Below are 57,671 nucleotides of genomic sequence, written 5' to 3' on the forward strand. Positions count from 1 at the left end.
ATTCCTGGTTTCGCTTCGTTCGAGTCGTGCAGGGGGGACTGGTGCTGATGTGGGTTCTTTTCGTTATGTTGCGACATTGAACTCGTCTCCTTATTTCATTGCTGAAAGGGCCGCTTTTTTGGTCAAAAAACCCTCTAACTATAGACCATCAGGGGTAGTCTCGCTCTGGAAGTGGTGTCGGCGAAAGTATTTGAAGATGTACGCAAAGCAGGACGGACGTGGGCTAAATCGGCTAAACTACATTTTTTCTGATTTTTAATATGCGTTTAGTGAAGCCAGTAATGAAGAAACCGCTACGTCAGCAAAACCGCCCGATTATTAGCTATGTCCCGCGCACGGAACCTGCGCCGCCGGAGCATGCGATTAAAATGGATTCGTTTCGTGATGTCTGGATACTACGTGGCAAATATGTGGCGTTTGTTCTGGTGGGGGAATCATTCTTGCGCTCACCGGCGTTTAGTGTGCCGGAGGCGGCCCAGCGCTGGGCGAATCAGGTTCGACAAGAGAATGAGGTCGAAGAGTAAAAAAAACGCCTGTCGGGATGACAGGCGTTTTGCGTTATAAGCCAGGGTTAACGGTGAGCCAGTTCGGCGTCATCTTCGCTATCCAGAATGGATTTATCGGTCTGCTTCAGCCACTGGCTGGTCAGTGTACCTGCGGTCATAGAACCGCTGACGTTCAGTGCCGTACGGCCCATATCGATAAGTGGTTCAACGGAAATTAACAATGCCACCAGCGTTACCGGCAAGCCCATTGCAGGGAGTACAATCAGTGCGGCGAATGTTGCACCGCCACCAACGCCTGCAACACCTGCTGAACTCACAGTGACGATACCAACGAGTGTCGCAATCCACATTGGGTCCAGCGGATTAATGCCAACCGTAGGCGCAACCATCACTGCCAGCATTGCCGGATATAGCCCGGCACAGCCGTTTTGACCAATGGTCGCGCCGAAAGAGGCGGCGAAACTGGCGATGGATTCAGGAACACCCAGACGACGCGTTTGTGCTTCTACATTCAGCGGAATAGACGCAGCACTGGAGCGACTGGTGAAGGCAAACGTCAGCACTGGCCATACTTTACGGAAGTATTTCAGCGGGCTTACGCCATTAATGCCCAGCAGAATGCCATGCACTGCAAACATAATGATAAGACCGAGGTAGGACGCGACAACGAAGCTACCCAGTTTAATGATGTCTTGCAGGTTGGAGCCAGCAACGACTTTGGTCATCAGTGCCAGAACGCCGTATGGCGTCAGTTGCATGACCAGGCGAACCAGTTTCATCACCCAGCTTTGCAGCGTATCGATAGCGGTTAAGACTCGTTCACCTTTCGGCGCATCATCTTTCAGCAGTTTCAGTGCTGCAACGCCCAGGAAAGCCGCAAAAATTACCACGCTGATAATTGACGTCGGATTGGCACCGGTCAGATCGGCAAACGGGTTTTTCGGGATAAAGGACAAGACAAGCTGCGGAACGCTCAGGTCAGAGACTTTACCGACATAGTTGCTTTCGATAGCGTTCAGACGTGCAGTTTCTGCACCACCCTGAACCAGACCTTCAGCCGTCAAACCAAACACATTAGTGACCAGTACACCGACCAGCGCCGCAATCAGCGTGGTAAACAGTAGCGTACCAATAGTCAGAAAACTGATTTTTCCTAGTTGAGACGCGTTATGCAGACGGGCAACCGCACTTAAAATGGAGGCAAATACCAGCGGCATGACGATCATTTGCAGTAACTGAACATAGCCGTTACCGACAATGTTAAACCACTGCACAGAATCTTTGAGTACCTGGCTGTCAGAACCATAAATGGTATGCAGGGCAAGGCCAAAAACCACACCCATCACCAGACCTACCAGCACTTTTTTGGCCAGACTCCACTGTTTGTGGCGGGTTTGGGCCAGCGCAAACAGCAGCACAACGAACACTATGATGTTCGCAATTAATGGAAAGTTCATCCCCGTTCTCCTGATCTTATTATTTCTATCGCTACGCAGTAGCCATAGTGTTGAAGCAAGATTAACAGAACTGTGAGCTGGCTCTTATATTCAAATGGAATGGCTTATTCCAGAAAAGCGATTTTTGTTTTTTTAGTATTCAACCTGATGCTTAATAAGGCGATGAAACTCGATCTGCAAGGTATTAATCATTTGCGATGACCAACGCACGGCACTGTTTTCGGGCAGTGAATGGGGCATCCACACTGACCAGACAAACAACGCCATGCAGAGAAAAACGTTCTAACTGGTTGCCTTTTTGTGGAACCAGAATTGGCAGACGGAAACGCCATCGGCACGGCCAGAGTAGGGGAACGCCAGCGGGGGTCAGCATATCAGCAAGAATATGACTCAAATAACCGAGAACCATACCTTGCAGAGCATCAGCCGGAATAAACCAGCTTTCCGGAACTTTCAGATAAAAGGTCGCCAGTAGAGCAAACACCGCCAGCAGACTGTGGGTAAAGCCACGGTGACCAAAAGCGCGGGCAATGGGTTTTGATATCCACTTTAATCGCTGCCCAAGAAACGACTTTGGATGGTCAATATCCGGTAACAGACAAGTTAATATTGCGGAAGGGACAATATGCCACCAGTCACCCTGTGCCAGCACGGGTGTAAGCTCGGCATTTTTAGCAAACACCGCACAAGCAATAGAAAAGAGGAGGTGACCTTCCGCCGTCATGATAAAACTCACTAAACTGTCGATACGTACAGTATAGGGTTTTTATACAGTGCGCGGAAGTGGTGACGGTGTAACTCTTCATCATAATTTGATGATAAAATCATCAGTTGAACGTGATTTCAGATAAGCAACCAGGGGCCGTGTCACCACGCCCCTTTTTATTAACCGAGGAGGTCTTTCGCGGTGAGTTCGGTCAAGGATGAAAGTTTTACATTCGCCAACACAAAACGGGGATCATTTTGCGCTTCTGGTGCTGGAACGACGATGGAGCGCATTCGTGCTGCCTTCGAGGCGATCATGCCATTAACAGAGTCTTCCAGCGCCACGCAGGCGATTGGGTCAACGCCCAGTTTTGCCGCGCAGTCGAGATAAACCTGCGGATGTGGCTTGCTATAAGGCAATTTTTCGGCGGAGGCGAGGGCATCGAAACTGTCACGTAGGTCAAACATGGCCAGCACTTTTTCAAGCATATGCAGCGGTGACGCTGAAGCCAGACCAACCAATAAGCCCTGCGCTTTACATAAAGCAACGGCTTCACGCACGCCAGGCAGTAATGGACGCGTCTCTTCAACCAGCGAAATGGCACGGGCAATTACCCGATCGACCACTTCCTGACGACTCGGTCCATTCCACGGTTGCCGGGCATACCACAGATCAACCACCATATCGATGCGTAAACCTAAGGTGTCCGGTAGCTCATTACGACGGGAGATGTCCACCCCCAGGCTTGCCATCACATCCAGTTCGGCCCGATCCCATAATGGTTCGGAATCGATAAGTAATCCATCCATATCAAAAATTGCAGCAAGAATCTGTCGTGGGGTTGACATTACAACCTCTCCTTTAGAGCATTATGTGTAAGGTATTAAGCTGTGCTTATGATTAAGCGCCTATCATATCGCCTTTAAAGAATGGGCGAAAACAGATATCTACAGGTAAACTAAGTGAATCGACGCGTCTTAATCAAGGAGAACTCATGACATATCAACAAGCTGGACGCATTGCTATTTTGAAAAGGATTTTCGGTTGGGTGATTTTTATACCAACACTTGTTTCCACGTTGATTTCCTTGCTGAAGTTTATGAATACCCGGCAAGAAACCCAGGAAGGCATTAATGCGGTAATGCTCGACTTTGCCCATGTCATGATCGATATGATGCAGGCGAATACGCCTTTTTTGAATCTGTTCTGGTATAACTCGCCGACGCCCAATTTTAATGGTGGTGTGAACGTTATGTTCTGGGTGATCTTTATCCTGATTTTTGTCGGGCTGGCGTTGCAAGACTCTGGAGCACGCATGAGTCGTCAGGCGCGCTTCTTGCGCGAAGGCGTTGAAGATCAACTCATTCTGGAGAAGGCTAAAGGGGAAGAGGGGTTAACGCGTGAACAGATCGAGTCGCGCATTGTCGTTCCACGCCATACTATCTTCACGCAGTTTTTTTCACTCTATATCCTGCCGGTCATTTGTATTGCTGCGGGATACGTGTTCTTTTCTCTGCTCGGTTTCATTTAATACAAAGGCCGCGCGGTGCGGCCATTATCATCGACTCCCGTCACGCGGCTAACACTCTATCCAATGATTGTTGAGCAATAACCAGATGTTGACCACCAAACAACCTTGCACGGTTTAGCAAAGTGTAAAGCTGGTAAATCGGTTGGCGTTCGAGGAAATCGATCGGGAGCGGTGAAACTGATTGATAACCATCATAGATTTGCGGAGGCTGTTCGGTATGTAGCGGCAACATGGCCAGATCGCACTCTCTGTCGCCCCAGTAACAAGCAGGGTCGAAAATATACGGACCATTCGGACCTAGCGCACAATTCCCTGACCATAGATCGCCGTGTAACAGTGATGGTTGCGGCTGATGTGAAGCCAGGCGCTGCTGGATATGCTCGACGATGGCGTCGATATTGCCGAAGGCGATCCCTTTTTCTGCTGCCAGCTCCAGTTGCCAGCCAATCCGTTGTTCAGCAAAAAACGTTGACCAGCGGCGTTGCCAGGTATTGGGTTGAGGGGTAGTAGAAAGGGCGTTATCGAAATCGAGGCCAAATTGTGGCTGGTCGCTCCATTGATGTAGATGCGCAATTTGCTGCCCTAAAATAAAGGCGTTATGTGCATCCAACGGCCGAGGAGGGAGATAATCCATCACCAGAAAACTGTAGTCACGGTCAGCGCCAACTGCCCACACCCGGGGTACGGTGACGGTTTTACTGCGAGACAATAACTCCAGTTGGTCGGCTTCGGCGGTAAAACCGGGAAGCAATTCTCTTTCATCACATTTGACGAAAAAGTCGCGTCCTGCATAGCGCAAATGCCATGCGGCATGGACTTCCCCGCCAGGCAGTTCATTACGCAGTTCGATTTCGCCTTCACCTAACTGCTCGCTCAAAAGACGACTGATTACCTGCCACATGATGTCTCTCCCATGCTGTCTGCCAGATCATAAGGTTAGCGCAAGAATAAGGTGTAAAAACACGAGCTAACGCACACCACAGACTGATTATTGCCCAGAAATCTTTATTTGTTGCTATTCCATTCCTCCCAGGTGGTGATCCTTATCTCGGGGTCTTTACCTGTAGCGCTCTGGGCGAGCCCGGCAACGAGTTCTCTTATCTCATCTTCGTTTTGCGTGCTGATAAGTCCAAAGGTATTCGTCCCTAGTTCATGGATATTCCCATCATCGTCTGTCATGGTCAGTGAGAAGCCATCGCGTGTCAGAAAGTTATTTAACTCATTAATTTCAGTTAATGTATCTTCATGCAACATGACAGCAATGACATAACGGACAAGATCGCCACCAGCCATAATTCACCTCTTTGTTATCACGTGATTTTTTAGCATAGTCGCAGAAACGCGTTGCCGACAGGTTTGTGGTGATTCCCCCAACCGATGGGGGAATGTCTCGATTAGTGGGAAAGGTAAGCGTAAATTTTTTGTGTATCGTCATGGGAGCACAGGCGTGTTCCCTGATTGAGTGTTGCGGCACTACCGGCAGCGACTCCAAAACGAACCATTTCATCAAGCGAGGCATTTTCTGCCAGCTTCAGCGTCATAGCCCCTACCATGCTGTCGCCAGCACCGACGGTACTTTGGCTTTTAGCGGTGGTGGCACAACCTGAATGCAGTTTTCGCTATCTACCCCCAACGCGCCTTGTGGACCAAGGGAAACGACGACCCGTTTGGCCTTACCACTATTAACAATTTCCTGCGCGGCTTTACGCACATCATCGGGTTGAGTGAGTTCGCGACCTACCAGTGCGCTGAGTTCTTTTTGGTTAGGTTTAACTAACTCGATGTTGCCAATCGCCAGTGCTGCGCTTAAGGCTTCGCCGGAACTGTCGACGATGCAGCGTATTCCTTGTTTTTGCGCAGCAGAAATAAGCTGCGTTAACTTTTCCAGTTTTACGCCTGGTGGCAGGCTTCCACTAATAACCAGAATAGCCCCTGACTCGATTTCCAGAACTTGTTCTTCAAGTTGACGAAATTCATCTTCGCTTAAAGCTGCGCCGGGCATGACAAAGCGATACTGCTCACCGCTGGATTCCACATGTACATGCAGATTCTGGCGGGTCCAGTCCTTCGCTTCGACAGTGGCAACAGGGACATTTTCATCGGCCAGCAGAGCGACGAGATGTTCACCGGTCGCGCCGCCGGCCGGGAATATGGCCGTCGCGCTCCCGCCCAGATGAGCAATAGCGCGAGCGACATTAATACCGCCGCCACCAGGTTCAAACACGGGGGCAGTACAGCGCAGTTTTCCTTCGGGGTAAATTTGCGGGGTTATTGTTGCGCTATCGAGAGAGGGCGCAAGTGTCAACGTATAGATACGTACCATCATTTCCTCCTATAGGCTGATTTCAGTCTGGCACTGAATCAGTGGAAAGTGAAGGAATTAACAATATGATTTATTAGATATTTATATAAAATTAATAAGGTAAAGATATATAAATAAATATCTGTTTTCGCAACGCGCTTATTCAAAAAATGAAATAAGAAGTCATTGCTAAGTTTTTCACTCCTTTTTATAATTTGTCACCTTTCCAGGGACGCTACTCTTTGATCCTTAAGAAAGTTTCCGGGACCGCGATGGTCTCTTTTTTTGTTGTACGGACTTTTAATAAATGAAGCTTTTGAAGACAGTTCCTGCCATCGCTATGTTGGCGGGGGGTATGTTTGCGTCTCTGACTGCAACTGCCGATGATTCCGTTTTTACTGTCATGGACGATCCTGCCAGCGCAAAAAAACCTTTCGAAGGTAATCTGAACGCAGGTTATCTTGCACAATCAGGCAACACGAAAAGTTCCTCACTGACGGCTGATTCCACCATGACCTGGTATGGGCAGACGACTGCCTGGTCGCTGTGGGGAAATGCGAGCAATACTTCTTCTAATGATGAGCGTTCTTCGGAAAAATATGCAGTAGGTGGTCGTAGCCGTTTTAATTTAACTGATTATGATTATTTGTTTGGTCAGGCAAGTTGGCTGACAGACCGTTATAACGGTTATCGGGAACGAGATGTATTGACTGCGGGTTATGGTCGCCAGTTTTTAAATGGCCCGGTACACAGCTTCCGTTTTGAATTCGGCCCTGGCGTGCGTTACGACAAATATACCGATAATGCCAGTAAAACGCAGCCGCTGGGGTATGCCTCCGGAGCTTATGCATGGCAGTTGACCGACAACGCTAAATTTACCCAGGGTGTATCGGTTTTTGGTGCTGAAGACACTACGCTGAACTCGGAAAGCGCATTAAATGTTGCCATCAATGAACATTTTGGTCTGAAGGTGGCCTACAACGTTACATGGAACTCTGAACCGCCTGAGTCTGCGCCAGAACATACCGATCGCCGCACCACGTTATCGCTGGGCTACAGGATGTAATAATGTGCCGGACCGTGTTATGCGGTCTGGCTGCATTGTCTGTTGATGGCGCATCACCATTCAGCCCCAAATCATCGCTGCCCAGCGTAGCAACAGCATCGCGCCGCAAATAGACAGCAGGACTACCACCATCTTCCAGTGTTTTTTGTTGAAACGTTTTGTCGGCATGCGTTTTTCCAGGGGATTTCCAGTCTTCAATAATCGAGTGTAACAAAAGGGTCAGGTGTTGCCTGTATTGATTTATATCATATCGAACATGATGATTGTCGCTTTGCCCGATAACAATTACCGTGTAAACTGCCAAGCGGTATTATCAGAAAGTGGGTGTAGGTCTGGCATCGCCAATCAGCATGCTGTGACATATTTCGCAGAGTGAAGCGGGAATCAGCCCAAACCTTTTTGATAAATTTCATATGAATCTTTGTATGTGATCTTTCGTGTGGGTCACCACTGCAAATAAGGATATAACATGCCTGTTATTACTCTTCCTGATGGCAGCCAACGCCATTACGACCACGCTGTAAGCCCCATGGATGTTGCGCTGGACATTGGTCCAGGTCTGGCGAAAGCCTGTATCGCAGGGCGCGTTAATGGCGAACTGGTAGATGCGTGCGATTTGATTGAAAACGACGCTAAACTGGCGATCATTACCGCTAAAGACGAAGAAGGTCTGGAGATCATTCGTCACTCCTGTGCGCACCTGTTAGGGCACGCAATTAAACAACTTTGGCCGCATACCAAAATGGCAATCGGCCCGGTTATTGACAACGGTTTCTATTACGACGTTGATCTTGACCGCACGTTAACCCAGGAAGATGTCGAAGCACTCGAGAAGCGGATGCATGAGCTTGCTGAGAAAAACTACGACGTCATTAAGAAGAAAGTCAGCTGGCACGAAGCGCGTGAAACTTTCGTTAAACGCGGCGAGAGCTATAAAGTCTCCATCCTGGACGAAAACATCGCCCATGATGACCAGCCTGGCCTCTATTTCCACGAAGAATATGTCGATATGTGCCGCGGTCCGCATGTACCGAATATGCGTTTCTGCCACCATTTCAAACTGATGAAAACGGCAGGGGCCTACTGGCGCGGCGACAGCAACAATAAAATGTTGCAACGTATTTATGGTACTGCGTGGGCAGATAAAAAAGCCCTCAACGCGTACCTGCAGCGTCTGGAAGAAGCCGCTAAACGCGACCACCGTAAAATCGGTAAACAGCTCGACCTGTACCATATGCAGGAAGAAGCGCCGGGTATGGTGTTCTGGCACAATGACGGCTGGACCATCTTCCGTGAACTGGAAGTGTTCGTTCGCTCTAAACTGAAAGAGTACCAGTATCAGGAAGTTAAAGGTCCGTTTATGATGGACCGCGTCCTGTGGGAAAAAACCGGTCACTGGGAAAACTATAAAGATGCAATGTTCACCACCTCTTCTGAGAACCGTGAATACTGCATTAAGCCGATGAACTGTCCGGGTCACGTACAAATCTTTAACCAGGGGCTGAAGTCGTATCGCGATCTGCCGCTGCGTATGGCCGAGTTCGGTAGCTGCCACCGTAACGAGCCGTCAGGATCCCTTCACGGCCTGATGCGCGTGCGTGGTTTTACTCAGGATGACGCGCATATCTTCTGTACTGAAGAACAAATTCGCGATGAAGTTAACGGATGTATCCGTTTAGTCTATGATATGTACAGCACTTTTGGCTTCGAGAAGATCGTGGTCAAGCTTTCCACTCGTCCTGAAAAACGTATTGGCAGTGACGAAATGTGGGATCGTGCTGAGGCGGACCTGGCAGTTGCGCTGGAAGAAAACAACATCCCGTTTGAGTATCAACTGGGTGAAGGCGCGTTCTACGGTCCGAAAATTGAATTTACCCTGTATGACTGCCTCGATCGTGCATGGCAGTGCGGTACAGTACAGCTGGACTTCTCCTTACCGTCTCGTCTGAGCGCTTCCTATGTAGGCGAAGACAACGAGCGTAAGGTTCCGGTAATGATTCACCGTGCAATTCTTGGGTCGATGGAACGTTTCATCGGTATCCTGACCGAAGAGTTCGCTGGTTTCTTCCCGACCTGGCTTGCGCCGGTTCAGGTTGTTATCATGAACATTACAGATTCACAGTCTGAATACGTTAACGAATTGACGCAAAAACTATCAAATGCGGGCATTCGTGTTAAAGCAGACTTGAGAAATGAGAAGATTGGCTTTAAAATCCGCGAGCACACTTTGCGTCGCGTCCCATATATGCTGGTCTGTGGTGATAAAGAGGTGGAATCTGGCAAAGTTGCCGTTCGCACCCGCCGTGGTAAAGACCTGGGAAGCATGGACGTAAATGAAGTGATCGAGAAGCTGCAACAAGAGATTCGCAGCCGCAGTCTTAAACAATTGGAGGAATAAGGTATTAAAGGCGGAAAACGAGTTCAAACGGCGCGTCCTAACCGTATCAATGGCGAAATTCGCGCCCAGGAAGTTCGCTTAACAGGTTTGGAAGGCGAGCAGCTTGGTATTGTGAGTCTGAGAGAAGCTCTGGAGAAAGCTGAAGAAGCCGGAGTAGACTTAGTCGAGATCAGCCCTAACGCCGAGCCGCCGGTTTGTCGTATAATGGATTACGGCAAATTCCTCTATGAAAAGAGCAAGTCTTCTAAGGAACAGAAGAAAAAGCAAAAAGTTATCCAGGTTAAGGAAATTAAATTCCGTCCTGGTACAGATGAAGGCGACTATCAGGTAAAACTCCGCAGCCTGATTCGCTTTCTCGAAGAGGGCGATAAAGCCAAAATCACGCTGCGTTTCCGCGGTCGTGAGATGGCGCACCAGCAAATCGGTATGGAAGTGCTTAATCGCGTGAAAGACGATTTGCAAGAACTGGCAGTGGTCGAATCCTTCCCAACGAAGATCGAAGGCCGCCAGATGATCATGGTGCTCGCTCCTAAGAAGAAACAGTAAGGCCATCAAGTAATCATTCCTGTGGGCCTCGGCTCACAGGGTGATTCGCCTTTGTTTCTGTTTATCAACAATGCGAAGTGGAAGTTATTAAAATGCCAAAAATTAAGACCGTACGCGGTGCTGCTAAGCGCTTCAAAAAAACCGGTAAAGGTGGTTTTAAGCACAAGCACGCTAACCTGCGTCACATTCTGACCAAAAAAGCGACCAAACGTAAACGTCACCTGCGTCCGAAAGCCATGGTTTCCAAAGGCGATCTGGGCCTGGTAATCGCGTGCCTGCCGTACGCATAAGCCGTTAACGTTTTTTAACTTTTTAATTAGAATATAGATACAGGAGAGCACATATGGCTCGCGTAAAACGTGGTGTTATTGCACGCGCACGTCACAAGAAAATTTTGAAACAAGCTAAAGGCTACTACGGTGCGCGTTCTCGCGTATACCGCGTTGCCTTCCAGGCTGTTATCAAAGCTGGTCAGTATGCTTACCGTGACCGTCGTCAACGTAAGCGTCAGTTCCGTCAACTGTGGATTGCGCGTATCAACGCAGCAGCACGTCAGAACGGTATTTCTTACAGCAAATTCATCAATGGCCTGAAAAAAGCCTCTGTTGAAATCGACCGTAAGATCCTGGCTGATATCGCAGTATTCGACAAAGTAGCGTTCACCGCTCTGGTTGAAAAAGCGAAAGCAGCTCTGGCATAAGCCAGTTGAAAGAGGGAGCTAGTCTCCCTCTTTTCGTTTCAACGCCATCAAAACATTGACTTTTATCGCCGTAGCCTTTTCAATAAAGGTCTTTTGAAAAGTACCAAAAGGTAACGCAAGCAATGAATGCTGCTATTTTCCGCTTCTTTTTTTACTTTAGCACCTGACTCCAGGAGGCTAGCGCGTGAGAAGAGAAACGGAAAACAGCGCCTGAAAGCCTCCCAGTGGAGGCTTTTTTTTGTATGCGCGTTTTGAAAAATAAAAAGCCTGTCTCATCAGGCGTAATTGTCGCAGCCAGTCTGGACACGGTCAGCGTGGAGAAACCGGAGCGTACTTAAGTACGTGAGAATTTCGAGCACTGCCGGGACCAAAATGGCAAGTAAAATAGCCTGATGGGATAGGCTCTAAGTCCAACGAACCAGTGTCACCACTGACACAATGAGGAAAACCATGTCACATCTCGCAGAACTGGTTGCCAGTGCGAAGGCGGCCATTAGCCAGGCGTCAGATGTTGCCGCGTTAGACAATGTGCGCGTCGAATATTTGGGTAAAAAAGGGCACTTAACCCTTCAGATGACGACCCTGCGTGAGCTGCCGCCAGAAGAGCGTCCGGCAGCTGGTGCGGTTATCAACGAAGCGAAAGAGCAAGTTCAGCAGGCGCTGAATGCGCGTAAAGCCGAACTGGAAAGCGCAGCGCTGAATGCGCGTCTGGCTGCAGAAACTATCGATGTTTCCCTGCCAGGTCGTCGTAATCGAAAATGGTGGTCTGCATCCGGTTACCCGTACCATCGATCGTATCGAAAGTTTCTTCGGTGAGCTTGGCTTTACCGTGGCAACCGGGCCGGAAATCGAAGATGATTATCATAACTTCGATGCTCTGAACATTCCTGGCCACCACCCGGCGCGCGCTGACCACGACACTTTCTGGTTTGACGCTACCCGCCTGCCTGCGTACCCAGACCTCTGGCGTACAGATCCGCACCATGAAAGCCCAGCAGCCGCCGATTCGTATTATCGCGCCTGGCCGCGTTTACCGTAACGACTACGACCAGACTCACACGCCGATGTTCCATCAGATGGAAGGTCTGATTGTTGATACCAACATCAGCTTTACCAACCTGAAAGGCACGCTGCACGACTTCCTGCGTAACTTCTTTGAAGAAGATTTGCAGATTCGCTTCCGTCCTTCCTACTTCCCGTTCACCGAACCTTCTGCAGAAGTGGACGTCATGGGTAAAAACGGTAAATGGCTGGAAGTACTGGGCTGCGGGATGGTGCATCCGAACGTGCTGCGTAATGTTGGCATCGATCCGGAAGTTTACTCCGGTTTCGCCTTCGGGATGGGGATGGAGCGTCTGACCATGTTGCGTTACGGCGTCACCGACCTGCGTTCATTCTTCGAAAACGATCTGCGTTTCCTCAAACAGTTTAAATAAGGCAGGAATAGATTATGAAATTCAGTGAACTGTGGTTACGCGAATGGGTGAACCCGGCGATTGATAGTGATGCGCTGGCGAATCAAATCACGATGGCGGGCCTGGAAGTTGACGGTGTAGAACCGGTTGCCGGTAGCTTCCACGGCGTGGTCGTTGGTGAAGTGGTTGAATGTGCGCAGCATCCGAATGCTGACAAACTGCGAGTGACCAAAGTCAACGTCGGTGGCGATCGCCTGCTGGACATCGTCTGCGGCGCGCCAAACTGTCGTCAGGGCCTGCGTGTGGCGGTAGCAACTATTGGTGCTGTACTGCCGGGCGATTTCAAAATTAAAGCCGCGAAACTGCGCGGTGAACCGTCTGAAGGGATGCTGTGCTCCTTCTCTGAGCTGGGTATTTCTGACGATCATAACGGTATTATCGAACTGCCTGCGGATGCGCCAATTGGCACCGACATCCGTGAATACCTGAAACTTGATGACAACACCATCGAAATAAGTGTGACGCCAAACCGTGCAGACTGCTTAGGCATTATCGGCGTAGCGCGTGATGTTGCCGTGCTGAACCAGCTTCCACTGGTTGAACCGGAAATTGTCCCGGTTGGTGCAACCATCGATGACACGCTGCCGATTGCCGTCGAAGCGCCGGAAGCCTGCCCGCGTTATCTTGGCCGCGTAGTAAAAGGCATTAACGTTAAAGCGCCAACTCCGCTGTGGATGAAAGAAAAACTGCGTCGTTGCGGGATTCGTTCTATCGATGCAGTCGTTGACGTCACCAACTATGTGCTGCTTGAACTGGGCCAGCCGATGCACGCTTTCGATAAAGATCGCATTGAAGGCGGCATTGTGGTGCGGATGGCGAAAGAGGGCGAAACGCTGGTGCTGCTTGATGGCACTGAAGCGAAGCTGAATGCTGACACCCTGGTCATCGCCGACCACAACAAGGCGCTGGCGATGGGCGGCATCTTTGGTGGCGAACACTCTGGCGTGAATGACGAAACGCAAAACGTTCTGCTGGAATGTGCTTTCTTCAGCCCGCTGTCTATCACCGGTCGTGCTCGTCGTCATGGCCTGCATACTGATGCGTCTCACCGTTATGAGCGTGGCGTTGATCCGGCACTGCAGCACAAAGCGATGGAACGTGCGACCCGTCTGCTGATCGACATCTGCGGTGGTGAGGCTGGTCCGGTAATTGATATCACCAACGAAGCAACGCTGCCGAAGCGTGCAACCATCACTTTACGTCGTAGCAAACTGGATCGTCTGATCGGCCATCATATTGCCGATGCACAGGTGACTGACATTCTGCGTCGTCTCGGCTGTGAAGTTACCGAAGGCAAGGACGAGTGGCAGGCTGTTGCACCGAGTTGGCGTTTCGACATGGAGATTGAAGAAGATCTGGTCGAAGAAGTGGCGCGCGTTTACGGCTACAACAACATCCCGGATGAACCGGTACAGGCGAGCCTGATTATGGGGACTCACCGTGAAGCTGACCTGTCGCTCAAGCGCGTGAAAACGCTGCTCAACGACAAAGGCTATCAGGAAGTGATCACCTATAGCTTCGTTGATCCGAAAGTGCAGCAGATGATTCATCCTGGCGTTGAAGCCTTACTGCTGCCAAGCCCGATTTCCGTTGAAATGTCGGCAATGCGTCTTTCTCTGTGGACAGGTCTACTGGCAACTGTAGTGTACAACCAGAACCGTCAGCAAAACCGTGTGCGCATTTTTGAAAGCGGTCTGCGCTTCGTGCCAGATACTCAGGCGCCATTGGGCATTCGTCAGGATCTGATGTTAGCCGGTGTGATTTGCGGTAACCGTTACGAAGAGCACTGGAACCTGGCAAAAGAGACCGTTGATTTCTATGATTTGAAAGGCGATCTTGAATCCGTTCTCGACCTGACCGGTAAACTGAATGAGGTTGAGTTCCGTGCAGAAGCGAATCCGGCACTGCATCCGGGGCAATCCGCAGCGATTTATCTGAAAGGTGAACGTATTGGTTTTGTTGGGGTTGTTCATCCTGAACTGGAACGTAAACTGGATCTTAACGGTCGCACTCTGGTGTTTGAACTGGAGTGGAACAAGCTCGCAGACCGCGTGGTGCCTCAAGCGCGCGAGATTTCGCGCTTCCCGGCGAACCGTCGTGACATCGCGGTTGTGGTTGCAGAAAACGTTCCCGCAGCGGATATTTTATCCGAATGTAAGAAAGTTGGCGTAAATCAGGTAGTTGGCGTAAACTTATTTGACGTGTACCGCGGTAAGGGTGTTGCGGAGGGGTATAAGAGCCTCGCCATAAGCCTGATCCTGCAAGATACCAGCCGTACACTCGAAGAAGAGGAGATTGCCGCTACCGTCGCCAAATGTGTAGAGGCATTAAAAGAGCGATTCCAGGCATCATTGAGGGATTGAACCTATGGCGCTTACAAAAGCTGAAATGTCAGAATATCTGTTTGATAAGCTTGGGCTTAGCAAGCGGGATGCCAAAGAACTGGTTGAACTGTTTTTCGAAGAGATCCGTCGCGCTCTGGAAAACGGCGAGCAGGTGAAACTCTCTGGTTTTGGTAACTTCGATCTGCGTGATAAGAATCAACGCCCGGGACGTAACCCGAAAACGGGCGAGGATATTCCCATTACAGCACGGCGCGTGGTGACCTTCAGACCCGGGCAGAAGTTAAAAAGCCGGGTCGAAAACGCCACACCCAAAGACGAGTAATCTGATCTAACTAAAAAGGCCGCTCTGCGGCCTTTTTTCTTTTCACTGTCGAAGAGTCACCGTAAAATCAACGGAATGACACTTCAGCAGAACGGATACCATGCTGACACTTGCCCGCCACCAACAGCGACAAAATATTCGCTGGTTATTATGCCTGTCAGTTTTGATGCTGCTGGCGCTTCTCTTAAGCCTTTGCGCTGGTGAACAATGGATTTCACCTGCCGACTGGTTCACTCCTCGTGGCGAACTGTTCGTCTGGCAAATTCGCCTGCCACGTACCCTGGCTGTATTGCTGGTTGGCGCGGCGCTGGCGTTATCAGGCGCGGTCATGCAGGCGCTGTTTGAAAACCCTCTTGCGGAGCCGGGGCTGCTTGGCGTCTCTAACGGCGCTGGAGTGGGGCTTATCGCCGCTGTATTGCTCGGGCAAGGGCAGTTACCGAACTGGGCGCTGGGGCTGTGTGCGATTGCTGGCGCGCTTATTATCACCTTAATTCTCTTGCGTTTTGCCCGCCGTCATCTTTCAACCAGCCGATTACTGCTGGCTGGTGTTGCGCTGGGTATCATCTGTAGCGCGTTAATGACGTGGGCCATCTACTTTTCCACGTCTGTTGATTTACGCCAACTGATGTACTGGATGATGGGCGGCTTTGGTGGTGTAGACTGGCGGCAAAGTTGGCTGATGGTGGCCTTGATTCCGGTGTTGTTGTGTATTTGCTGTCAGTCCCGCCCAATGAATATGTTAGCGCTGGGTGAAATTTCGGCGCGACAACTGGGGTTACCACTGTGGCTCTGGCGCAATGTGCTGGTCGCGGCTACCGGTTGGATGGTCGGTGTCAGTGTAGCGTTGGCTGGCGCTATTGGGTTTATTGGCCTGGTTATCCCACATATTCTGCGGCTGTGCGGATTAACCGATCACCGGGTATTACTTCCCGGCTGCGCGCTGGCAGGTGCTACTGCGTTGCTGCTTGCCGATATTGTTGCTCGACTGGCGCTGGCTTCCGCAGAGTTACCGATTGGTGTGGTCACCGCCACCCTGGGTGCGCCGGTGTTTATCTGGTTATTGTTAAAAGCAGGACGTTAGCCGCATAAAGACGGTCTATGATTAAAAGCTAAGATTTTTACTGACCTTATCCAGGAGACACGATGCAAGATCCCATTCTGACCACCGTAGTGAAGACGATTGACGGGGAAGTGACCACGCTGGAGAAATATGCCGGTAATGTGCTGCTGATTGTCAATGTCGCTTCAAAGTGTGGCTTAACGCCGCAATATGAACAGTTGGAGAACATCCAGAAAGCCTGGGCCGATCGTGGTTTCGTCGTGCTGGGATTTCCGTGCAATCAGTTCCTTGAACAAGAACCAGGTAGTGATGAAGAAATTAAAACTTATTGCACCACCACCTGGGGCGTGACGTTCCCAATGTTCAGTAAAATTGAGGTCAATGGCGAAGGTCGTCATCCGCTATATCAAAAATTGATTGCCGCAGCGCCGACGGCGGTGGCACCGGAAGAGAGCGGTTTCTACGCGCGAATGGCCAGTAAAGGTCGCGCACCGCTGTATCCTGATGATATTTTGTGGAATTTTGAAAAATTTCTGGTGGGTAGAGACGGAAAGGTCATCCAGCGTTTTTCCCCGGATATGACACCGGAAGATCCTATTGTAATGGAAAGCATTAAACTGGCGTTGGCAAAATAATGTCTATTGTGATGCAGTTACAGGATGTAGCGGAATCAACCCGCCTGGGGCCGCTTTCTGGCGAGGTCCGGGCAGGGGAGATCCTGCATCTGGTGGGGCCGAACGGCGCGGGCAAGAGCACCTTGCTGGCGCGAATGGCGGGGATGACCAGTGGTCAGGGAAGCATTCAGTTTGCAGGTAAACCACTGGATACCTGGCCCGCAACAAAACTCGCCCTGCATCGCGCCTATCTTGCACAACAGCAGACGCCGCCGTTTGCTATGCCGGTCTGGCATTACCTGACCATGCACCAGCACAATAAAACGCGAACCGATCTGCTAAATGATGTCGCAGGGGCGTTGGCCCTTGATGACAAACTCGGTCGAAGCACCAATCAACTATCCGGTGGTGAATGGCAACGTGTCCGTCTTGCTGCGGTGGTGCTACAAATTACGCCGCAAGCGAATCCGGCAGGTCAATTGCTTCTCCTTGATGAACCCATGAACAGCCTTGATGTTGCCCAGCAAAGCGCGTTAGATAAAATTTTGAGCGCGCTATGTCAGCAAGGCGTGGCGATTGTGATGAGCAGTCACGATCTTAACCACACATTGCGTCACGCGCATCGGGCGTGGTTGCTTAAACAAGGAAAACTGCTTGCCAGTGGGCGGAGAGATGAAGTACTAACGCCGCCGAATCTGGCCCAGGCTTATGGTATGAGCTTCCGTCGGCTGGACATTGAAGGTCACCGAATGCTGATTTCGACCACCTGATTTCATTAGCATCTTGAAAAACGGGTAATTTCGACGCTAAATTAATGCAAGAATAAAAAACAGAGGATTCGTACGGAATGCGTTTCTGCCTAATTTTAATTACAGCACTGTTTCTGGCCGGGTGTAGCCATCATAAAGCGCCGCCGCCAAACGCCAGGCTTTCTGACTCCATTACTGTCATTGCCGGTTTGAACGATCAACTACAGAGCTGGCATGGTACGCCGTATCGTTATGGCGGCATGACTCGACGTGGAGTGGACTGTTCGGGTTTCGTGGTTGTGACGATGCGCGACCGTTTCGACTTGCAGTTGCCACGCGAAACAAAACAACAGGCCGCTATCGGTACCCAAATTGATAAAGAAGAATTGCTGCCAGGCGATCTGGTCTTTTTCAAAACAGGTTCCGGGCAAAATGGTTTACACGTGGGTATTTACGATACCAACAATCAATTCATTCATGCCTCTACCAGCAAGGGGGTGATGCGTTCTTCCCTCGATAATGTCTACTGGCAGAAAAATTTCTGGCAGGCGAGACGAATCTAGTATCCCAATAAATGGACGGTGATGATACCGCACCGTCTGTTAACTCCTGAATACAGTAGTATTTTGCAGACAAAAATACCGCAAATGGAATATTCGTTTATACTCAGGATAATCTAAAAAAAGGACCCCTGAAAAAGTGGTTAACATGGAACAAATGAAAGTTATTCCTTCTGTATTTGTTATGCCTTATGGCCTCAAACTTTTTATCTGGATGTTGAAAAAAATCCGTAGAGAGGGGCTGTTACCATGAAGGTCTTACTGGAGAATCTTTATCATTCTGATTACTATTTTCTACCGATAAGAGATAGCCAACAAAATCTTGTTGGGGTTGAGTTAATAACCCATTTCTCCAGTGACGACGGTACGGTTCGCATCCCGACGACACGGGTTATTGCACAACTTTCAGAGGATCAGCATTGGCAATTATTTGCCGAAAAGTTGGAATTACTAAAATCATGCCAACATTTTTTTTATTCAACACAAACTCTTTGCCTGGATTAATTTAACGCCACAAGTAGCAAAGTTATTATTAGATAGGGATAATTACGCAAGCAAACTATTAAGAATTCCTTTTGCTGAACTGATGATTAATGAAAATTATCCTCATCTTAATGAGGGAAAAGATAATTATGAACTTTTGCACTTATCGCAAATTTTCCCATTGGTTTTGGGAAATTTGGGTGCGGGCAACAGTACAATGAAGGCTGTTTTTGATGGGCTTTTCACTCGCGTCATGCTGGATAAAGGTTTTATTCAGCAACAAATAGTCCATAAATCTTTCGCGCCTTTTATTCGTGCGCTCCATGCGCAAATTTCACCTTGTTGCAATTGTATTATTGCTGCTGGTATTAATACACCGGAGATGTTGGCGCAGATGGTGCCGTTTGGTTTCCATGCTTTTCAGGGATGTTTGTGGCCCGCAGTTCCCGTGAGCCAGATAACAACGCTGGTCCAGCGATAACCCTCTTGTTTGCTGGTGTTTAAGACGAGAGTAACCGTCTACACTATCAAACAGGAGGATCTATGACCCTGTCTTTTATTACCCGCTGGCGTGATGAATTGCCGGCAACATATACATCGCTTTCCCCTACGCCTTTAAATAATGCCCGGTTGATTTGGTATAACGCCGAACTGGCTAATACGCTGGGTGTTCCATCGTCGTTGTTTGAAAGTGGCGCGGGTGTCTGGGGCGGCGAAACTTTACTGCCAGGTATGTCGCCACTGGCCCAGGTCTACAGTGGCCACCAGTTTGGTGTCTGGGCGGGGCAGCTTGGCGACGGGCGCGGTATTTTACTCGGCGAGCAACGGTTTGCCGACGGCACCACCATGGACTGGCATCTGAAAGGTGCGGGGCTGACGCCTTATTCGCGGATGGGCGACGGACGTGCGGTTTTACGTTCAACAATTCGCGAAAGTCTTGCCAGTGAGGCAATGCATCACCTTGGCATTCCGACGACACGCGCCTTAAGCATTGTTACCAGCGATACGCCGGTTTACCGGGAGACGGTCGAATCAGGAGCGATGCTGATGCGCGTAGCGCAGAGTCATTTGCGATTTGGCCACTTTGAACACTTTTACTATCGTCGGGAACCGGAAAAAGTTCGCCAGCTGGCTGACTTCGCCATTCGCTATTACTGGCCGCATCTTCAGGATGAAGAGGATAAATACCGCCTCTGGTTTACCGATATTGTCGCACGTACGGCTTCGTTAATCGCCAGCTGGCAGACAGTCGGTTTTGCTCACGGGGTGATGAACACGGATAACATGTCGATTCTCGGGCTGACGCTGGATTATGGTCCATTTGCTTTCCTCGACGATTATGAACCGGGCTTTATTTGTAATCACTCTGATCATCAGGGACGTTACAGCTTTGATAATCAACCTGCCGTTGCGTTGTGGAATTTACAGCGTCTGGCGCAGACATTGTCGCCGTTTATCACTGTCGACGCGTTAAACGAGGCGCTGGAAAGCTATCAACAGGTTTTGTTGACGCATTATGGAAAACGTATGCGGCAGAAACTGGGCTTCATCACGGAGCAAAAAGAGGATAATGCGCTACTGAATGAATTGTTCAGTCTGATGGCGCAAGAGCGCAGTGATTATACTCGCACATTCCGCATGTTAAGTCTGACCGAGCAGCACAGTGCGGCTTCACCGCTGCGCGATGAGTTTATTGACCGCGCGGCGTTTGATGACTGGTTTACGCGTTATCGGGCGCGCTTGCAACAAGACGGAGTTGCCGATAGTGAACGTCAGCAACTTATGCAGAGCGTTAATCCTGCGCTGGTATTGCGAAACTGGCTGGCACAACGCGCTATTGAGGCTGCAGAAAAGGGCGATATGACAGAATTACAACGTCTGCATGAAGCGTTGCGAAATCCTTTCAGCGACAGGGATGATGACTATGTCAGTCGTCCACCTGACTGGGGTAAACGGCTTGAAGTCAGCTGCTCGAGTTAAAGGCTACTTGGTCAACAGCAGCTTGCCAGCCTGAGTTTTACGGAGCAGATATTCTTGCCCGTCATGATCGATAATCAGTTTGCCATCCGGACCTAACAGTGTCTGGCTGGTAATTCGCCGAATGGGCTGCGGGGAAGCGGTCTTGTGATTGGCATCCGTTTCAGGCGTGAGTTTTCTGCTATCCGTATAACGCATAGAAATTAATAATAATTTATATAACAATGATTCTTATTATCAATATTATGGCGAGCCAGAGCAAGCAGTAATGTGTTGAGAAGACAACAAGTTGCGCAGAGATGCCCATTCCGTCAGGAATGGGCACGCATTCAGAAGCGGGAATCTACCGCAGAGGCGAGTTTTTCGACCAAGCGTTCAGTATCTTCCCAACCTAAACAAGGATCGGTAATCGACTGACCGTAGGTGAGCGGCTGACTGCTGGCGATTTTTTGTGTACCTTCGCGCAGGAAACTTTCTGCCATAATTCCGGCAATCGCGTGGAGCCATTGCGGATTTGCTGACAAATATCCTCACAAACTTCTAACTGGCGACGGTGCTGCTTCTGGCAGTTACCGTGGCTGAAATCCACCACCAGATGTTCAGGTAAATCAAACTCGTGCAGCGTATCGCAGGCTGCGGCGATATCATCGGCATGGTAGTTCGGTTTTTTGCCGCCACGCATAATAATGTGGCCATACGGGTTGCCGCTGGTCTGATAGATGGTCATCTGACCGTTTTTGTCTGGCGAGAGGAACATATGACTGGCACGGGCAGCGCGGATAGCATCCACGGCAATCCGCGTGTTGCCATCGGTACCGTTTTTAAAACCTACCGGACAGGAGAGGGCTGACGCCATTTCACGGTGGATCTGGCTTTCGGTAGTCCGTGCGCCAATTGCGCCCCAGCTAATTAAGTCAGCAATAAACTGACCGGTCACCATATCGAGAAACTCGGTTGCGGTGGGAACGCCCAGTTCATTTACCTGCAACAGCAATTTACGTGCCATTTCAAGGCCGTGATTAACGCGATAGCTGCCGTTTAAATCCGGATCGGAGATGAGTCCTTTCCAGCCGACAACGGTACGCGGTTTTTCAAAATAGGTGCGCATTACAATTTCCAGTCGTGACTGGTACTGGTTGCGCAACGTCTGCAGACGGGTGGCATACTCCATGGCAGCGGTCAGATCGTGGATCGAGCAGGGGCCAATAATGACCAACAGTCGCTTATCTTCACCATTCAGTATTTTTTCAATTCTGCGGCGGGAATCAATGACATGGTTGGCGACGCCAGGCGTTACGGGATACCGTAGCGCGAGTTCGGCGGGCGTTACCAGGCTCTCGATACGCGCAGTACGGAGTTCGTCAGTTCTGTTCATTACAAGTCTCAGAAATTTGTTGCTTCAACGGCAGGACTACCGGGAAGTGATGCGCATCACGATAAACCAATCGCAGCTGATTTCAAGTGCGAGGTGTGTCACACCTCGCCAGGTGGTTAGCATGATAACAAAAAACAAGATAATGCACTAGTTCTCTAGTACATTCGACGGCTAAGGCCCATGATATCGAGGATCTTGGTGGCAATCTCTTCTACCGAATAATTGGTACTGTTAATCCACGGGATCTGATTTTTACGGTACAACGCTTCCACTTCCGCAACCTCCATCCGGCACTGGCGAAGCGAGGCATAGCGACTGTTCTCCCGACGCTCTTCGCGAATCGCCGCCAGACGCTCAGGGTCGATAGTTAGTCCGAACAATTTATGCTGAAGCGGTTTGAGCGACGCGGGTAGCACCAGATTATCCATGTCATCGGCAATAAAGGGGTAGTTTGCCGCGCGGATACCAAACTGCATCGCCAGATACAGGCTGGTGGGGGTTTTACCACAACGAGAGACACCGAGCAGGATCACCTGAGCCTGATCCAGATTGCGCAACGAAATGCCGTCGTCATGGGCGAGGGTGTAATCAATTGCCGCAATACGCGCATCATATTTATTGAGATTATTAGGGTTCAGGCCGTGGGTACGGTGAGCAATCGGCGTCGGGTCCAGTTTCATCTCTTGCTGGAGAGGGGCAACCAGCGCCTGCACAATATCCTGGCAAAAACCTTCGCTTTGCAAAATGATGGCGCGGATTTCCGGTAGCACAATGGAGTAAAAAACCAGCGGGCGCACACCTGTCTGGTGATAAATTGCGTCAATCTGATCCTTCACCGCCCGTGCACGGCTTTCATTTTCGACAAACGGCAGCGTAATGCTGCTGATAGTAACGGGAAATTGTGACATCACTGCGTGTCCTAATACCTCCGCAGTTATAGCCGTACCATCAGAAATATAAAAAAACGTGGCGATCAACAGCATTATCCATTTTGTTCTTCCCGTGATGCAGACATAATTCTATGAAAGCATAAATTAAAAACGTACAGAAGCGTAGAAGGTTATGCCTGGTTTATAAAATGAACCTTCAATTTTATATTTTATGAAAACAGTATTTCATTTTTACGCTTTCGTTTATACCGATGGTTTATGTGGAAATTACTGAAGATAGCGGATTTGCGCAACGCTGGGATCAGTCTTAAAAAGTAAAAAATATATTTGCTTGAACGATTCACCGTTTTTTTCATCCGGTTAAATATGCAAAGATAAATGCGCAGAAATGTGTTTCTCAAACCGTTCATTTATCACAAAAGGATTGTTCGATGTCCAACAATGGCTCGTCACCGCTGGTGCTTTGGTATAACCAACTCGGCATGAATGATGTAGACAGGGTTGGGGGCAAAAATGCCTCCCTGGGTGAAATGATTACTAACCTTTCCGGAATGGGTGTTTCCGTTCCGAATGGTTTCGCCACAACCGCCGACGCGTTTAACCAGTTTCTGGACCAAAGCGGCGTAAACCAGCGCATCTATGAACTGCTGGATAAAACGGATATTGACGATGTTACCCAGCTTGCGAAAGCGGGCGCGCAAATCCGCCAGTGGATTATCGACACTCCCTTCCAGCCTGAGCTGGAAAACGCCATCCGCGAAGCCTATGCACAGCTTTCCGCCGATGACGAAAATGCCTCTTTTGCGGTGCGTTCCTCCGCCACCGCAGAAGATATGCCGGACGCCTCTTTTGCCGGTCAGCAGGAAACCTTCCTCAACGTTCAGGGTTTTGACGCCGTTCTCGTGGCAGTGAAACATGTCTTTGCTTCTCTGTTTAACGATCGCGCCATCTCTTATCGTGTGCATCAGGGTTACGATCACCGTGGCGTGGCACTCTCCGCCGGTGTTCAGCGAATGGTGCGCTCCGACCTCGCATCTTCTGGGGTGATGTTCTCCATTGATACCGAATCCGGCTTTGACCAGGTGGTGTTTATCACTTCCGCATGGGGCCTGGGTGAAATGGTCGTGCAGGGCGCGGTTAACCCGGATGAGTTTTACGTGCATAAACCGACACTGGCAGCGAATCGCCCGGCTATCGTGCGCCGCACCATGGGGTCGAAAAAAATCCGCATGGTCTACGCGCCGACCCAGGAACACGGCAAGCAGGTTAAAATTGAAGATGTACCGCAGGAACAGCGTGACATCTTCTCGCTGACCAACGAAGAAGTGCAGGAACTGGCAAAACAGGCCGTACAAATTGAGAAACACTACGGTCGCCCGATGGATATTGAGTGGGCGAAAGATGGCCACACCGGTAAATTGTTTATCGTGCAGGCACGTCCAGAAACTGTACGTTCTCGCGGTCAGGTGATGGAACGTTATACGTTGCATTCACAGGGCAAGATTATCGCCGAAGGCCGCGCTATCGGTCATCGCATCGGCGCGGGTCCGGTGAAAGTCATTCATGACATCAGCGAAATGAACCGCATTGAACCTGGCGACGTGCTGGTCACTGACATGACCGACCCGGACTGGGAACCGATCATGAAGAAAGCGTCTGCTATCGTCACCAACCGTGGCGGTCGTACCTGCCACGCGGCAATTATCGCTCGTGAACTGGGTATTCCGGCGGTAGTGGGCTGCGGTGATGCGACCGAACGTATGAAAGACGGTGAGAACGTCACCGTTTCTTGTGCCGAAGGCGATACCGGTTACGTCTATGCGGAGTTGCTTGAATTCAGTGTGAAAAGCTCCAGCGTGGAAACCATGCCGGACCTGCCACTGAAAGTGATGATGAACGTCGGTAACCCTGACCGTGCGTTTGACTTTGCCTGCCTGCCGAACGAAGGCGTAGGTCTGGCGCGTCTTGAATTTATCATCAACCGCATGATTGGCGTTCACCCCCGCGCACTGCTTGAGTTTGACGATCAGGAACCACAGTTACAAAATGAAATTCGCGAGATGATAAAAGGCTTTGATTCTCCACGCGAATTTTACGTTGGCCGTCTGACCGAAGGGATCGCGACGCTGGGCGCCGCGTTTTATCCGAAACGCGTGATTGTCCGTCTTTCTGATTTTAAATCCAACGAATACGCCAATCTGGTGGGTGGTGAGCGTTACGAGCCGCATGAAGAGAACCCGATGCTGGGCTTCCGTGGCGCGGGCCGCTACGTTTCTGACAGCTTCCGCGACTGCTTCGCGCTGGAGTGTGAAGCGGTGAAACGTGTGCGCAACGACATGGGACTGACCAACGTAGAGATCATGATCCCGTTCGTGCGTACCGTGGATCAGGCGAAAGCAGTGGTTGAAGAACTGGCGCGTCAGGGGCTGAAACGTGGCGAGAACGGGCTGAAAATCATCATGATGTGCGAAATTCCGTCCAACGCCTTGCTGGCTGAACAGTTCCTCGAATATTTCGACGGCTTCTCAATTGGCTCAAACGACATGACACAGCTGGCGCTCGGTCTGGACCGCGACTCCGGCGTGGTGTCTGAACTGTTCGATGAGCGCAACGACGCCGTGAAAGCACTGCTGTCGATGGCGATCCGTGCTGCGAAGAAACAGGGCAAATATGTTGGCATTTGCGGTCAGGGGCCGTCTGACCACGAAGACTTTGCTGCATGGCTGATGGAAGAGGGGATCGATAGCCTGTCTCTGAACCCGGACACCGTGGTGCAAACCTGGTTAAGCCTGGCTGAACTGAAGAAATAAAATAAATACCCGGCGGCGTTTTGTCGCCGGGTTTACGTGATCCCTGAAGATGAAACTTATTCAATCAATTCGCAGACATCCTGAGTTAATCGCCGCATAATATCTTTCCGTAACAAAAACTTTTGTATTTTACCTGATGCAGTCCGCGGTAATTTTTCGATCACCACGATATGTTCAGGGTATTTATATTTCGCGACCCGCTTACGGCTAAAAAAAGCCACCACGTCTTCCAGCGATAATGAATGATGCGGTGCTTTCAGCACGACATAGGCACATGAACGTTCACCTAAGCGTTCATCGGGCATTGCAACCACACAAGCATCGTGAATTTTAGGATGCTGCAATAGAATATCTTCCACTTCACGGCTGCTAATATTTTCGCCGCCGCGGACAATAATATCTTTCTTGCGTCCGGTAATTTTTATATAGCCGGCCTCATCCATGCGGCAGAGATCGCCACTGTAATACCAGCCCTCTTCATCCAGCGCGCGAGCGGTTAATTCAGGTTCATCAAAATACCCCATAAACACATTGGGGCCACGCGAGGCTTCTTCACCTTCGCAACCTGGCGGTAAGGTCTTGCGTGCGTCATCGACCACTTTAATTTCCACGCCTGCGGCAGCGTAACCATCGGTGTGCATAAAGCGCGACAAAGGATCGTCGAGATTCACCACTGCATGTGGCGAGCTTTCTGTGGAACCATAAACGCTTAATAATTTAATGCCGCGCTGCTGGCATTCACGCGCCACTTTTTTGGGGATCGTGGTGCCGCCGCAAAGAAAGAAACGCAGCGCAGAAAGGTCGGCAGGCTGTTTCTCTAGTAGATTCAAAAGGTCATAAACAAACGGCGTTGCTCCGAGCATACAGGTGCAACGTTGTTGCTCAAGCAGCGAGAGACAGGCTTCCGGGGTAAAAATATCTAACAACACGCTGCGGGCGCCAATCAAAAACGGCGCTGTTACGCCATGCAGAAACCCCGTCGCGTGACCGAGTGGTGCAGGCATCATAAAGACATCCAGCCAGGTCAGGTTAAGCCGTGCACAATAAGCCCGTTCGCTGGCAAGAATATTATTATGCGTTAGCATCACGCCCTTTGGCATGCCCTCAGTTCCGGAGGTAAATAGCACCGCCGCTAATTCATCGCCGTGGACCGATGTTGCGGCGGCCAGCGGGGGATTGTCGGCAATAATCTGACTTAACGAGAGAGACGAGGTGGCGGGGGCCAGCTTATCCACGCCGACAATTTGTTGTAGTTGTGGAAGCTGATTTTGCAGCGGCAGGATTAAATCTACCGGACGCGTTTGTTTAAACAACGTCGGTGCAAAGAACATTTTTGCCTGACACTTATTGAGGACCCATACCAGTTCAGCTTCCCGCCAGGAAGGCAACAGCGGTACGGAAACCGCACCGGTTTTCAGGCAGGCAAGATAGATAACGGTAAATTCACACCAGCCTGGCAGTTGAAATGCGATGCGATCGCCTGATTCAATACCCTTCGCTAACATCCAGTTTGCCAGACAGCTCGCGGCGTGATCGAGCGCGCTATAGGTGTACGTTGCACCATGATTATCGACCACGGCAATTTTGTCTGGCATCGCACGAGCGGTCTGCTGCCAGTAATCGGCCAGCGAAGCATCGCCCCATAACCCTTGCTGACGATATGCCGCACGACGCTGCGCGTTAAACGTTAATGTCACTTTCATTTTGAACTCTCGAAACAGAACGTCAGGCCCGAGGTGCGGGCCTGTGGGAAGCGTAATTAGCCGTAACGGAAATCAATACCGAAGGTGCCTGCGGGGTATTGCCATTGTTCGAGAATAGTGTTGCCACACAGCACCCGACAGGTGCCGCACTCCAGACAACCGGCGGAATCAAAATGAATGTTTCCCGCGTCATCCTGCTTATACAGTCCGGCAGGGCAGGCTTTCATTAATTTTTGAAATTCATTGATGTCGGGATTTGCCGCCAGAATGATATGTGGGTGGCCCTCATCAACATGGAATTTGTTGACGCCTAATTTGACGTCAACGTTGACCGTAGCGTTCTGGCTCATAGCGCGGTTGCTCCCTTAATGCCATCTTTCAGCAGATTAATCAGCCCGATTTTCTTCGCATGTCCGAGAATCATTTTGCGTACCGGCTGGTTTGGTTTGCCGTCAATGGTGAACATATCGTTCATGATGTCGGCGACCATTCGTGGGTATTGGCTAAACAGGCGCGGGTTTTCCATCAGCGCCGGGATCTTGCGGAAATGCTGCATATCGCGCATAACACAACTTTGTTCCAGCTCACGTTTGTATTGCGCCAGACTGCTGGTGGAGAAATCCGCGCGTTCTTTGGCGGCAATCGCCGTTGTGGCAGCCGCCAGGGCCGATGCGATGGCTAAATCCATTCCGCGAACCGTAAAGCCCAGATTGAGGCAGAAGCCTGCGGCGTCTCCGACGATCATCACACCATCGTTAACCAGTTGCGGCACCATTGCCAGACCGCCTTCCGGCACCATATGCGCGGAATATTCAAGCAGTTTGCCACCGCTAATCAGTGGGCGAATGGCGGGGTGCTGTTTAAAATCCTCCAGCATTTGCGGCACGCTTTTTTGCGCATGGGCGATATCACCCAATCCACAAACCAGACCCAACGATACGGAATCGTGATTGGTGTAGATGAATCCGCCGCCCATCAGGCCGTCAGAAGGGGAACCGGCAAACAGCCAGGCGGCACCTTCGTCGTCAGTGACGTTAAAGCGATCGTTGATTTGCTCCGGCGTGAGGCCAATGACTTCTTTAACGCCAACAGCGTAATGATGCGGATCGGAGGCGGGAACCATTCCCAGCGAACGGCCAAGCATCGAGTTAACGCCATCAGCCAGAATCACCACATTGGCTTCGAGAATATCATCCCCGGCCTGGACGCCTGTGACCTTGTTTTCTTCACGAACCAACGCATCGACGCGAACGCCCGGGATAAACTGCGCGCCCGCCTGTTCGGCTTGTTCCATCAACCACGGGTCGAGACGATTGCGCAATACGGTATAAGAAGCGTGTTGCGGAACATCTGGCTGCTCGCGGTGAAAATCGAGGGTAACGGCGCTCTCTTCAGTTAAGAAGGAGATTTTCTCGCGTGTGACTTTGCGTTCTACCGGCGCTGATGCAGCAAAGCCGGGAATGATCGCTTCAAGCGTGTGGGCATAAAGACGCCCGCCGGTCATATTTTTACATCCGGCACTGTCGCCGCGTTCGATCACCAGGACATCCAGTCCGGCTCGCGCCATGACCAATGCGGCAACGCTACCGGCAACGCCCGCACCGACCACAATGGCATCAAATTTGTCATCCGACATGCGTTATGCTCCCTTCCCGCTGTCTTCACAGCGGGAGATGTGGTTGAAAGGGAATTAGCGACTCAACTGGCTAATCAGGGCAGGGACGACTTTGTAGATATCGCCCACCAGACCGTAGTCGGCATAGTTGAAGATTGGCGCGTTTTTATCTTTATTGATGGCGACAATCACTTTTGCGCCATTGCCGCCAACCATATGTTGGATCTGCCCGGAGATCCCCAGCGTCAGGTAGAGATCGGATTTCAGCAACACGCCGGAGACACCAATATAACGTTCACGCTCCATCCAGTTCTCGCCTTCGGCAATCGGGCGTGAACAACCGACTTCAGCATTGAGTGCCGCTGCCAGTTCGTGAACCATTTTCAGGTCATCCTGCGCTGCCAGACCACGACCGACGCCAACCACGCGTTTTGCTTTGCTCAGGTCCACGCTGCTTGCCGCTTTCGCACGGCGTTCGCGACTAAGAATTTCATGACGCGGAGCAAGGTAAGGCACAGTTTCAATCGGACACTGATGCGAGGCGTCACTGGTGCAAGGTTCCTGAACACCGGGCGCAAGGGTAATGATCGCCAGCGGGCTGTTGATCTTTTCCTGGGCGAACGCCAGCCCGCCATACATACGGTGCTCGGCGTAAACGTGACCATCGACCACATCAACCGCAGTGGCATCGTTCACCAGCGCCGCATTCAGTTGCACACTTAACCGTGCAGCCAGCGCTTTACCGCGTTTTGTCGCGGCCAGCAGCAACATAGAGGTGTGTTTATCTTTCAGCAGGGCAGCAATGCTTTCAGCGTAATTTTCAGTGCGTTGCAGTGCATCGTTTTGCTCAAGAACATAAATACATTTTGGACCATAAGGCATAACAGCCTGTGCCTGGTCGGTATTTTGTACAATGGCATACACCTGTTGGCCCCATTGCTGCGCACCGCCAAACAGTTCGGCATAACGTTCAGGATTATCGCTAAAGACCCAGACGTTGTTTAATTGACTCATCGTTTCTTCTCCGTTGGCTTTAGTTCAGGGCTTTCTTCAGATGTTCCGCCAGCTCGGCAATGGCTTCCGGCGAATCGTTATCGAGAATGATGTGTTTGCGTTCTGTTTGCGGCGGTACGCGAACGCCGATCAGTTCAGCAAGCGGCGTGGCCTGGCTCCAGCCGATATCACTCGCCTGCCATTGATGTACCGTTTTTTTGCCCGCGCCGAGAATGGCTTTCATCGATGGAATGCGTGGCACGTTAATATCGGACGTGACGCACAGCACAGCTGGAACAGCGAGTTCGATCACTTCAACTTCATCTTCAAGAGTGCGTTCAACTATCAGCGTATTCCCCTGACGCTGAATGGCACTCACCGCGTTGATCACCGGAAGTTGCAACATTTCTCCCACCAGCAGGCCAACCTGTTGGGCATAGAGATCGCCAGAACCTTCACCGAAGATCAGTAAATCGAAGCCGATCTTTTCTGCCGCCGCGGCCAGGGCCTTAGCCGTATCAAGGGGGAGTGCATGCTCAAGCTGGGCATCCTGCACCATATACAGACAGTGCGGTCCGCGGGATAACACGTCTTTACGCACTTTTGAGTTCTGCAACAATGAGCCGCCAACAGTCAGCGCGGCTATCTCATCGTCATCTGTTGCAAACTGGCTTGCAGCTTCAATGGCATTGAGATCGAACTGGCTGATTTTGGCGTCGGCATTGTCGAAATTGAGGGTGTACTCGGGAGTGACAACAATGTCCTGTTCTTCAGGCACCAGCTTAAAGCAGGTTATTATTTTCATGATTTCTCCTGTGGGTCGCATACGGAACCATCTCCGATGGAAGGTAAAAGTGGCCTGAAAATAGTGTGCGATAGCAGGGCGGGGTTTTCGACGGAGCAATCTGTTTTCCTTGCCAACAATCTTGCAAAAAAAATGCGATCGCTAAAACAAAAGCGAAATGTACAGAAATATTCTTCTGTGCTGGGCGTACTATCTTGCATTCAATGTAAATAATCTTGTTTAGCTCTCGCTAAATGCGGTTGTATAACCGCAATACACGCCGTATTTTATCCGGCATATATTGTTTTTGCTTGCTCATGGAATAGGGAGGTTGTCATGTATCAACGCTGTTTTGATAATGCCAGCGAAACGCTGTTTGTCGCCGGTAAAACGCCACGACTTTCGCGCTTTGCGTTTAGTGACGATCCTAAATGGGAGTCGGGACATCACGTTCATGATAATGAAACCGAGCTGATTTATGTTAAGAAAGGGGTGGCAAGGTTTACCATTGATTCTTCGCTCTATGTGGCGCATGCCGATGACATTGTGGTGATAGAACGTGGCAGACTGCACGCGGTAGCTTCAGATGCTAACGACCCGGCAACGACCTGTACCTGTGCGCTATACGGTTTTCAGTTTCAGGGCGCAGAAGAAAATCAGTTACTGCAACCGCATTCTTGCCCGGTAATTGCCGCAGGGCAGGGAAAAGAGGTCATCAAAACGCTTTTTAATGAATTAAGTGTGATTTTACCGCAAAGTAAAAATGGCAACACATCTTCAGTGTGGGATGCATTTTCCTATACGTTAGCGATTCTCTATTACGAAAACTTTAAAAATGCCTATCGTTCGGAGCAGGGGTATATTAAAAAAGATGTTCTGATAAAAGATATTCTCTTTTATCTTAATAATAATTACCGCGAAAAAATCACTTTAGAACAGTTATCGAAAAAAATTTCGTGCCAGCGTCAGTTATATTTGTCATGAATTTACTAAAGAGTATCGAATTTCTCCCATTAACTACGTGATTCAACGGCGTATGACGGAAGCGAAATGGCTGTTGACCAATACTGATATGTCGCAGGCAGAGATCTCCTGGCGTGTGGGTTATGAAAATGTCGATCACTTTGCCAAACTGTTTTTGCGCCATGTTGGCTGTTCTCCCAGTGATTATCGCAAACAATTTAAAAATTGTTTTGCGGAACAAGAAATCTTATCTGAATTTTCTGAACCTGTAAGTCTTGCCGGATAAATCTGGCGGCGCAGTTTTTGTCAGAAGCTGCGCCGCCTGAAGATTATTTATTCTGGTAATCTTTCAGGATCTGCCGACCTGCAACGTAAATCATAATCTCGTCAGTACCACCGCCAATCCGTTCACAGCGGACATCACGCCAGAAGCGGGAGACGCGCGCCTCATCGGTGTAGCCCAGACCGCCCATGATTTGAATTGCATCATCAATGACTTCCATTGCAGTGCGTGCGCAGTACAGTTTTGCCAGCGCCGCGCTGGTGCGCAGTGACTGATGCTGATCGGCTTGCCATGCCACTTTCAGCACCATATTGCGCATGTTGTCGATCTTAATCGCCATCAGTGCCAGCTTTTCCTGGATCATCTGGTTATGACCAATTGGCTTACCAAAAGCGATACGCTGGTTGGCATAACGGGCGGCATCTTCGAATGCGCATTCGGCAAAGCCGGTGCTGCGCGCGGCGTTGATCAGGCGCTCCATCTCAAAGTTGTACATCACATTGAGGAAACCCATTCCTTCTTCGCCTACCATGTCGCTCTCTTCAACTTCCACATTGTCGAGATAAACTTCGCAGGTGCTAAGCATATGCCAGCCGATTTTATGCAGCGGATTGATCTTAATGCCGGGCTTACTGGACTCAACCCACCACAGGGTGAAGGCTTTTTTCGGATCTTTCGGTTCCGGATCGCGCGCCAACACCAGCATATACGGGTACTCTTTCGCGCCGGTGATGAAGGTTTTCTGTCCGTTGATGTAAACCTTGCCATTTTTACGCGTGTAAGTGGTGGTGGCGCTGTTGTTATCTGAGCCAGCGCCTGGTTCCGTCAACGCCAGGGCATAGGCGGGGTCGCCGGTTTCCAGGGTGCTTTCTGCCGTTTTACGTAGCTGCTCCTCAGAACCGAAACGGCGCATGCTGTGAATACACTGACCGTTGGTAATCAAAAACGCCGGAGCACCGCATTTTGACACTTCCATCAGCGCCAGCATCTGGGTGACGTAATCCGCAGGGATGCCGCCGAACTCTTCCGGCACGCCAAGCATAGAAATGCCGTTATCCGCCAGTGCCCGCATAAACTCACGCGGATATGTCCCGTTTTGATCGCAGGTGCGGAAATACTCTTCCGGAAAGTTAGTTGTAATCATTTCGCGAATACTGGCCAGCAGCAGTTCTTGTTCTTCAGTTAAAGAAAAATCCATCGTGATACTCCTGTTAATGAGCCGCTTCAGGCAGGACAAAACCCATCGCCGCATCGATAAATAATCTTTCGTCCATCATTTTCAGTTCAGGCGAAATAACTGGGGTGAAATCCATTTTGTCGAGAATATCTTTTTGTAAATCGACGCCAGGCGCGATTTCGATTAAATGCAGGCCGTCTTCTTTCAGGGTGAATACAGCACGTTCGGTGATGTAACGAACATCCAGTCCCCGTTCGAGCGCGATTTTTCCGCTAAAAGTAATTTCCGGTAGTTCACGGATAAATTTATTTACCCGTCCTTCCTGGACGATATTTAATTTACCATCGGCAATTTCTGTTTTTAAACTGCCTGCAGTTAACGTGCCGCAGAAAATGATTTTCTTCGAGGTGGCACTGATATCAATAAATCCACCGGTACCCATGATTTTGCCATTGAATTTATGCACACCGACGTTACCGTGCTGGTCGACTTCGGCAAAACTCAAATAACAGACATCCAGACCACCGCCGTGGTAAAAATCGAACTGGGAAGTCATATCCAGAATGGCGCGGGTATTCACGTTCGCGCCAAAGGCGATACCTTGCGAAGTAATACCGCCAATTGGGCCTGTTTCCACCGTCAGAATAAAGTCATCAGCACAACCTTCTTCCCGGGCGACCAGGCCAATACCGTCGGCAATACCGACACCAACATTCCCCACAGCACCTTTGCGCATTTCAAACAATGCGCGCCGCGCGACTAATTTACGCTGATTAAGAGGCAAGCTAAGTTGGGTACTGTCATCCAGGGTGAAGTCACCAGAAATAAAACGATTAACTGGCGCACCGCCATACAGTTGGGTTTGGTCCGGATCGACCACCACAATATCCACCAGATAACCTGGAATACGGACAGCTTTAGGATGCAGCGTGGCTTTCTTAACCATCTTCTGCACCTGCATCATCACGATACCACCGTTATTGTGCACCGCCTGGGCAATAACCAATGCGTCGAGATACATCACTTCATCTTCAAAGGTGGCGTAGCCTTCGCTGTCGCAGGTGGTGGCACGAATAAAGGCAATATCTGGCGCGATCGCTTTGTAATAGAGATATTCTTTATTATCAAACTCGACCAGTTTAATCAGATCTTCTTTAGTCACTTCATTCAGTTTGCCGCCTTGCTGGCGAGGGTCGACAAACGTTCCGATACCAATATCGCTAATAATTCCTGGCTGGTGGGCAGCAGCAGCGCGCAATGTTTGAGTGAGCACACCTTGTGGATAGTTATAGGCAACAATTTTATTTTGTTCTGCGAGTTCAGAAATACGCGGTGATTGTCCCCAATGGCCGCATAATGCCCATTTCACCAGGCCTTCTTGCGCCAGCGGACTAATACCCCGATCGGCGCGATCGCCAAGCCCTGTAGGGCTAATAATCGATAAATTACGCGGCGTCTGGGTTTGTTTATATTTATCAGCAAGTGCGGTAATTAATGTGGTGGCTTCCAGAATACCGCCACCTGCACCTAATACACAAAGTGTTGCTTCGTCGGGAATATAACTTACCGCTTCCTGTGCCGACAGGACCGGCACGCGTCCATTAATCCGAGGTGGTTTTACAGGTTTCATTATTTTTTCCTGATTCAGGTGTGGGTTTCTCTGCGCAAGCATTAAAAATAGCGCACAGATACCCACAGAATATTTTTATCAAATACTCTTTAAAAATATTTTTTTAATACGGCGGGGAAGGTTACTCCCGCCGGTACGTTATTTATTACGCCTGGTGCAAAATAGTTAATACTGTGCGCAAATCATTCACCGATATTTGCCCAGGCGCAGAGGCTTTTTTTACTGCGCCAAAGGTTGCCGCCGAACCAAATACTTCACCAGCCAGACGGGAAATTACGCCAGTTTTTGCCATCGACATCGTGATGATTGGACGATCGGCATACTGCTCCTGCATCTCCAGGGTAGCGGCAAGCAACGTCAGGACATCGCTGGTGCTTTGCGGCATCAACGCAATTTTAGGAATATCGGCGTCGAAGGACTGCATTTTACGCAAACGGGCAATAATCTCTTCGGCTTCCGGCGTTTTATGGAAGTCATGGTTGGACATGACAACCTTCACATCATGCGCATGTGCATAGGCGACGGTTTCTTTAACCTGATCATCGCCGGTAAATAACTCCAAATCGATCATATCAACCAGGCCGCTGTCGATGGCTGCGCGATTGAGTGCAATATAATCCTCGGTGGAAATCGCCTGCTCGCCGCCTTCTTTAGCGCTACGGAAGGTAAACAGCAGCGGTTTTTCTGGCATTACCTCACGGAGGATTTTTGCCACGGCCATGACAGACCCCACGCTGGAGAGGTCGGCAAAGTGGTCCACACGCCATTCCAGAATATCAAAGTCCGCTTCACGATAGGCGAGAGCTTCGGATTTCACGCTGGCGATATCCTTTGCCATCAGCGAGACGATGATTTTTGGTGCGCCCGTGCCAATGACGAGATCTTTTACTGTTACGGTTTTCATTTTTTACCCTTTCTGCACGCGGTCAGCCTGTCAGGCGCCGAACCCCATGACCTGTTTAACGTATTCCAGAGGGAAATCTTTGCCAGTCCATAACGTGAACTGTTCAGCCCCTTGCCACAACAACATGCCGTATCCATCAATCGTTTTGCAACCTGCTTGTTGCGCCTGCTGCAATAACTTCGTCATATGCGGGTTATACACGCATTCAGTGACCAGCAGTCCTGGATGTAACAAACTGATATCGTTAACTAATGATTCATTTTCAAGAGGCTTCATACCCACTTTTGTGCCGTTGGTTAAAATGTCGGCGGAAGCCAGGGCTTCAGCAAAGGCTTGCTGATCGGCGAGATCGGTCACGGTGACGACACAATCGGTGTTTTCGTTGACCCGTTGTGCGAAGGCGAGGGCTTTATCGAAGAATTCATCCCGACGGTTGAAGATTTTAATCTCTTTTAAACCTTCAATCGCGCCTTGCGCGCCAATCGCCGTTGAGGCACCACCGGCACCTAGCAGCACCATCGTTTTGCCTTTGATATCAAAACCGCTCTCTTTAATGGCGCGAATATGGCCCGTGCCGTCGGTGTTATAGCCGCGCAGGTAGCCGTCATCATTGACGATGGTATTGATAGCGCCAACCAGTTTGGCCGCTGGTGTTAATTCATCAACATATTCACACGCCAGTTGTTTGTTAGGCATCGACACACCGGTTCCGCGCATTTTTAAGGCTTTTAAGCCTTCAATTGCACCGGCAAAGCTATCGTTATCCACTTCAAAGGCCATATAGGTAAATGGCAATCCCGCTTTTTCTAAGGCTTTGTTTTGCATTTCAGGCGATAAACTGTGGCGGATAGGATAGGCCATCAGGCCAATCAATTCGTATTTAGCGGTAACATCCATAATTAACTCCTCTAATTTCTTTGCTTAATTGTGTTTAACCGGGGTGCTAAGATTGCGTTCGCCAAACCGGACATCATTTTCAGGAATAATGAAAAACGCGGTAATAGCGGATGAAAACAATAATTGCGGTAATCAGGGCCAGAAGCGCGAAAGTAAAATCGAGAACGATGATGTATTGCAGGCCGATATTCGACAGATAACCGGTAATCAGCGGAATAACAAAATTGGCCAGGCCACCCATCATCATATAAATACTGGTGACTTTGGCTTTGCTTTTTGGAAAAAACTCGGACATGACTGAAACGCCAAGCTGTAAAATACCGCCAGCAGCAGAAAAACCGATAACAAAAGCCCCGGCATTACAGACCAGTGGAGAAGGGTACAGATAAATGATAGCGGCGGTTACCGTTGCCAGTGCTGAGTTAAACACGTTAGCCCAGATGGGACGCACCATTTTTTTCAATAATGCGGCAAAAATAAAGACACAGACCAGCGAACCCATACTGTAATAAGAGATGGTTTTTAATGCCTCAGCTTCCGACATACCGGCAAACGCCATCGCATATTTGGGCATCCACACGACAATTACATAAAAGGTCGAGAATGCGGCAACACCGAACAACACCGATGAAACACCTTCCAGCCAGACTAACGGCTTACTGTTCATTTGCGGTAGTTCACCAGCTACGCTGGCATCCACCAACTGGCCTGGGAATTTACTTTTCAATAGCATCAGCGTGATCAGCACAAATACGATGCCTGGGATAATCAGCCCATAACCGTACCAGATGTTATTCAACAGCATATAACTCACCAGCATCGGATAGAGCATTTGCCCGAACGATATCATCGCCTTAACCAATATTACGGCTGAACCCGAGGCTTTCGGGAAGCATTCCATCAACGCCGGATATCCACCGGTATCCAGGGCTGAGTTGGCGATACCAACGCACACAGCCAGACCGTAAGCGAGAGCTAAACTTGGGCAGGCCGGAATACCAAAGAAAAACAGCATATACATGGCAACGGCCATGAATATTACTGCTCGTCGACCAAATTTATCGGAGATTACACCGAAGAATAAAATACTTATCAGACGGCCCAGACCGATACCAGAAATTAAATAGGCGATACCGGCGTTATCGGTAGAAAACTTTTCTGCCAGAGATGACATGTTTTGTGCAAGCGTAATAACACTAATGCCATGTAGGAAATAGCTGAAGTATACACAAAGGACAGCCAGGATAAATGGCGTGCTGAAAGCCTTATTTTGAGACATTTTCACAGCTCCTTGCTGAAAGATAATTTTGTTACCGTCCGTGTTGTATTTCGACGGTTTTCATAATCACTATACTGAAGATGATTTTCTCTGGGTACATGGCATAAAGTTTATGTTTCCAGGAATATTGCATGTGATAGTTTGTTTTTGATCGCGATTTTCCTTAATTAGCGCAGAAAGAGTAATTTATCCGTAAGATCTTGCATGACCTGAAAAGAATATTGCATTACCCGCCCGTAGCAACATTCTCCTTTAATGATGAATGTTGTGCTTCTTTTCGACTGCGTACGCCAATAAACAGCGCCAGTAAAAAGCCGATAGCAGCGATGGCGGTATCGAACCACATAATATCGGCAATACTTCTTTGCGAAAGATGAGCCGTAATCAACGGGATAGTAAAGGTTGCAATGCTGCCCGCACTGTAATAGATCCCCGTTGCTTTTCCTTTGGCATGGGGAAAACGTTCCGCCATTAACGTCAGGCCAATTTGTACAACACCACCTGCGGAGGTAAAACCGATGACAAAAGCAAATATTATCACCACATAAAATGTGGGATGCAGGCAGACGGTGAGCAGGGCGATAAATGAGATAAAAGTGTACAGCATCAACAATGTTGTTGAACGAACCGCTTTGCTAATGAGTGGCGCGGTAATAAATACACAAAGTAGCGACCCTACGGTATAGATACTGAGTAATTTGATCGACATGGTGTAAGACATACCGGCGACAAATTGCCCGTATTGTGCCAGCCACTGGCTAACCAGATAAAAGGTTGCCATTGAGATATAGCCATATAAGGTATAGCTGGCTAAATCGATAATTGAGCAACGATGCTTCGCGGCGGTGGTGGGTTTCTTTACTTCAGGTAAGCGACGCCCTGGATGTGGTGGAAAGCTACAGCGATATAAAAACAGACCGTTAACGATCATAATTGCTGCGGCAATCATAAAAGACCAACCGAACCACAGTTCAGCCCACACTAACAGGCTGATAATTAGCGGCAATAAAAATTGTCCGCTGGAGACAAAGGCTTTAATTAAAATATTGGCTGTGCCAGGCGAGCGAGGAAAAGCTTCCATCAGGCTGGGGTAGGTGCCTGCATCAAGAAAACTATTTGCCATACCGGCGAGAAAACCAAATACATACGCGATGATAATGTTATTTGCATGCAGAATGCCAAAAAAGAACATCAGATAGCAGCATATCCCCATGATGATAAAAGGACGTCGGCCAAAACGATCGGATAGTAATCCTGCAAAAAATAAGACACTTAATCGACCAATGCCTAATGATGAGATGACAATTGAGACGCCCGCAGCATTGGTCTGCCAGAGCGTCTCCAGCGAGGCCATATTTAAAGTCATCAAAATGACACCCATACCATGCACCAGGTAATTGAGATACAACCCAAGCGCGGTAGGGAGGTAGGGATTTTTCATAAGATCTACTTAGCAATATTGCTTAAAAAGTTGCTGTTGTTATGTCAGCATCCGTTTATTATTTTTGTCATGACGTCCGTTGTATCCCGTTAAAATATCAACACAGGCGTTCAAGATCGTGCGCATATAATTCAGCTGCGACCGACTGGTAAATCTTCCAGTCAATAAAATTACCTTCTGGGTAGATACGTTGAAATGCGGTTAAATTGGGGAGAAAACGCATGGTATTGTTGCCGATGCGGTTGTTTATTTTTTCTATGATGGCGTGAAGATGCCTTTTTCTTTGCTGGCGCATTGCCAGCAGTTTTTCAACTATCTCGTCAGGAATATCCGTTTTTCCTTTCTCCCATTGTTGCCAGCTTTCACTGTCGCCCGTCAGGGCAATCCAGGTCGCGCATTCATCAATGGTCATGGCAAAAATATGGCGTAGTGCCTGGAGTTCATAAGCGTTCATCGTGTAATGGCTGCATGAAAAAAAGAATAAAATATAAATAACATTATCAGCCTGCTTACGGCTTGAAGAGAGTCACAGTATCTTGTGCAACATTATTGGAAAGAACGAGAGGCGGGGTAATGAAGCAAAAAATGTTAAAAAAAAGCCCATCGTGGGAGATGGGCAAAGACTACACACAGCAATTCGTTGTTTCACTCAGGGGATTTCCATGCTTATAAATCAATATGTTGATTTATAACCGTGAGCTAATAGTAGGCATACGGACTTTTTGCGTCGATCAGATTCGTCTCATTAGTTTAAAAACTGTAAAGGATTTGCGACAGATACTGCCAGCTGAATGGCGGTAAGCAGGAAAATACGGACTGGAGGAATGAAATATCAATTAGCAGTGATTAACAATCAGGCGGCAGAGCCGCCTGATGAGAAATTACTTATTCGGTTTCTCGATTTCGCCCAGCTCTTCGAGAATTTCCTCTGGTTGGTCAGTCGGCGGCGGGACTTCTTCAACCCACGCAGCAAACAGACGCCAGGAAACAGCCAGTAGTACCGGACCAATAAACAGACCGATCATACCGAAAGCAATCAAACCACCAATAACCCCGGAGAGGATCAGAATCAGCGGTAAATCTGCGCCCATGCGAATTAGCATTGGGCGGATGACGTTATCCAGAGTGCCAACCACACCGCTCCACACTAACAATACCGTTCCCCAGGTGGTATCGCCGGTCCAGTAGAGCCAGATAATCGCCGGAATCAACACTGGCAGCGGGCCTAGCTGAACAAGGCAGGAGAGGATCATTAATACCGTTAGCAGCGTGGCGTAAGGCACACCAGAAACGGCCAGACCGATACCGCCAAGTACAGCCTGTACTAAAGCAGTGACCACAACGCCCAGCGCCACTGCGCGGATAGCTTGTGCCGCCAGCAGAACTGCCGCATCACCACGACGCCCGCCAGACGGGTCGCAAAATGTCGGATGCCTTGCGCCACCTGTTCACCGCGCCAGTACAACAGGGCGCTGAAGAGCAGCATTAAGGCACAATGCACCATAAAGCGCCCGATATGCGCGGCTTGCCCGACGAACCAGGTGGTAGTGGTGCCAATATAAGGACGGACTTTCGCCATAATTGCCGTGCCGCCCATATCCAGCAAATTGTGCCAGCCTGCGTACAGCTTCGCGCCAATCACCGGAATGGTATTAAGCCACGCTAAATCCGGTAATGTCATATCGCCACTGGAGATGGCCTTAATTAACGGGCCACTGCCGTCGACGATACTGTTAACCAGTAAGGCGATAGGGATGATAAACACCATCACCAGGAGCAACGTCATTACCAGAACGGCGAGAGAGCGGCGGCCAAACATGATCTTTTGCAAACGTAACAATACCGGCCAGGTGGCGATAACCACCGTACCGGCCCATGCGAAGCCGAGAATAAAGGGTTGAACGATCCACAGACATGCCACAATCATGATGGCTAAAAACAGCACCGAAAGCAGAATTTGTGCGACATCCCTGGGCTGACGAACATTTACCATAACTACTTTTCACCTTTTTTGTGCGTCAAATCGTCGACGCGACGTGAACACGCGAAACTCACCTGCATAATGATGAGCAATTTCAGCGGTTTTTAACAGGCCGATTCTGCCCTTAATTCTGATGGGCGTGTTAGAAAAAAATGTGGTACAACAACTCAGGTAACACGCAAACGATTTACTCGTCGTATTTCAAGTGGCATGTGCTGCGGCTACGTTCGTTCACCCCAGTCACTTACTTTTGTAAGCTCCTGGAGTTCACTCGCTTGCCGCCTTCCTGCAACTCGAAATCCATAGAGTAAACAAACATCACCTTTCAGTGCGCTATTGCAGCAGCCTGAAAGAACAGTGTATCGACCTACATCACAGACCGCAGGAAAGGGTCAATATAATGATTCCACAGATTTCCCAGGCACCCGGCGTCGTTCAACTGGTGCTTAATTTTTTGCAAGAGCTGGAGCAACAAGGTTTTACCGGCGATACGGCGACAAGTTATGCCGATCGTCTGACAATGTCGACCGACAACAGTATTTACCAACTTCTCCCCGATGCGGTGGTATTTCCGCGTTCAACCGCAGATGTGGCGCTGATCGCCCGTCTTGCCGCCCAGGAACGCTATACATCGCTGATCTTTACCCCCCGCGGCGGCGGCACCGGCACTAACGGTCAGGCGCTCAACCAGGGGATTATTGTTGATATGTCCCGCCATATGAACCGCATCATCGAAATTAACCCTGAAGAGGGCTGGGTGCGCGTTGAAGCTGGGGTGATTAAAGATCAACTGAATCAGTACCTGAAACCATTTGGCTACTTTTTTGCGCCAGAACTTTCGACCAGTAACCGGGCAACGCTCGGCGGGATGATTAATACTGATGCTTCTGGCCAGGGATCGCTGGTCTATGGGAAAACGTCAGATCACGTGTTGGGCGTGCGGGGCGGTGTTGTTGTGGTGGGGGATATTCTCGATACCCAACCTTTACCCGTCGAACTTGCTGAAACGTTGGGTAAAACCAATACCGCTATCGGGCGGATCTACAACACTGTCTATCAACGTTGCCGCCAGCAACGCCAGTTAATCATCGACAAATTCCCCAAACTTAACCGTTTTCTTACCGGTTACGATCTGCGCCATGTCTTTAACGATGAAATGACCGAGTTCGACCTGACGCGCATTCTGACCGGATCAGAAGGGACGCTGGCCTTTATTACCGAAGCGCGGCTGGATATTGCGCGCTTGCCTAAAGTGCGCCGTCTGGTGAACGTCAAATATGACTCTTTTGACTCCGCGCTACGTAATGCGCCGTTTATGGTTGAGGCGCGTGCGCTTTCGGTAGAGACGGTGGACTCAAAAGTGCTGAATCTGGCGCGGGAAGATATTGTCTGGCATTCCGTCAGCGAACTGATTACCAATGTGCCAGACAAAGAGATGCTCGGGCTGAACATTGTTGAATTTGCCGGAGATGATGAGGCGCTGATTGACGAGCGGGTAAATTCACTCTGTGCGCGGCTGGATGAACTGATTGCCACCCAGCAGGCAGGGGTGATCGGCTGGCAGGTGTGCAGTGAGCTGGCAGGTGTTGAGCGTATTTATGCAATGCGAAAAAAAGCCGTCGGCCTGCTCGGCAATGCCAAAGGAGCCGCCAAACCGATTCCATTTGCCGAAGATACCTGCGTGCCGCCGGAACATCTGGCAGATTATATTGCTGAATTTCGCGCACTGCTCGACAGCCACGGCTTAAGCTACGGTATGTTTGGCCACGTCGACGCTGGTGTTTTGCACGTCCGTCCGGCGCTGGATATGTGCGATCCGCAACAAGAGATGTTGATGAAGCAAATCTCTGATGACGTGGTGGCGCTGACTGCAAAATACGGTGGCTTGTTATGGGGCGAGCACGGAAAAGGTTTTCGTGCCGAATACAGTCCAGCGTTTTTCGGTGAGGAGCTTTTCGCAGAACTGCGTAAGGTTAAAGCGGCGTTTGATCCGCATAACCGACTAAATCCAGGGAAAATCTGCCCACCAGAAGGTATTGACGCGCCAATGATGAAAGTGGACGCGGTAAAGCGTGGCACGTATGACCGACAAATCCCCATCGCGGTACGCCAGCAGTGGCGCGGCGCTATGGAATGCAATGGCAACGGTTTGTGCTTCAACTTTGATGCCCGCAGCCCGATGTGTCCGTCAATGAAGATAACTCAGAACCGCATTCATTCACCGAAAGGGCGTGCAACACTGGTGCGTGAATGGTTACGTTTGCTGGCGGATCGCGGCGTTGACCCTCTAAAACTGGAGCAAGAGCTACCAGAGTCTGGCGTCAGCTTGCGCACGTTAATTGCCCGTATGCGCAATAGCTGGCATGCAAATAAAGGCGAATATGACTTCTCGCACGAAGTCAAAGAGGCAATGTCGGGCTGCCTGGCCTGTAAAGCGTGTTCGACTCAGTGTCCGATCAAAATTGACGTACCGGAGTTTCGCTCTCGTTTCTTGCAACTCTATCACACGCGCTATCTACGCCCATTGCGCGATCATCTGGTGGCAACGGTCGAAAGTTACGCACCGCTGATGGCGCGTGCGCCAAAGACTTTTAACTTCTTCATTAACCAGCCGCTGGTGCGCAAATTCTCGGAAAAACACATCGGTATGGTCGATTTGCCGCTGCTTTCAGTGCCGTCGCTGCAACAACAAATGGTGGGGCATCGCTCGGCAAACATGACGCTGGAACAGCTTGAAGCGCTCAGTTCAGAACAGAAAGCACGCACGGTGCTGGTAGTGCAGGATCCTTTTACCAGTTATTACGATGCGCAGGTGGTGGCGGATTTTGTTCGTCTGGTCGAAAAATTAGGTTTCCAGCCAGTGCTGTTGCCATTCTCACCGAATGGTAAAGCGCAGCATATCAAAGGCTTTCTTAATCGTTTTGCGAAGACGGCGAAAAAGACGGCGGATTTTCTCAACCGTATGGCGAAACTTGGGATGCCAATGGTGGGTGTCGATCCGGCGCTGGTACTTTGTTATCGCGATGAATATAAACTGGCTCTGGGCGAGGCGCGTGGCGAGTTTAACGTCTTACTGGCGAATGAATGGCTGGCAAGCGCGCTTCAGTCACAGCCAGTGACAGCAGTCAGCGGTGAATCATGGTATTTCTTTGGTCACTGTACTGAAGTTACCGCCTTGCCGGGGGCGCCAGCACAATGGGCCGCGATATTTGCCCGTTTTGGCGCGAAACTGGAAAATGTCAGCGTGGGTTGCTGCGGCATGGCAGGGACTTACGGACATGAGGCGAAAAACCATAAAAACTCGCTCGGGATCTATGAGTTATCCTGGCATCAGGCAATGCAGCGTCTACCGCGTAATCGCTGTCTGGCGACCGGGTATTCTTGCCGCAGCCAGGTTAAACGGGTTGAAGGGACGGGGGTACGCCATCCCGTGCAGGCATTACTGGAGATTATTAAATGATATGGAAACGTAAAATCACCCTTGAAGCACTGAATGCCATGGGTGAAGGAAACATGGTGGGGTTGCTGGATATTCGCTTTGAACATATTGGTGATGACACCCTTGAAGCGACAATGCCAGTAGACTCGCGGACAAAGCAGCCTTTCGGGTTACTGCATGGAGGTGCATCCGTGGTGCTGGCCGAAAGTATCGGTTCCGTTGCCGGGTATTTATGTACCGAAGGCGAGCAAAAAGTGGTTGGCCTGGAAATCAATGCTAACCATGTTCGCTCAGCACGAGAAGGGCGGGTACGCGGCGTTTGTAAACCGCTGCATCTCGGTTCACGGCATCAGGTCTGGCAGATCGAAATATTCGATGAAAACGGGCGTTTGTGTTGTTCATCACGATTGACGACCGCCATTTTGTGACGTTGTCACCAGAAAAGTGTGATGCATATTGCTTTTGGTTATTATCTGCGCAGTAAACGGTGGTATACTGTGCAGGTCTTGTCTAAAGCGAGGATGCTATGTCTACTCAACTTAATCCCACCCAGCTGGCTATCGAATTTTTACGCCGTGACCAAAGCAATCTTTCACCCGCTCAATATCTCAAGCGTCTGAAACAACTAGAACTTGAATTTGCTGATCTGCTTACTCTTTCGTCTACGGAACTGAAAGAAGAAATCTACTTCGCCTGGCGTCTGGGCGTGCATTAATCCCTACTGAACATAGTCTGAACGCCCATCGACCTGGATTAACATCTGTCCAGGTCTGACGATTATTTTCTGACCGCCCTCCCGTTGTTACCTGCCTGATATTGTTCAAAAATAATACAAATCGCAGTTTGTGTTAAAACGGCGACGTAGTCTTATGAGATTATTCTTATCGCCCCTTCAAGAGCTAAGCCACTTTGAGTGCCGGAGATAAGCGCCGGATGGGGTAGAAACCCTTAAGCCTGTGATGCACAGACTTAAGGGTTTTCTTATTTCAGAACTCGCCACTTTTTTTACCTATCTCTTAAATAGTCATTTTCGATACAACTTTTTCTTTTCCATCACAGCCTTAACACCCACTCGATAATAATCATTATCTAACAATGAGATACCTAATTCTTAGCATGCCTGTTAACCCTCTCATCAGGGTCTATGCTTATTAAATACAGGCAAAAAGCATGTTTTACGCGAAAGCCCCTGCGTTTGCCGGGTTGAACTGATAATCATTATCACTAACATGCTGTTATCCGCTGAAAGCGATGAAGTGAGGTAAATCGATGGACATGCATTCAGGAACGTTTAATCCACAGGATTTCGCCTGGCAAGGCTTAACGTTAACACCCGCAGCCGCGGCGCATATACGTGAGTTAGTCGCGAAGCAGTCGGGCATGGTTGGCGTGCGTTTAGGCGTCAAACAAACAGGCTGCGCGGGCTTTGGCTATGTGCTCGATAGCGTCAGCGAGCCAGAGAAAGATGATCTGCTGTTTGAACGTGACGGCGCGAAGCTGTTCGTCCCGCTGCAAGCGATGCCGTTTATTGATGGCACGGAAGTCGATTTCGTTCGCGAAGGACTCAATCAGATATTCAAATTTCACAACCCGAAAGCCCAGAATGAATGTGGCTGTGGCGAAAGCTTTGGGGTATAGGCGGTACTATGTCTCGTAATACTGAAGCAACTGACGATGTCAAAACCTGGACCGGCGGCCCGCTGAATTATAAAGAAGGATTCTTCACCCAGTTAGCCACCGATGAGCTGGCAAAGGGGATAAACGAAGAGGTGGTGCGCGCAATTTCGGCGAAGCGTAATGAGCCGGAGTGGATGCTGGAGTTTCGTCTCAACGCCTACCGCGCATGGCTGGAGATGGAAGAGCCGCACTGGCTGAAAGCGCACTACGACAAGCTGAATTATCAGGATTACAGCTACTACTCGGCACCATCGTGCGGTAATTGTGACGACAACTGCGCGTCTGAACCCGGCGCGGTGCAGCAAACTGGCGCGAACGCCTTTTTAAGTAAAGAGGTGGAGGCGGCGTTTGAGCAGCTAGGCGTTCCCGTGCGGGAAGGCAAAGAGGTGGCGGTGGATGCCATTTTCGACTCTGTTTCGGTTGCCACCACTTATCGCGAAAAACTGGCGGAGCAGGGAATTATCTTCTGTTCCTTTGGCGAGGCGATTCACGATCACCCAGAACTGGTGAAGAAATATCTCGGCACTGTGGTACCCGGGAATGACAACTTCTTTGCCGCGCTTAATGCGGCAGTGGCCTCTGACGGTACGTTTATTTATGTGCCTAAAGGCGTGCGCTGCCCGATGGAGCTCTCCACCTATTTCCGCATTAACGCGGAAAAAACCGGGCAGTTTGAGCGCACCATTCTGGTGGCCGATGAAGACAGCTACGTCAGCTACATTGAAGGCTGTTCCGCTCCGGTGCGTGACAGCTATCAGTTACACGCGGCGGTGGTGGAAGTCATCATCCATAAAAACGCCGAGGTGAAATATTCCACGGTACAAAACTGGTTCCCTGGCGATAACAACACCGGCGGTATTCTCAACTTCGTCACCAAGCGTGCTTTGTGCGAAGGCGAAAACAGCAAAATGTCATGGACGCAATCAGAAACCGGTTCAGCCATTACGTGGAAATATCCCAGCTGCATTCTGCGCGGCGATAACTCCATTGGTGAGTTTTACTCAGTGGCACTGACCAGCGGTCATCAGCAAGCGGATACCGGCACCAAGATGATCCACATCGGTAAAAACACCAAATCGACCATTATCTCGAAAGGGATCTCTGCCGGACACAGCCAGAACAGTTATCGCGGCTTAGTGAAAATTATGCCGACGGCAACCAATGCGCGCAATTTCACTCAGTGCGACTCAATGCTGATTGGCGATAATTGTGGGGCGCATACCTTCCCGTATGTCGAATGTCGCAATAACAGCGCACAACTGGAGCACGAGGCAACGACATCACGTATTGGTGAAGATCAACTGTTTTACTGCCTGCAACGCGGGATCAGCGAAGAAGACGCCATCTCGATGATTGTTAACGGCTTCTGCAAAGACGTGTTCTCGGAACTGCCGCTGGAATTTGCCGTTGAAGCACAAAAACTCCTCGCCATCAGTCTTGAACACAGCGTCGGATAAGGAATAAACATGTTAAGTATTAAAGATTTACACGTCAGCGTGGAAGATAAAGCTATCCTGCGTGGATTAAGCCTCGACGTTCGTCCCGGCGAAGTTCACGCCATTATGGGGCCAAACGGTTCTGGCAAAAGTACCTTATCGGCAACGCTTGCCGGGCGCGAAGATTATGAAGTGACGGGCGGCACGGTTGAGTTTAAAGGCAAAGATTTGCTTGCGCTGTCGCCGGAAGATCGTGCAGGTGAAGGCATTTTTATGGCCTTCCAGTATCCGGTGGAAATTCCCGGCGTCAGTAACCAGTTTTTCCTGCAAACGGCACTTAATGCGGTGCGCAGCTATCGCGGCCAGGAAACGCTCGACCGCTTTGATTTTCAGGATTTGATGGAAGAAAAAATTGCTCTCCTGAAGATGCCGGAAGATTTACTCACGCGTTCGGTCAACGTTGGTTTTTCTGGTGGTGAGAAAAAGCGCAACGATATTTTGCAAATGGCGGTGCTGGAACCGGAACTGTGCATTCTTGATGAGTCGGACTCCGGGCTCGATATCGACGCATTAAAGGTGGTCGCCGATGGCGTGAACTCGCTGCGTGACGGCAAGCGTTCATTCATCATTGTTACGCACTACCAACGCATTCTTGACTACATCAAGCCTGATTACGTCCATGTTCTGTATCAGGGGCGAATTGTGAAATCCGGTGATTTCACGTTGGTCAAACAACTGGAGGAGCAGGGTTATGGCTGGCTTACCGAACAGCAGTAACGCGCTGCAACAGTGGCATCATTTGTTTGAAGCTGAAGGGGCGAAACGTTCCCCGCAAGCACAACAGCATTTACAACAATTGCTGCGTACCGGCCTGCCGACACGTAAACATGAGCACTGGAAATATACGCCGCTGGAAGGGCTGACCAATAGCCAGTTTGTCAGCATTGCGGGTGAGATATCCCCGCAACAACGCGATGCCTTAGCGTTAACGTTAGACGCCGTGCGGCTGGTGTTTGTCGATGGACGTTACGTGCCCGCGCTGAGCGATGCAACCGAAGGCAGCGGGTATGAAGTGAGCATTAACGACGACCGTCAGGGATTGCCTGACGCTATTCAGGCGGAAGTGTTTCTGCATCTGACGGAAAGTCTGGCACAAAGCGTTACGCATATTGCCGTGAAGCGCGGTCAACGGCCGGCAAAGCCATTGCTGTTAATGCATATTACCCAGGGCGTGGCAGGTGAAGAGGTCAACACTGCCCATTACCGACATCATCTGGAGCTGGCGGAAGGTGCCGAAGCAACGGTGATTGAACATTTTGTCAGTCTTAATGATGCTCGTCATTTCACCGGCGCACGGTTCACTATCAACGTCGCAGCGAACGCCCACTTGCAGCATATCAAGCTGGCGTTTGAAAACCCGGTCAGCCACCACTTTGCGCATAATGACTTGCTGCTGGCAGACGATGCCACGGCATTTAGCCACAGTTTCCTGCTTGGCGGCGCCGTGTTACGACACAACACCAGTACGCAACTCAATGGCGAAAACAGCACGCTGCGCATCAATAGCCTGGCGATGCCGGTGAAAAACGAAGTGTGTGATACCCGCACCTGGCTGGAACACAATAAAGGTTTTTGCAATAGCCGCCAGCTGCACAAAACTATCGTCAGCGACAAAGGTCGCGCGGTGTTTAACGGTTTGATCAACGTCGCGCAGCACGCCATCAAGACTGACGGCCAGATGACCAACAATAATCTGCTGATGGGTAAACTGGCGGAAGTGGATACCAAACCACAGCTGGAAATCTATGCTGATGATGTGAAATGCAGCCACGGTGCGACGGTGGGGCGTATTGATAACGAACAGATGTTCTATCTGCGCTCGCGCGGGATCAATCAACAGGATGCCCAGCAGATGATTATCTACGCCTTTGCCGCCGAACTGACGGAAGCATTGCGTGATGATGGGCTCAAACAGCAGGTGTTGGCCCGAATCGGTCAACGGCTGCCGGGAGGTGCAAGATGACTTTTTCCGTCGACAAAGTGCGGGCCGACTTTCCGGTGCTTTCGCGTGAGGTGAACGGTCTGCCACTGGCTTATCTCGACAGCGCCGCCAGTGCGCAGAAACCGAGCCAGGTGATTGACGCCGAGGCCGAGTTTTATCGTCACGGTTACGCCGCGGTGCATCGCGGTATTCATACCTTAAGCGCCCAGGCGACCGAGAAAATGGAGAACGTGCGCAAGCGGGCATCGCTGTTTATTAATGCCCGTTCGGCGGAAGAGCTGGTGTTCGTCCGCGGCACGACGGAAGGGATTAACCTGGTCGCCAATAGCTGGGGCAACAGCAACGTGCGGGCGGGCGATAACATCATCATCAGTCAGATGGAGCACCACGCTAACATTGTTCCCTGGCAAATGCTTTGCACCCGTGTTGGCGCAGAGCTGCGTGTGATCCCGCTTAACCCGGACGGCACACTGCAACTGGATACACTGCCCAATCTGTTCGACGAGAAAACTCGCCTGCTGGCAATTACCCATGTCTCCAACGTGCTGGGGACGGAAAATCCGCTGGCGGAGATGATCACGCTTGCGCACCAACATGGCGCAAAAGTGCTGGTGGATGGCGCTCAGGCGGTGATGCATCATCCGGTGGATGTTCAGGCACTGGATTGCGATTTCTACGTTTTCTCCGGGCATAAACTGTATGGTCCCACCGGCATTGGCGTGCTGTATGTCAAAGAAGCCTTGTTGCAGGAGATGCCGCCGTGGGAAGGTGGCGGTTCTATGATTGCCACCGTTAGCCTGAGTGAAGGCACTACCTGGACCAAAGCGCCGTGGCGGTTTGAAGCCGGTACGCCCAATACCGGAGGTATTATTGGCCTTGGCGCGGCGCTGGAGTATGTTTCGGCGCTGGGGCTTAACAACATTGCCGAGTATGAACAGAATCTGATGCATTACGCATTGTCGCAGTTGGCTGCGGTGCCGGATCTTACTCTCTATGGTCCGCCGGACAGACTTGGCGTTATTGCCTTTAATCTCGGTAAACACCACGCCTATGACGTCGGCAGTTTTCTTGATAACTACGGTATTGCTGTGCGTACCGGACATCACTGCGCAATGCCATTAATGGCCTATTACAACGTCCCCGCGATGTGTCGGGCGTCGCTGGCAATGTACAACACCCATGAAGAAGTGGATCGTCTGGTAACTGGATTGCAACGTATTCATCGTCTACTGGGGTAAAAGGGAGGCTCTATGGCTGTATTGCCGGATAAAGAAAAATTGCTGCGTAACTTTTTACGCTGCACCAACTGGGAAGAGAAATATCTCTACATTATTGAACTGGGACAGCGTCTGCCAGAATTACGCGACGAAGACAGAAGCCCGCAAAATAGTATTCAGGGATGCCAGAGTCAGGTATGGATTGTAATGCGCCAGAATGCGCAGGGAATTATTGAATTGCAGGGCGACAGCGATGCGGCCATTGTGAAAGGGCTTATTGCGGTCGTTTTTATTCTCTACGATCAAATGACGCCGCAGGATATTGTCAATTTCGATGTGCGCCCGTGGTTTGAAAAAATGGCGCTCACCCAACATCTCACCCCATCACGCTCACAAGGTCTGGAAGCGATGATTCGCGCAATTCGCGCCAAAGCCGCTGCACTTAGCTAAACTAAAGGAACAGCTTTCATCCGGTAGGCTCACTTTGCCGGGTGGTCGATGTTTACACTGGCCTGCACAGGAGTGTTTCGGTTTCAGGTAAACATAAGCGCCATCCGTCGTTTCAGCGTGAGCCACCGGCAAATACAGGAGGTTTACAATGAAACGCGCGTCTTTACTAACACTGACTCTTATCGGCGCTTTCAGCGCCATTCAGGCAGCCTGGGCGGTAGATTACCCGCTCCCACCAACCGGAAGCCGACTGGTTGGGCAAAATCAAACCTATACGGTGCAAGAGGGGGATAAAAACCTTCAGGCTATTGCCCGTCGTTTTGATACTGCGGCAATGTTGATCCTTGAAGCCAATAACACAATTGCTCCGGTGCCAAAACCAGGCACGACAATAACCATTCCTTCGCAACTGTTATTACCTGATGCACCGCGCCAGGGGATAATTGTGAACCTTGCGGAACTGCGTCTTTATTATTATCCGCCGGGAGAAAATATCGTGCAGGTCTACCCGATAGGCATTGGCTTGCAGGGGCTGGAAACGCCAGTGATGGAAACACGGGTAGGGCAGAAAATCCCCAATCCTACCTGGACGCCCACGGCGGGTATTCGTCAGCGTTCACTGGAGCGAGGCATCAAATTACCGCCAGTTGTTCCAGCCGGGCCGAATAACCCTCTGGGACGCTACGCACTGCGCCTGGCGCACGGCAACGGCGAATACCTCATTCATGGCACCAGTGCGCCGGACAGCGTCGGTTTGCGCGTCAGTTCAGGCTGTATGCGTATGAACGCGCCGGACATTAAAGCACTGTTCTCCAGTGTGAGAACGGGAACGCCGGTAAGAGTGATCAACGAACCGGTAAAATACTCTGTAGAACCGAACGGGATGCGTTATGTTGAAGTGCATCGACCGCTATCGGCAGAAGAACAGCAGAACGTTCAGACAATGCCGTACGCACTGCCTGCAGGCTTCACGCAATTTAAAGACAATAAGGCTGTAGATCAGAAGTTAGTCGATAAAGCATTGTATCGTCGGGCAGGGTATCCGGTTGCGGTAAGCAGTGGAGCAACTCCAGTAGCCAGCAATGCGTCTGCAGTAGAGTCAGCGCAGAATGGTGAACCAGAGCAAGGAAATATGTTACGCGCGACGCAATAGGCGTAATGAGCAGGCAAAAAAAATGGCGCACAATGTGCGCCATTTTTCACTTCACAGGTACTATTACTTGCGGTATTTAGTAGCCATGTTGTCCAGACGCTGGTTAGCACGAGCTGCGTCATCTTTAGCAGCCTGAACGTCGGAACGCATTGCGTTCACGTCGTTGCTCAGCTGGTCAACTTTAGCGTTCAGAGTCTGAACGTCAGAAGACAGCTGATCGATTTTAGCGTTGCTGGAGCAACCTGCCAGCAGAGTAGAACCCAGGATTACCGCGCCCAGTACCAGTTTAGTAGCTTTCATTATTAATACCCTCTAGATTGAGTTAATCTCCATGTAGCGTTACAAGTATTACACAAAGTTTTTTTATGTTGAGAATATTTTTTTTGATGGGAAGGCACTTATTTTTGATCGTTCGCTCAAAGAAACATCGAACGCTTGGTTTTAGATAAAAAAAATGAGAGAAAACAGGATGGTTCCATCGGATTCATCTTAGATAAAGTGAGATTATATAGTGAAATCCGATTTGATTTTTATTGCTTCTGGTTATCGATTAAATAAAAAAAGCGCCCATCAGGGCGCTTCGATATACAAATTAATTCACAAAAGCAATATTACAGGACGTGAACAGATGCGGTGTTAGTCGTGCCGCTCGGTACCAGCGCGCCAGAAACCATGACTACGACGTCGCCTTTGTGCGCCAGACCGCTCTGCAGCGCCAGTTCTTTACCCAGACGATAGAAATCATCAGTAGAGGTAATTTCTTTAACCAGCTGCGGTACAACGCCTTTGCTCAGTACCAGCTGATGAGCTGTTTTTTCGTTGGTGGTCAGCGCCAGAATGGTTGCATCCGGGAAGTATTTACGTACTGCACGAGCAGATTTACCGCCCTGGGTCGCTACGACGATCAGCGGAGCATCCAGTTTTTCAGCAGTTTCAACTGCGCCACGGCAAACCGCTTCGGTGATACGCAGTTTACGGTTGTCGTTGTTGAACTCGAGACGGCTGTTCATCACGCGGTCGGTACGTTCACAGATGGTCGCCATGATAGAAACAGCTTCCAGCGGATATTTACCTTTTGCGGATTCACCAGACAGCATTACTGCGTCGGTGCCGTCGAGGATGGCGTTGGCTACGTCACCGGCTTCTGCGCGAGTCGGACGTGGGTTTTTGATCATGGAATCCAGCATCTGGGTCGCAGTGATAACGACTTTACGTGCACGGATACATTTTTCGATCATCATCTTCTGGGCGAAGATAACTTCTTCAACCGGAATTTCTACACCCAGGTCGCCACGTGCAACCATGATGCCATCAGATGCTTCGAGGATTTCGTCGAAGTTATTGAGGCCTTCCTGGTTTTCGATTTTGGAGATGATTTGGATGTTTTCGCCGCCGTGCGCTTTCAGGTGCTCACGGATTTCGACAACGTCAGAACGTTTACGGATAAAGGAAGCAGCAACAAAGTCTACGCCTTGTTCGCAACCGAAGATCAGGTCCTGTTTGTCTTTTTCTGCCAGTGCCGGCAGGGCGATGGAAACGCCAGGCAGGTTCACACCTTTGTTCTCGCCCAGGTCACCGTTGTTCAGTACTTTACAGATAACTTTGTTACCTTCGATAGCGGTAACTTCCATACCGATCAGACCATCGTCAACCAGTACGGTGTTGCCGACGGACAGGTCGGTAGTGAAACCTTCATAAGTTACCGCAACCATTTCGCTGTTGCCGATAACAGATTTGTCAGTGGTGAAAGTAAAGGTCTGGCCTGCTTTCAGGGAAACGTCGTTACCGCCTTCCAGTTTCATGGTGCGGATTTCCGGACCTTTGGTATCGAGCAGGATAGCGGCAGTTTTACCGGTTTTGCTCATCACGTTGCGCAGGTTCTGAATGCGCTGACCGTGTTCTGCATAGTCACCATGAGAGAAGTTCAGACGCATGACGTTCATGCCCGCGTCCAGCATTTTAGCTAACATCTCTTCAGATTCGGTTTTTGGGCCGATGGTGCAAACAATTTTGGTCTTTTTCATGACAGTCTTAGTCTTTAAGTTGAGAAGGATAGGAGAAACTTGCTTTCTGGGCGCACTGCCGGAAAGCGAATCCGGTATTACGAAAGTGATGGTGCCTCGCTCTAAGGATAGGTGACATCGAAAAAGCGTGCAGAGGAATGTGTGCTTGTGTCTCAGCCCAACGTGAGTGCCTGTTTTTGAGTCGTTGAGTTCTACAGTCCAAAGTGCTGAAACCATTCAAGAGTCAATTGGCGCGGATTATACGCTGAATTTAATCAAAAAGGAAAACAAAAACAGCGTTTCAAAAACATTCATGCATATACACAATAAACTGTTATCAAAGATTTAACGTCCTCGATAGCAGATTACGCAAAATCATCGCTGTTTGCGCAAAGGGAAGGCGATGGTTGGAAGATAGAGGATGACTGGAGTAAAGACAGAGTGCATACCCTCGTGACACAACAGATGCAATTATAATAATTTATCGAGTTATTTGTTTGATTTTGTTTGTTTTTTGTTTAAGTAATGAGATTGATATATGCTGATAACTGGCATGATAAATGGGTGTGAATAATGGGCAACCGGACAAAAGATGATGAGCTGTACCGCGAAATGTGCAGAGTGGTAGGGAAAGTGGTGTTGGAGATGCGTGACCTGGGCCAGGAGCCAAAACACATCGTCATCGCTGGTGTGCTGCGTACAGCATTAGCAAATAAACGCATCCAACGAAGCGAATTAGAAAAGCAGGCGATGGAAACAGTCATTAATGCACTGGTGAAATAATTGTTCGGGGATAGCGCGTAACGCCTTATCCCCTCTGTTTTATTATATCGTCACATGTAAGTTTATTTTTATAAATGGATGTAAGGCAACTATATTAATTGCGATATGTATTTAACTTTATAGCGAATTAACTATTTCTATATTCTGGAATGTATATCACAAATTATTGTGGAGTAAATGAAATTCATTTCAAATGATAACAAATATCACTCCACTTTTAATCTTCTGCTTTCCATTTTTAATTGATAACGATCAATGTTAAGGGCTAAGAATAATCACATTATTTTTTCTCCTAACCATAAAGGATTAGTTTGCTTGCGTTAAATCATGTCTCATACGCTATCGGGTTAGGACAAAAAATATCTGGTGTTGGAGGCATAGTCAGCAGCGTATTAGTTGAATGCTTAATATCAGGCTGCTGAATTGTCAGCACTGTGTTTGCGAAGAGGATGCGAAATAAATGAACCCGGTTGAACGTCCACTATTAGATATTGGCTTAACGCGATTAGAGTTCTTGCGTATATCAGGAAAAGGTCTTGCTGGTTTAACAATAGCCCCTGCGTTATTGTCACTTTTGGGCTGTAAACAGGAAGATGTCGATAGCGGCACGGTGGGGCTGATAAACACGCCCAAAGGCGTGTTAGTTACCCAGCGTGCGCGTTGCACCGGCTGCCACCGCTGTGAAATCTCCTGTACCAACTATAACGATGGCGCCGTTGGTACTTTTTTCTCCCGCATCAAAATCCATCGTAATTATTTCTTTGGCGACAAGGGCGTAGGTTCCGGTGGCGGCTTATACGGCGATCTGAATTATACCGCCGACACCTGTCGCCAGTGTAAAGATCCTCAATGCCTGAAGGTCTGCCCGATTGGCGCAATTACCTGGCAGCAGGAAGAGGGATGTATAACCGTCGATCATAAACGTTGCATTGGTTGTAGCGCCTGTACCACTGCGTGTCCGTGGATGATGGCCACCGTAAATACTGAAACTAAAAAATCCTCGAAATGTGTGTTGTGCGGTGAATGCGCAAACGCCTGCCCGACAGGGGCGTTAAAAATTATCGAGTGGAAAGATATTACTGTGTGAATCTTGCAAAGGAAAAAATCATGGCTAACGGTTGGACTGGTAATATATTAAGAGTCAATCTTACGACAGGAAATATTACCCTCGAAGATTCCAGTAAGTTTAAAGATTTTGTCGGTGGTATGGGCTTTGGCTACAAAATTATGTATGACGAAGTACCGCCAGGCACCAAACCTTTCGATGAAGCAAATAAATTAGTTTTTGCTACCGGCCCATTAACTGGATCTGGTGCACCCTGTAGTTCTCGCGTAAATATCACATCACTTTCCACATTTACCAAAGGAAATTTAGTCGTCGACGCCCATATGGGCGGCTTTTTTGCTGCACAAATGAAATTCGCCGGGTACGACGTCATTATTATCGAGGGTAAAGCGAAATCACCGGTCTGGCTAAATATAAAAGATGACAAAGTTAGCCTGGAGAAAGCCGATTTCTTGTGGGGGAAAGGGACGCGTGCAACCACGGAAGAAATTTGCCGTTTAACCAGCCCTGAAACCTGTGTAGCGGCTATTGGTCAGGCAGGTGAAAATCTTGTGCCTCTCTCTGGCATGCTGAATAGTCGTAACCACAGTGGCGGCGCGGGAACTGGCGCAATAATGGGCTCCAAAAACCTGAAAGCGATTGCGGTTGAAGGGACAAAAGGAGTCAACATTGCCGATCGCCAGGAGATGAAACGGCTCAATGACTATATGATGACCGAACTTATTGGCGCTAATAACAATCATGTCGTGCCAAGTACGCCGCAATCGTGGGCAGAGTACTCTGATCCCAAATCACGCTGGACGGCACGTAAAGGGCTGTTTTGGGGGGCAGCGGAAGGCGGCCCGATTGAAACAGGAGAAATCCCGCCAGGCAATCAGAACACGGTCGGTTTCCGCACCTATAAATCCGTCTTTGACTTAGGT

49 protein-coding genes, 1 other RNA gene, 9 pseudogenes and 1 other annotated feature (1 of these 60 running past the window's edge) are annotated in these 57,671 nt (G+C 49.7%); of the genes and pseudogenes, 32 read left to right on the forward strand and 27 right to left on the reverse strand.

Features of this window, described 5'->3' with window-relative positions:
* Nucleotides 1-260 precede the first annotated feature (260 nt).
* Entirely contained in the window at nucleotides 261-524 is a 264-nt protein-coding gene (gene cedA, locus CRI63_RS20765; RefSeq protein WP_135520636.1) for a cell division activator CedA, read from the forward strand.
* Between the two features lie 47 nt (nucleotides 525-571).
* Here the strand turns inward: cedA and tcyP are convergent, their stop codons facing one another.
* The 3 genes and pseudogenes from tcyP to hxpB form a co-directional block, all read right to left on the reverse strand.
* On the reverse strand, nucleotides 572-1,963 hold the full coding sequence (gene tcyP, locus CRI63_RS20770; RefSeq protein WP_135520638.1) for a cystine/sulfocysteine:cation symporter: 1,392 nt from the start codon (nucleotides 1,961-1,963) through the stop codon (nucleotides 572-574).
* A 132-nt stretch (nucleotides 1,964-2,095) separates the two neighbouring features.
* Nucleotides 2,096-2,687 (reverse strand): annotated as a pseudogene (locus CRI63_RS20775) (metal-dependent hydrolase).
* A 161-nt stretch (nucleotides 2,688-2,848) separates the two neighbouring features.
* Nucleotides 2,849-3,517, reverse strand: a complete 669-nt coding sequence (hxpB, locus tag CRI63_RS20780) for a hexitol phosphatase HxpB (RefSeq protein WP_130218883.1) — start codon at nucleotides 3,515-3,517, stop codon at nucleotides 2,849-2,851.
* A gap of 146 nt (nucleotides 3,518-3,663) precedes the next feature.
* On the opposite strand from hxpB, the gene CRI63_RS20785 reads away from it, so the two are divergent.
* A complete protein-coding gene (locus CRI63_RS20785; protein WP_135489212.1) occupies nucleotides 3,664-4,200 on the forward strand; it encodes a YniB family protein in 537 nt (178 codons plus the stop codon).
* A 40-nt stretch (nucleotides 4,201-4,240) separates the two neighbouring features.
* On the opposite strand, the gene CRI63_RS20790 is transcribed toward CRI63_RS20785, so the two are convergent.
* The 3 genes and pseudogenes from CRI63_RS20790 to pfkB form a co-directional block, all read right to left on the reverse strand.
* Complete coding sequence (locus CRI63_RS20790) at nucleotides 4,241-5,101, reverse strand: fructosamine kinase family protein (protein ID WP_130218887.1); 861 nt, start codon at nucleotides 5,099-5,101, stop codon at nucleotides 4,241-4,243.
* Nucleotides 5,102-5,205: 104 nt separating this feature from the next.
* Nucleotides 5,206-5,493, reverse strand: coding sequence for a type V toxin-antitoxin system endoribonuclease antitoxin GhoS (ghoS, locus tag CRI63_RS20795; RefSeq protein ID WP_135520640.1), 288 nt, complete (start codon nucleotides 5,491-5,493; stop codon nucleotides 5,206-5,208).
* Nucleotides 5,494-5,594: 101 nt separating this feature from the next.
* Nucleotides 5,595-6,523: pseudogene (gene pfkB / locus CRI63_RS20800) on the reverse strand (6-phosphofructokinase II).
* Between the two features lie 286 nt (nucleotides 6,524-6,809).
* Between pfkB and CRI63_RS20805 the strand changes: the two are divergent.
* Nucleotides 6,810-7,568, forward strand: coding sequence for a YdiY family protein (locus CRI63_RS20805; RefSeq protein ID WP_135520642.1), 759 nt, complete (start codon nucleotides 6,810-6,812; stop codon nucleotides 7,566-7,568).
* Between the two features lie 60 nt (nucleotides 7,569-7,628).
* On the opposite strand, the gene yniD is transcribed toward CRI63_RS20805, so the two are convergent.
* Complete coding sequence (yniD, locus tag CRI63_RS20810) at nucleotides 7,629-7,736, reverse strand: small membrane protein YniD (RefSeq protein WP_064529152.1); 108 nt, start codon at nucleotides 7,734-7,736, stop codon at nucleotides 7,629-7,631.
* A 301-nt stretch (nucleotides 7,737-8,037) separates the two neighbouring features.
* Here yniD and thrS point away from each other — a divergent pair, with 301 nt between their 5' ends.
* The 14 genes and pseudogenes from thrS (at nucleotide 8,038) to selO (ending at nucleotide 20,800) form a co-directional block, all read left to right on the forward strand.
* Nucleotides 8,038-9,966: a threonine--tRNA ligase gene (gene thrS / locus CRI63_RS20815; RefSeq protein ID WP_130208286.1), complete on the forward strand. Its 1,929-nt coding sequence runs from the start codon at nucleotides 8,038-8,040 to the stop codon at nucleotides 9,964-9,966.
* Between the two features lie 3 nt (nucleotides 9,967-9,969).
* The gene (gene infC, locus CRI63_RS20820; RefSeq protein ID WP_001700733.1) at nucleotides 9,970-10,512 is read left to right on the forward strand and encodes a translation initiation factor IF-3; all 543 of its coding nucleotides are present in this window, start codon (nucleotides 9,970-9,972) and stop codon (nucleotides 10,510-10,512) included.
* A 92-nt stretch (nucleotides 10,513-10,604) separates the two neighbouring features.
* On the forward strand, nucleotides 10,605-10,802 hold the full coding sequence (rpmI, locus tag CRI63_RS20825; protein WP_001124225.1) for a 50S ribosomal protein L35: 198 nt from the start codon (nucleotides 10,605-10,607) through the stop codon (nucleotides 10,800-10,802).
* Between the two features lie 53 nt (nucleotides 10,803-10,855).
* Nucleotides 10,856-11,212 carry a 50S ribosomal protein L20 gene (gene rplT / locus CRI63_RS20830; RefSeq protein WP_000124850.1) on the forward strand — a complete coding sequence of 119 codons (357 nt, stop codon included), beginning with the start codon at nucleotides 10,856-10,858 and terminating at the stop codon, nucleotides 11,210-11,212.
* Nucleotides 11,213-11,328: 116 nt separating this feature from the next.
* Nucleotides 11,329-11,453, forward strand: a sequence feature (Phe leader region).
* Nucleotides 11,335-11,379, forward strand: a complete 45-nt coding sequence (gene pheM / locus CRI63_RS24015; protein WP_001386830.1) for a pheST operon leader peptide PheM — start codon at nucleotides 11,335-11,337, stop codon at nucleotides 11,377-11,379. Its footprint overlaps the feature before it by 45 nt.
* A gap of 209 nt (nucleotides 11,454-11,662) precedes the next feature.
* Nucleotides 11,663-12,648: pseudogene (gene pheS / locus CRI63_RS20840) on the forward strand (phenylalanine--tRNA ligase subunit alpha).
* Nucleotides 12,649-12,662: 14 nt separating this feature from the next.
* Nucleotides 12,663-15,050, forward strand: coding sequence for a phenylalanine--tRNA ligase subunit beta (gene pheT, locus CRI63_RS20845; RefSeq protein ID WP_130218893.1), 2,388 nt, complete (start codon nucleotides 12,663-12,665; stop codon nucleotides 15,048-15,050).
* Between the two features lie 4 nt (nucleotides 15,051-15,054).
* Nucleotides 15,055-15,354, forward strand: a complete 300-nt coding sequence (gene ihfA, locus CRI63_RS20850) for an integration host factor subunit alpha (RefSeq protein ID WP_002440155.1) — start codon at nucleotides 15,055-15,057, stop codon at nucleotides 15,352-15,354.
* A gap of 100 nt (nucleotides 15,355-15,454) precedes the next feature.
* Nucleotides 15,455-16,435: a vitamin B12 ABC transporter permease BtuC gene (gene btuC, locus CRI63_RS20855; protein ID WP_135520644.1), complete on the forward strand. Its 981-nt coding sequence runs from the start codon at nucleotides 15,455-15,457 to the stop codon at nucleotides 16,433-16,435.
* Nucleotides 16,436-16,497: 62 nt separating this feature from the next.
* Nucleotides 16,498-17,049, forward strand: coding sequence for a bifunctional thioredoxin/glutathione peroxidase (btuE, locus tag CRI63_RS20860; RefSeq protein ID WP_130208280.1), 552 nt, complete (start codon nucleotides 16,498-16,500; stop codon nucleotides 17,047-17,049).
* Nucleotides 17,049-17,798 carry a vitamin B12 ABC transporter ATP-binding protein BtuD gene (gene btuD, locus CRI63_RS20865; protein WP_135520646.1) on the forward strand — a complete coding sequence of 250 codons (750 nt, stop codon included), beginning with the start codon at nucleotides 17,049-17,051 and terminating at the stop codon, nucleotides 17,796-17,798. The genes btuE and btuD overlap by 1 nt, the downstream gene beginning before the upstream one ends.
* Nucleotides 17,799-17,875: 77 nt before the next feature.
* Nucleotides 17,876-18,340, forward strand: coding sequence for an NlpC/P60 family protein (locus CRI63_RS20870; protein ID WP_130208276.1), 465 nt, complete (start codon nucleotides 17,876-17,878; stop codon nucleotides 18,338-18,340).
* Nucleotides 18,341-18,586: 246 nt separating this feature from the next.
* A pseudogene (locus CRI63_RS20875) lies at nucleotides 18,587-19,301 on the forward strand (EAL domain-containing protein).
* A gap of 62 nt (nucleotides 19,302-19,363) precedes the next feature.
* The gene (gene selO, locus CRI63_RS20880; protein ID WP_135520648.1) at nucleotides 19,364-20,800 is read left to right on the forward strand and encodes a protein adenylyltransferase SelO; all 1,437 of its coding nucleotides are present in this window, start codon (nucleotides 19,364-19,366) and stop codon (nucleotides 20,798-20,800) included.
* 3 nt (nucleotides 20,801-20,803) lie between these two features.
* Here selO and hemP read toward each other — a convergent pair whose 3' ends face one another.
* The 3 genes and pseudogenes from hemP to ppsR all read right to left on the reverse strand — a co-directional run bounded on the left by hemP (nucleotide 20,804) and on the right by ppsR (nucleotide 23,162).
* Nucleotides 20,804-20,995, reverse strand: a complete 192-nt coding sequence (gene hemP / locus CRI63_RS20885; protein ID WP_001270810.1) for a hemin uptake protein HemP — start codon at nucleotides 20,993-20,995, stop codon at nucleotides 20,804-20,806.
* Between the two features lie 131 nt (nucleotides 20,996-21,126).
* Nucleotides 21,127-22,172 (reverse strand): annotated as a pseudogene (aroH, locus tag CRI63_RS20890) (3-deoxy-7-phosphoheptulonate synthase AroH).
* Nucleotides 22,173-22,327: 155 nt separating this feature from the next.
* Nucleotides 22,328-23,162: pseudogene (ppsR, locus tag CRI63_RS20895) on the reverse strand (posphoenolpyruvate synthetase regulatory kinase/phosphorylase PpsR).
* 331 nt (nucleotides 23,163-23,493) lie between these two features.
* On the opposite strand from ppsR, the gene ppsA reads away from it, so the two are divergent.
* Complete coding sequence (gene ppsA / locus CRI63_RS20900; RefSeq protein ID WP_135520651.1) at nucleotides 23,494-25,872, forward strand: phosphoenolpyruvate synthase; 2,379 nt, start codon at nucleotides 23,494-23,496, stop codon at nucleotides 25,870-25,872.
* Between the two features lie 56 nt (nucleotides 25,873-25,928).
* On the opposite strand, the gene fadK is transcribed toward ppsA, so the two are convergent.
* From fadK to CRI63_RS20925, 5 genes are read right to left on the reverse strand one after another with little or no spacing between them, the layout of a single operon-like run.
* A complete protein-coding gene (gene fadK, locus CRI63_RS20905) occupies nucleotides 25,929-27,575 on the reverse strand; it encodes a medium-chain fatty-acid--CoA ligase (protein WP_135520653.1) in 1,647 nt (548 codons plus the stop codon).
* Nucleotides 27,576-27,631: 56 nt separating this feature from the next.
* On the reverse strand, nucleotides 27,632-27,925 hold the full coding sequence (locus tag CRI63_RS20910; RefSeq protein ID WP_000081086.1) for a ferredoxin family protein: 294 nt from the start codon (nucleotides 27,923-27,925) through the stop codon (nucleotides 27,632-27,634).
* On the reverse strand, nucleotides 27,922-29,211 hold the full coding sequence (locus CRI63_RS20915; RefSeq protein ID WP_135520655.1) for an FAD-dependent oxidoreductase: 1,290 nt from the start codon (nucleotides 29,209-29,211) through the stop codon (nucleotides 27,922-27,924). Before CRI63_RS20915 ends, CRI63_RS20910 begins: the two co-directional genes overlap by 4 nt.
* A gap of 54 nt (nucleotides 29,212-29,265) precedes the next feature.
* Entirely contained in the window at nucleotides 29,266-30,204 is a 939-nt protein-coding gene (locus tag CRI63_RS20920; protein ID WP_135520657.1) for an electron transfer flavoprotein subunit alpha, read from the reverse strand.
* 19 nt (nucleotides 30,205-30,223) lie between these two features.
* Nucleotides 30,224-30,988, reverse strand: coding sequence for an electron transfer flavoprotein (locus tag CRI63_RS20925; protein WP_135520659.1), 765 nt, complete (start codon nucleotides 30,986-30,988; stop codon nucleotides 30,224-30,226).
* 315 nt (nucleotides 30,989-31,303) lie between these two features.
* Here CRI63_RS20925 and CRI63_RS20930 point away from each other — a divergent pair.
* A pseudogene (locus CRI63_RS20930) lies at nucleotides 31,304-32,216 on the forward strand (AraC family transcriptional regulator).
* Between the two features lie 43 nt (nucleotides 32,217-32,259).
* Here CRI63_RS20930 and CRI63_RS20935 read toward each other — a convergent pair.
* The 9 genes and pseudogenes from CRI63_RS20935 to ydiK all read right to left on the reverse strand — a co-directional run bounded on the left by CRI63_RS20935 (nucleotide 32,260) and on the right by ydiK (nucleotide 41,534).
* Nucleotides 32,260-33,411: an acyl-CoA dehydrogenase gene (locus CRI63_RS20935; protein WP_135520661.1), complete on the reverse strand. Its 1,152-nt coding sequence runs from the start codon at nucleotides 33,409-33,411 to the stop codon at nucleotides 32,260-32,262.
* A gap of 13 nt (nucleotides 33,412-33,424) precedes the next feature.
* On the reverse strand, nucleotides 33,425-35,020 hold the full coding sequence (locus CRI63_RS20940) for an acyl CoA:acetate/3-ketoacid CoA transferase (RefSeq protein ID WP_135520663.1): 1,596 nt from the start codon (nucleotides 35,018-35,020) through the stop codon (nucleotides 33,425-33,427).
* 145 nt (nucleotides 35,021-35,165) lie between these two features.
* Entirely contained in the window at nucleotides 35,166-35,924 is a 759-nt protein-coding gene (aroD, locus tag CRI63_RS20945; protein ID WP_135520665.1) for a type I 3-dehydroquinate dehydratase, read from the reverse strand.
* A 30-nt stretch (nucleotides 35,925-35,954) separates the two neighbouring features.
* Complete coding sequence (gene ydiB / locus CRI63_RS20950; RefSeq protein ID WP_130208246.1) at nucleotides 35,955-36,821, reverse strand: quinate/shikimate dehydrogenase; 867 nt, start codon at nucleotides 36,819-36,821, stop codon at nucleotides 35,955-35,957.
* 11 nt (nucleotides 36,822-36,832) lie between these two features.
* A pseudogene (locus tag CRI63_RS20955) lies at nucleotides 36,833-38,100 on the reverse strand (MFS transporter).
* Between the two features lie 226 nt (nucleotides 38,101-38,326).
* A complete protein-coding gene (locus CRI63_RS20960; protein WP_135520667.1) occupies nucleotides 38,327-39,541 on the reverse strand; it encodes an MFS transporter in 1,215 nt (404 codons plus the stop codon).
* Between the two features lie 97 nt (nucleotides 39,542-39,638).
* Nucleotides 39,639-39,995: a YdiL family protein gene (locus CRI63_RS20965; RefSeq protein WP_135520669.1), complete on the reverse strand. Its 357-nt coding sequence runs from the start codon at nucleotides 39,993-39,995 to the stop codon at nucleotides 39,639-39,641.
* Between the two features lie 134 nt (nucleotides 39,996-40,129).
* An RNA gene (gene rprA, locus CRI63_RS20970) (antisense sRNA RprA) lies at nucleotides 40,130-40,237 on the reverse strand.
* Between the two features lie 185 nt (nucleotides 40,238-40,422).
* Nucleotides 40,423-41,534, reverse strand: a pseudogene (gene ydiK, locus CRI63_RS20975) (AI-2E family transporter YdiK).
* 388 nt (nucleotides 41,535-41,922) lie between these two features.
* Here ydiK and CRI63_RS20980 point away from each other — a divergent pair.
* The 10 genes from CRI63_RS20980 (at nucleotide 41,923) to ldtE (ending at nucleotide 52,896) form a co-directional block, all read left to right on the forward strand.
* Nucleotides 41,923-44,982 carry an FAD-binding and (Fe-S)-binding domain-containing protein gene (locus tag CRI63_RS20980; RefSeq protein ID WP_135520671.1) on the forward strand — a complete coding sequence of 1,020 codons (3,060 nt, stop codon included), beginning with the start codon at nucleotides 41,923-41,925 and terminating at the stop codon, nucleotides 44,980-44,982.
* The gene (gene menI / locus CRI63_RS20985; protein WP_130257778.1) at nucleotides 44,979-45,389 is read left to right on the forward strand and encodes a 1,4-dihydroxy-2-naphthoyl-CoA hydrolase; all 411 of its coding nucleotides are present in this window, start codon (nucleotides 44,979-44,981) and stop codon (nucleotides 45,387-45,389) included. Before CRI63_RS20980 ends, menI begins: the two co-directional genes overlap by 4 nt.
* A gap of 98 nt (nucleotides 45,390-45,487) precedes the next feature.
* Nucleotides 45,488-45,676 carry a YdiH family protein gene (locus CRI63_RS20990; RefSeq protein ID WP_088376204.1) on the forward strand — a complete coding sequence of 63 codons (189 nt, stop codon included), beginning with the start codon at nucleotides 45,488-45,490 and terminating at the stop codon, nucleotides 45,674-45,676.
* Between the two features lie 554 nt (nucleotides 45,677-46,230).
* Nucleotides 46,231-46,599, forward strand: a complete 369-nt coding sequence (sufA, locus tag CRI63_RS20995) for a Fe-S cluster assembly scaffold SufA (RefSeq protein WP_135405843.1) — start codon at nucleotides 46,231-46,233, stop codon at nucleotides 46,597-46,599.
* Nucleotides 46,600-46,607: 8 nt separating this feature from the next.
* On the forward strand, nucleotides 46,608-48,095 hold the full coding sequence (sufB, locus tag CRI63_RS21000) for a Fe-S cluster assembly protein SufB (protein ID WP_135520673.1): 1,488 nt from the start codon (nucleotides 46,608-46,610) through the stop codon (nucleotides 48,093-48,095).
* A 9-nt stretch (nucleotides 48,096-48,104) separates the two neighbouring features.
* A complete protein-coding gene (gene sufC / locus CRI63_RS21005; RefSeq protein ID WP_000948872.1) occupies nucleotides 48,105-48,851 on the forward strand; it encodes a Fe-S cluster assembly ATPase SufC in 747 nt (248 codons plus the stop codon).
* The gene (sufD, locus tag CRI63_RS21010) at nucleotides 48,826-50,097 is read left to right on the forward strand and encodes a Fe-S cluster assembly protein SufD (protein ID WP_135520675.1); all 1,272 of its coding nucleotides are present in this window, start codon (nucleotides 48,826-48,828) and stop codon (nucleotides 50,095-50,097) included. Before sufC ends, sufD begins: the two co-directional genes overlap by 26 nt.
* Nucleotides 50,094-51,314: a cysteine desulfurase SufS gene (gene sufS, locus CRI63_RS21015; RefSeq protein WP_135520677.1), complete on the forward strand. Its 1,221-nt coding sequence runs from the start codon at nucleotides 50,094-50,096 to the stop codon at nucleotides 51,312-51,314. The genes sufD and sufS overlap by 4 nt, the downstream gene beginning before the upstream one ends.
* 12 nt (nucleotides 51,315-51,326) lie before the next feature.
* Entirely contained in the window at nucleotides 51,327-51,743 is a 417-nt protein-coding gene (sufE, locus tag CRI63_RS21020) for a cysteine desulfuration protein SufE (protein ID WP_000279741.1), read from the forward strand.
* Nucleotides 51,744-51,891: 148 nt separating this feature from the next.
* Nucleotides 51,892-52,896, forward strand: coding sequence for a L,D-transpeptidase LdtE (ldtE, locus tag CRI63_RS21025; RefSeq protein WP_130208226.1), 1,005 nt, complete (start codon nucleotides 51,892-51,894; stop codon nucleotides 52,894-52,896).
* Between the two features lie 63 nt (nucleotides 52,897-52,959).
* Here ldtE and lpp read toward each other — a convergent pair whose 3' ends face one another.
* The 3 genes from lpp to CRI63_RS24770 form a co-directional block, all read right to left on the reverse strand.
* Nucleotides 52,960-53,196 (reverse strand): murein lipoprotein Lpp, encoded by a 237-nt coding sequence (lpp, locus tag CRI63_RS21030; RefSeq protein WP_000648420.1) that lies wholly within the window; start codon nucleotides 53,194-53,196, stop codon nucleotides 52,960-52,962.
* Nucleotides 53,197-53,507: 311 nt separating this feature from the next.
* Nucleotides 53,508-54,920: a pyruvate kinase PykF gene (gene pykF / locus CRI63_RS21035; protein WP_064530058.1), complete on the reverse strand. Its 1,413-nt coding sequence runs from the start codon at nucleotides 54,918-54,920 to the stop codon at nucleotides 53,508-53,510.
* Nucleotides 54,921-54,927: 7 nt separating this feature from the next.
* Complete coding sequence (locus CRI63_RS24770) at nucleotides 54,928-55,122, reverse strand: hypothetical protein (RefSeq protein ID WP_242664678.1); 195 nt, start codon at nucleotides 55,120-55,122, stop codon at nucleotides 54,928-54,930.
* A 350-nt stretch (nucleotides 55,123-55,472) separates the two neighbouring features.
* On the opposite strand from CRI63_RS24770, the gene fumD reads away from it, so the two are divergent.
* From fumD to CRI63_RS21050, 3 genes are all read left to right on the forward strand, one after another.
* Nucleotides 55,473-55,682 carry a fumarate hydratase FumD gene (gene fumD / locus CRI63_RS21040; protein WP_000528337.1) on the forward strand — a complete coding sequence of 70 codons (210 nt, stop codon included), beginning with the start codon at nucleotides 55,473-55,475 and terminating at the stop codon, nucleotides 55,680-55,682.
* Nucleotides 55,683-56,142: 460 nt separating this feature from the next.
* Nucleotides 56,143-56,769, forward strand: coding sequence for a ferredoxin-like protein (locus CRI63_RS21045; RefSeq protein ID WP_130208224.1), 627 nt, complete (start codon nucleotides 56,143-56,145; stop codon nucleotides 56,767-56,769).
* Nucleotides 56,770-56,789: 20 nt separating this feature from the next.
* Nucleotides 56,790-57,671: the 5' portion of an aldehyde ferredoxin oxidoreductase gene (locus CRI63_RS21050; protein WP_130224705.1), read on the forward strand. The gene runs 1,221 nt beyond the window's last position; only the first 882 of its 2,103 coding nucleotides appear in the window; it begins with the start codon at nucleotides 56,790-56,792; the stop codon falls past the right edge of the window.

This window comes from Escherichia sp. E2661 (assembly GCF_004745185.1).
Lineage (GTDB): Bacteria > Pseudomonadota > Gammaproteobacteria > Enterobacterales > Enterobacteriaceae > Escherichia.

Excerpts from the sequence above, each read along its gene's own strand:
- cedA (WP_135520636.1), top strand. The coding sequence starts at position 261 with ATGCGTTTAGTGAAGCCAGTAATGAAGAAACCGCTACGTCAGCAAAAC.
- tcyP (WP_135520638.1), bottom strand. The coding sequence starts at position 1,963 with ATGAACTTTCCATTAATTGCGAACATCATAGTGTTCGTTGTGCTGCTG.
- hxpB (WP_130218883.1), bottom strand. The coding sequence starts at position 3,517 with ATGTCAACCCCACGACAGATTCTTGCTGCAATTTTTGATATGGATGGA.
- CRI63_RS20785 (WP_135489212.1), top strand. The coding sequence starts at position 3,664 with ATGACATATCAACAAGCTGGACGCATTGCTATTTTGAAAAGGATTTTC.
- CRI63_RS20790 (WP_130218887.1), bottom strand. The coding sequence starts at position 5,101 with ATGTGGCAGGTAATCAGTCGTCTTTTGAGCGAGCAGTTAGGTGAAGGC.
- ghoS (WP_135520640.1), bottom strand. The coding sequence starts at position 5,493 with ATGGCTGGTGGCGATCTTGTCCGTTATGTCATTGCTGTCATGTTGCAT.
- CRI63_RS20805 (WP_135520642.1), top strand. The coding sequence starts at position 6,810 with ATGAAGCTTTTGAAGACAGTTCCTGCCATCGCTATGTTGGCGGGGGGT.
- yniD (WP_064529152.1), bottom strand. The coding sequence starts at position 7,736 with ATGCCGACAAAACGTTTCAACAAAAAACACTGGAAGATGGTGGTAGTC.
- thrS (WP_130208286.1), top strand. The coding sequence starts at position 8,038 with ATGCCTGTTATTACTCTTCCTGATGGCAGCCAACGCCATTACGACCAC.
- rpmI (WP_001124225.1), top strand. The coding sequence starts at position 10,605 with ATGCCAAAAATTAAGACCGTACGCGGTGCTGCTAAGCGCTTCAAAAAA.
- rplT (WP_000124850.1), top strand. The coding sequence starts at position 10,856 with ATGGCTCGCGTAAAACGTGGTGTTATTGCACGCGCACGTCACAAGAAA.
- pheT (WP_130218893.1), top strand. The coding sequence starts at position 12,663 with ATGAAATTCAGTGAACTGTGGTTACGCGAATGGGTGAACCCGGCGATT.
- ihfA (WP_002440155.1), top strand. The coding sequence starts at position 15,055 with ATGGCGCTTACAAAAGCTGAAATGTCAGAATATCTGTTTGATAAGCTT.
- btuC (WP_135520644.1), top strand. The coding sequence starts at position 15,455 with ATGCTGACACTTGCCCGCCACCAACAGCGACAAAATATTCGCTGGTTA.
- btuE (WP_130208280.1), top strand. The coding sequence starts at position 16,498 with ATGCAAGATCCCATTCTGACCACCGTAGTGAAGACGATTGACGGGGAA.
- btuD (WP_135520646.1), top strand. The coding sequence starts at position 17,049 with ATGTCTATTGTGATGCAGTTACAGGATGTAGCGGAATCAACCCGCCTG.
- CRI63_RS20870 (WP_130208276.1), top strand. The coding sequence starts at position 17,876 with ATGCGTTTCTGCCTAATTTTAATTACAGCACTGTTTCTGGCCGGGTGT.
- selO (WP_135520648.1), top strand. The coding sequence starts at position 19,364 with ATGACCCTGTCTTTTATTACCCGCTGGCGTGATGAATTGCCGGCAACA.
- hemP (WP_001270810.1), bottom strand. The coding sequence starts at position 20,995 with ATGCGTTATACGGATAGCAGAAAACTCACGCCTGAAACGGATGCCAAT.
- ppsA (WP_135520651.1), top strand. The coding sequence starts at position 23,494 with ATGTCCAACAATGGCTCGTCACCGCTGGTGCTTTGGTATAACCAACTC.
- fadK (WP_135520653.1), bottom strand. The coding sequence starts at position 27,575 with ATGAAAGTGACATTAACGTTTAACGCGCAGCGTCGTGCGGCATATCGT.
- CRI63_RS20910 (WP_000081086.1), bottom strand. The coding sequence starts at position 27,925 with ATGAGCCAGAACGCTACGGTCAACGTTGACGTCAAATTAGGCGTCAAC.
- CRI63_RS20915 (WP_135520655.1), bottom strand. The coding sequence starts at position 29,211 with ATGTCGGATGACAAATTTGATGCCATTGTGGTCGGTGCGGGCGTTGCC.
- CRI63_RS20920 (WP_135520657.1), bottom strand. The coding sequence starts at position 30,204 with ATGAGTCAATTAAACAACGTCTGGGTCTTTAGCGATAATCCTGAACGT.
- CRI63_RS20925 (WP_135520659.1), bottom strand. The coding sequence starts at position 30,988 with ATGAAAATAATAACCTGCTTTAAGCTGGTGCCTGAAGAACAGGACATT.
- CRI63_RS20935 (WP_135520661.1), bottom strand. The coding sequence starts at position 33,411 with ATGGATTTTTCTTTAACTGAAGAACAAGAACTGCTGCTGGCCAGTATT.
- CRI63_RS20940 (WP_135520663.1), bottom strand. The coding sequence starts at position 35,020 with ATGAAACCTGTAAAACCACCTCGGATTAATGGACGCGTGCCGGTCCTG.
- aroD (WP_135520665.1), bottom strand. The coding sequence starts at position 35,924 with ATGAAAACCGTAACAGTAAAAGATCTCGTCATTGGCACGGGCGCACCA.
- ydiB (WP_130208246.1), bottom strand. The coding sequence starts at position 36,821 with ATGGATGTTACCGCTAAATACGAATTGATTGGCCTGATGGCCTATCCT.
- CRI63_RS20960 (WP_135520667.1), bottom strand. The coding sequence starts at position 39,541 with ATGAAAAATCCCTACCTCCCTACCGCGCTTGGGTTGTATCTCAATTAC.
- CRI63_RS20965 (WP_135520669.1), bottom strand. The coding sequence starts at position 39,995 with ATGAACGCTTATGAACTCCAGGCACTACGCCATATTTTTGCCATGACC.
- CRI63_RS20980 (WP_135520671.1), top strand. The coding sequence starts at position 41,923 with ATGATTCCACAGATTTCCCAGGCACCCGGCGTCGTTCAACTGGTGCTT.
- menI (WP_130257778.1), top strand. The coding sequence starts at position 44,979 with ATGATATGGAAACGTAAAATCACCCTTGAAGCACTGAATGCCATGGGT.
- CRI63_RS20990 (WP_088376204.1), top strand. The coding sequence starts at position 45,488 with ATGTCTACTCAACTTAATCCCACCCAGCTGGCTATCGAATTTTTACGC.
- sufA (WP_135405843.1), top strand. The coding sequence starts at position 46,231 with ATGGACATGCATTCAGGAACGTTTAATCCACAGGATTTCGCCTGGCAA.
- sufB (WP_135520673.1), top strand. The coding sequence starts at position 46,608 with ATGTCTCGTAATACTGAAGCAACTGACGATGTCAAAACCTGGACCGGC.
- sufC (WP_000948872.1), top strand. The coding sequence starts at position 48,105 with ATGTTAAGTATTAAAGATTTACACGTCAGCGTGGAAGATAAAGCTATC.
- sufD (WP_135520675.1), top strand. The coding sequence starts at position 48,826 with ATGGCTGGCTTACCGAACAGCAGTAACGCGCTGCAACAGTGGCATCAT.
- sufS (WP_135520677.1), top strand. The coding sequence starts at position 50,094 with ATGACTTTTTCCGTCGACAAAGTGCGGGCCGACTTTCCGGTGCTTTCG.
- sufE (WP_000279741.1), top strand. The coding sequence starts at position 51,327 with ATGGCTGTATTGCCGGATAAAGAAAAATTGCTGCGTAACTTTTTACGC.
- ldtE (WP_130208226.1), top strand. The coding sequence starts at position 51,892 with ATGAAACGCGCGTCTTTACTAACACTGACTCTTATCGGCGCTTTCAGC.
- lpp (WP_000648420.1), bottom strand. The coding sequence starts at position 53,196 with ATGAAAGCTACTAAACTGGTACTGGGCGCGGTAATCCTGGGTTCTACT.
- pykF (WP_064530058.1), bottom strand. The coding sequence starts at position 54,920 with ATGAAAAAGACCAAAATTGTTTGCACCATCGGCCCAAAAACCGAATCT.
- fumD (WP_000528337.1), top strand. The coding sequence starts at position 55,473 with ATGGGCAACCGGACAAAAGATGATGAGCTGTACCGCGAAATGTGCAGA.
- CRI63_RS21045 (WP_130208224.1), top strand. The coding sequence starts at position 56,143 with ATGAACCCGGTTGAACGTCCACTATTAGATATTGGCTTAACGCGATTA.